General features: G+C 51.0%; 73 protein-coding genes and 1 tRNA gene (1 of these 74 cut by a window edge). 41 read left to right on the top strand and 33 right to left on the bottom strand.

Features of this window, described 5'->3' with window-relative positions:
* Nucleotides 1-96, bottom strand: the beginning of a protein-coding gene (locus tag VGA14_RS01620; RefSeq protein WP_331001996.1) for an aminodeoxychorismate/anthranilate synthase component II. It extends 510 nt beyond the left edge of the window; only the first 96 of its 606 coding nucleotides appear in the window; its start codon is at nucleotides 94-96; the stop codon falls past the left edge of the window.
* Between the two features lie 208 nt (nucleotides 97-304).
* Between VGA14_RS01620 and VGA14_RS01615 the strand changes: the two genes are divergently transcribed.
* Together VGA14_RS01615 and VGA14_RS01610 are read left to right on the top strand one after the other, a co-directional pair.
* Nucleotides 305-1,345: a type II glyceraldehyde-3-phosphate dehydrogenase gene (locus VGA14_RS01615; RefSeq protein WP_331001995.1), complete on the top strand. Its 1,041-nt coding sequence runs from the start codon at nucleotides 305-307 to the stop codon at nucleotides 1,343-1,345.
* A gap of 1,045 nt (nucleotides 1,346-2,390) precedes the next feature.
* Nucleotides 2,391-3,107, top strand: a complete 717-nt coding sequence (locus VGA14_RS01610; protein WP_331001994.1) for a PP2C family protein-serine/threonine phosphatase — start codon at nucleotides 2,391-2,393, stop codon at nucleotides 3,105-3,107.
* A gap of 200 nt (nucleotides 3,108-3,307) precedes the next feature.
* On the opposite strand, the gene VGA14_RS01605 is transcribed toward VGA14_RS01610, so the two are convergent.
* Both VGA14_RS01605 and VGA14_RS01600 read right to left on the bottom strand, forming a co-directional pair.
* Nucleotides 3,308-3,793 (bottom strand): hypothetical protein, encoded by a 486-nt coding sequence (locus tag VGA14_RS01605; protein ID WP_331001993.1) that lies wholly within the window; start codon nucleotides 3,791-3,793, stop codon nucleotides 3,308-3,310.
* A gap of 1 nt (nucleotide 3,794) precedes the next feature.
* Complete coding sequence (locus VGA14_RS01600) at nucleotides 3,795-4,028, bottom strand: DsbA family protein (protein ID WP_331001992.1); 234 nt, start codon at nucleotides 4,026-4,028, stop codon at nucleotides 3,795-3,797.
* Nucleotides 4,029-4,157: 129 nt separating this feature from the next.
* Between VGA14_RS01600 and VGA14_RS01595 the strand changes: the two genes are divergently transcribed.
* Nucleotides 4,158-4,295, top strand: a complete 138-nt coding sequence (locus VGA14_RS01595; protein ID WP_331001991.1) for a hypothetical protein — start codon at nucleotides 4,158-4,160, stop codon at nucleotides 4,293-4,295.
* Here VGA14_RS01595 and VGA14_RS01590 read toward each other — a convergent pair whose 3' ends face one another.
* Entirely contained in the window at nucleotides 4,296-4,850 is a 555-nt protein-coding gene (locus VGA14_RS01590) for a CBS domain-containing protein (protein WP_331001990.1), read from the bottom strand.
* Nucleotides 4,851-5,067: 217 nt separating this feature from the next.
* On the opposite strand from VGA14_RS01590, the gene VGA14_RS01585 reads away from it, so the two are divergent.
* Both VGA14_RS01585 and prf1 read left to right on the top strand, forming a co-directional pair.
* Nucleotides 5,068-5,283 (top strand): hypothetical protein, encoded by a 216-nt coding sequence (locus VGA14_RS01585; RefSeq protein ID WP_331001989.1) that lies wholly within the window; start codon nucleotides 5,068-5,070, stop codon nucleotides 5,281-5,283.
* Between the two features lie 238 nt (nucleotides 5,284-5,521).
* Nucleotides 5,522-6,799: a peptide chain release factor aRF-1 gene (gene prf1, locus VGA14_RS01580; protein WP_331001988.1), complete on the top strand. Its 1,278-nt coding sequence runs from the start codon at nucleotides 5,522-5,524 to the stop codon at nucleotides 6,797-6,799.
* On the opposite strand, the gene VGA14_RS01575 is transcribed toward prf1, so the two are convergent.
* Nucleotides 6,784-6,963: a hypothetical protein gene (locus tag VGA14_RS01575; RefSeq protein WP_331001987.1), complete on the bottom strand. Its 180-nt coding sequence runs from the start codon at nucleotides 6,961-6,963 to the stop codon at nucleotides 6,784-6,786. The two genes, prf1 and VGA14_RS01575, sit on opposite strands and share 16 nt — an antisense overlap.
* A gap of 79 nt (nucleotides 6,964-7,042) precedes the next feature.
* On the opposite strand from VGA14_RS01575, the gene VGA14_RS01570 reads away from it, so the two are divergent.
* The 3 genes from VGA14_RS01570 (at nucleotide 7,043) to VGA14_RS01560 (ending at nucleotide 10,604) form a co-directional block, all read left to right on the top strand.
* Nucleotides 7,043-8,653 carry an ATP-binding protein gene (locus VGA14_RS01570; protein WP_331001986.1) on the top strand — a complete coding sequence of 537 codons (1,611 nt, stop codon included), beginning with the start codon at nucleotides 7,043-7,045 and terminating at the stop codon, nucleotides 8,651-8,653.
* Between the two features lie 46 nt (nucleotides 8,654-8,699).
* Nucleotides 8,700-9,299 (top strand): proteasome subunit beta, encoded by a 600-nt coding sequence (locus tag VGA14_RS01565; protein WP_331001985.1) that lies wholly within the window; start codon nucleotides 8,700-8,702, stop codon nucleotides 9,297-9,299.
* Between the two features lie 201 nt (nucleotides 9,300-9,500).
* The gene (locus VGA14_RS01560) at nucleotides 9,501-10,604 is read left to right on the top strand and encodes a site-specific DNA-methyltransferase (protein WP_331001984.1); all 1,104 of its coding nucleotides are present in this window, start codon (nucleotides 9,501-9,503) and stop codon (nucleotides 10,602-10,604) included.
* On the opposite strand, the gene VGA14_RS01555 is transcribed toward VGA14_RS01560, so the two are convergent.
* On the bottom strand, nucleotides 10,596-11,279 hold the full coding sequence (locus tag VGA14_RS01555) for a hypothetical protein (protein WP_331001983.1): 684 nt from the start codon (nucleotides 11,277-11,279) through the stop codon (nucleotides 10,596-10,598). The two genes, VGA14_RS01560 and VGA14_RS01555, sit on opposite strands and share 9 nt — an antisense overlap.
* Nucleotides 11,280-11,345: 66 nt before the next feature.
* On the opposite strand from VGA14_RS01555, the gene VGA14_RS01550 reads away from it, so the two are divergent.
* Nucleotides 11,346-11,561 (top strand): hypothetical protein, encoded by a 216-nt coding sequence (locus VGA14_RS01550; protein WP_331001982.1) that lies wholly within the window; start codon nucleotides 11,346-11,348, stop codon nucleotides 11,559-11,561.
* Here the strand turns inward: VGA14_RS01550 and VGA14_RS01545 are convergent.
* Nucleotides 11,552-12,022, bottom strand: coding sequence for a PUA domain-containing protein (locus VGA14_RS01545; RefSeq protein ID WP_331001981.1), 471 nt, complete (start codon nucleotides 12,020-12,022; stop codon nucleotides 11,552-11,554). The genes VGA14_RS01550 and VGA14_RS01545 overlap by 10 nt on opposite strands.
* Nucleotides 12,023-12,132: 110 nt before the next feature.
* The gene (locus VGA14_RS01540; RefSeq protein WP_331001980.1) at nucleotides 12,133-12,318 is read right to left on the bottom strand and encodes a hypothetical protein; all 186 of its coding nucleotides are present in this window, start codon (nucleotides 12,316-12,318) and stop codon (nucleotides 12,133-12,135) included.
* Nucleotides 12,319-12,543: 225 nt separating this feature from the next.
* Between VGA14_RS01540 and VGA14_RS01535 the strand changes: the two genes are divergently transcribed.
* Nucleotides 12,544-13,260 (top strand): TIGR00266 family protein, encoded by a 717-nt coding sequence (locus VGA14_RS01535; protein WP_331001979.1) that lies wholly within the window; start codon nucleotides 12,544-12,546, stop codon nucleotides 13,258-13,260.
* Between the two features lie 315 nt (nucleotides 13,261-13,575).
* Nucleotides 13,576-14,046, top strand: a complete 471-nt coding sequence (locus VGA14_RS01530) for a universal stress protein (RefSeq protein ID WP_331001978.1) — start codon at nucleotides 13,576-13,578, stop codon at nucleotides 14,044-14,046.
* 249 nt (nucleotides 14,047-14,295) lie between these two features.
* Here VGA14_RS01530 and VGA14_RS01525 read toward each other — a convergent pair whose 3' ends face one another.
* The 7 genes from VGA14_RS01525 to VGA14_RS01495 all read right to left on the bottom strand — a co-directional run bounded on the left by VGA14_RS01525 (nucleotide 14,296) and on the right by VGA14_RS01495 (nucleotide 16,886).
* Nucleotides 14,296-14,445, bottom strand: a complete 150-nt coding sequence (locus VGA14_RS01525; protein ID WP_331001977.1) for a hypothetical protein — start codon at nucleotides 14,443-14,445, stop codon at nucleotides 14,296-14,298.
* Nucleotides 14,446-14,524: 79 nt separating this feature from the next.
* Nucleotides 14,525-15,544: a homoserine dehydrogenase gene (locus tag VGA14_RS01520; protein ID WP_349257122.1), complete on the bottom strand. Its 1,020-nt coding sequence runs from the start codon at nucleotides 15,542-15,544 to the stop codon at nucleotides 14,525-14,527.
* A gap of 309 nt (nucleotides 15,545-15,853) precedes the next feature.
* Nucleotides 15,854-16,069 (bottom strand): hypothetical protein, encoded by a 216-nt coding sequence (locus VGA14_RS01515; protein ID WP_331001975.1) that lies wholly within the window; start codon nucleotides 16,067-16,069, stop codon nucleotides 15,854-15,856.
* Between the two features lie 79 nt (nucleotides 16,070-16,148).
* Entirely contained in the window at nucleotides 16,149-16,328 is a 180-nt protein-coding gene (locus VGA14_RS01510) for a hypothetical protein (protein WP_331001974.1), read from the bottom strand.
* Complete coding sequence (locus tag VGA14_RS01505; RefSeq protein ID WP_331001973.1) at nucleotides 16,325-16,540, bottom strand: hypothetical protein; 216 nt, start codon at nucleotides 16,538-16,540, stop codon at nucleotides 16,325-16,327. The genes VGA14_RS01510 and VGA14_RS01505 overlap by 4 nt, the downstream gene beginning before the upstream one ends.
* Before the next feature lie 20 nt (nucleotides 16,541-16,560).
* Entirely contained in the window at nucleotides 16,561-16,710 is a 150-nt protein-coding gene (locus VGA14_RS01500; protein WP_331001972.1) for a hypothetical protein, read from the bottom strand.
* Nucleotides 16,707-16,886 carry a hypothetical protein gene (locus VGA14_RS01495; protein WP_331001971.1) on the bottom strand — a complete coding sequence of 60 codons (180 nt, stop codon included), beginning with the start codon at nucleotides 16,884-16,886 and terminating at the stop codon, nucleotides 16,707-16,709. Before VGA14_RS01495 ends, VGA14_RS01500 begins: the two co-directional genes overlap by 4 nt.
* 99 nt (nucleotides 16,887-16,985) lie before the next feature.
* Here VGA14_RS01495 and VGA14_RS01490 point away from each other — a divergent pair, with 99 nt between their 5' ends.
* The gene (locus tag VGA14_RS01490) at nucleotides 16,986-17,174 is read left to right on the top strand and encodes a hypothetical protein (RefSeq protein ID WP_331001970.1); all 189 of its coding nucleotides are present in this window, start codon (nucleotides 16,986-16,988) and stop codon (nucleotides 17,172-17,174) included.
* 224 nt (nucleotides 17,175-17,398) lie between these two features.
* Here VGA14_RS01490 and VGA14_RS01485 read toward each other — a convergent pair whose 3' ends face one another.
* From VGA14_RS01485 to VGA14_RS01445, 9 genes are all read right to left on the bottom strand, one after another.
* A complete protein-coding gene (locus VGA14_RS01485) occupies nucleotides 17,399-17,734 on the bottom strand; it encodes a hypothetical protein (protein WP_331001969.1) in 336 nt (111 codons plus the stop codon).
* A gap of 308 nt (nucleotides 17,735-18,042) precedes the next feature.
* Nucleotides 18,043-18,363, bottom strand: a complete 321-nt coding sequence (locus VGA14_RS01480; RefSeq protein ID WP_331001968.1) for a hypothetical protein — start codon at nucleotides 18,361-18,363, stop codon at nucleotides 18,043-18,045.
* Between the two features lie 92 nt (nucleotides 18,364-18,455).
* A complete protein-coding gene (locus VGA14_RS01475; RefSeq protein WP_331001967.1) occupies nucleotides 18,456-20,579 on the bottom strand; it encodes a hypothetical protein in 2,124 nt (707 codons plus the stop codon).
* A 231-nt stretch (nucleotides 20,580-20,810) separates the two neighbouring features.
* Entirely contained in the window at nucleotides 20,811-21,509 is a 699-nt protein-coding gene (locus VGA14_RS01470) for a hypothetical protein (protein WP_331001966.1), read from the bottom strand.
* A gap of 199 nt (nucleotides 21,510-21,708) precedes the next feature.
* Nucleotides 21,709-22,350 (bottom strand): hypothetical protein, encoded by a 642-nt coding sequence (locus VGA14_RS01465; protein ID WP_331001965.1) that lies wholly within the window; start codon nucleotides 22,348-22,350, stop codon nucleotides 21,709-21,711.
* Nucleotides 22,347-22,817, bottom strand: a complete 471-nt coding sequence (locus VGA14_RS01460) for a helix-turn-helix domain-containing protein (protein WP_331001964.1) — start codon at nucleotides 22,815-22,817, stop codon at nucleotides 22,347-22,349. The genes VGA14_RS01465 and VGA14_RS01460 overlap by 4 nt, the downstream gene beginning before the upstream one ends.
* On the bottom strand, nucleotides 22,814-24,217 hold the full coding sequence (locus VGA14_RS01455) for a phage/plasmid primase, P4 family (RefSeq protein ID WP_331001963.1): 1,404 nt from the start codon (nucleotides 24,215-24,217) through the stop codon (nucleotides 22,814-22,816). Before VGA14_RS01455 ends, VGA14_RS01460 begins: the two co-directional genes overlap by 4 nt.
* A complete protein-coding gene (locus VGA14_RS01450; protein ID WP_331001962.1) occupies nucleotides 24,214-24,558 on the bottom strand; it encodes a hypothetical protein in 345 nt (114 codons plus the stop codon). Before VGA14_RS01450 ends, VGA14_RS01455 begins: the two co-directional genes overlap by 4 nt.
* A gap of 228 nt (nucleotides 24,559-24,786) precedes the next feature.
* Nucleotides 24,787-25,332 (bottom strand): hypothetical protein, encoded by a 546-nt coding sequence (locus VGA14_RS01445; RefSeq protein ID WP_331001961.1) that lies wholly within the window; start codon nucleotides 25,330-25,332, stop codon nucleotides 24,787-24,789.
* A 665-nt stretch (nucleotides 25,333-25,997) separates the two neighbouring features.
* On the opposite strand from VGA14_RS01445, the gene VGA14_RS01440 reads away from it, so the two are divergent.
* Nucleotides 25,998-26,456, top strand: a complete 459-nt coding sequence (locus tag VGA14_RS01440) for a hypothetical protein (protein ID WP_331001960.1) — start codon at nucleotides 25,998-26,000, stop codon at nucleotides 26,454-26,456.
* A gap of 37 nt (nucleotides 26,457-26,493) precedes the next feature.
* Here the strand turns inward: VGA14_RS01440 and VGA14_RS01435 are convergent, their stop codons facing one another.
* Nucleotides 26,494-27,771, bottom strand: coding sequence for a site-specific integrase (locus tag VGA14_RS01435; protein WP_331001959.1), 1,278 nt, complete (start codon nucleotides 27,769-27,771; stop codon nucleotides 26,494-26,496).
* A 64-nt stretch (nucleotides 27,772-27,835) separates the two neighbouring features.
* On the opposite strand from VGA14_RS01435, the gene VGA14_RS01430 reads away from it, so the two are divergent.
* Nucleotides 27,836-28,279 carry an Lrp/AsnC family transcriptional regulator gene (locus tag VGA14_RS01430; protein WP_331001958.1) on the top strand — a complete coding sequence of 148 codons (444 nt, stop codon included), beginning with the start codon at nucleotides 27,836-27,838 and terminating at the stop codon, nucleotides 28,277-28,279.
* Nucleotides 28,280-28,324: 45 nt separating this feature from the next.
* Nucleotides 28,325-29,098, top strand: a complete 774-nt coding sequence (locus VGA14_RS01425; protein ID WP_331001957.1) for a sulfite exporter TauE/SafE family protein — start codon at nucleotides 28,325-28,327, stop codon at nucleotides 29,096-29,098.
* Nucleotides 29,099-29,103: 5 nt separating this feature from the next.
* Here VGA14_RS01425 and VGA14_RS01420 read toward each other — a convergent pair whose 3' ends face one another.
* The 5 genes from VGA14_RS01420 to purK form a co-directional block, all read right to left on the bottom strand.
* On the bottom strand, nucleotides 29,104-30,897 hold the full coding sequence (locus VGA14_RS01420) for an SDR family NAD(P)-dependent oxidoreductase (protein ID WP_331001956.1): 1,794 nt from the start codon (nucleotides 30,895-30,897) through the stop codon (nucleotides 29,104-29,106).
* A 59-nt stretch (nucleotides 30,898-30,956) separates the two neighbouring features.
* Nucleotides 30,957-31,340 carry a hypothetical protein gene (locus VGA14_RS01415; RefSeq protein WP_331001955.1) on the bottom strand — a complete coding sequence of 128 codons (384 nt, stop codon included), beginning with the start codon at nucleotides 31,338-31,340 and terminating at the stop codon, nucleotides 30,957-30,959.
* Between the two features lies 1 nt (nucleotide 31,341).
* Nucleotides 31,342-31,617: a hypothetical protein gene (locus VGA14_RS01410; protein WP_331001954.1), complete on the bottom strand. Its 276-nt coding sequence runs from the start codon at nucleotides 31,615-31,617 to the stop codon at nucleotides 31,342-31,344.
* 185 nt (nucleotides 31,618-31,802) lie between these two features.
* Complete coding sequence (purE, locus tag VGA14_RS01405) at nucleotides 31,803-32,321, bottom strand: 5-(carboxyamino)imidazole ribonucleotide mutase (protein WP_331001953.1); 519 nt, start codon at nucleotides 32,319-32,321, stop codon at nucleotides 31,803-31,805.
* Nucleotides 32,318-33,502: a 5-(carboxyamino)imidazole ribonucleotide synthase gene (gene purK / locus VGA14_RS01400; protein WP_331001952.1), complete on the bottom strand. Its 1,185-nt coding sequence runs from the start codon at nucleotides 33,500-33,502 to the stop codon at nucleotides 32,318-32,320. The genes purE and purK overlap by 4 nt, the downstream gene beginning before the upstream one ends.
* 60 nt (nucleotides 33,503-33,562) lie before the next feature.
* On the opposite strand from purK, the gene VGA14_RS01395 reads away from it, so the two are divergent.
* The 3 genes from VGA14_RS01395 to VGA14_RS01385 all read left to right on the top strand — a co-directional run bounded on the left by VGA14_RS01395 (nucleotide 33,563) and on the right by VGA14_RS01385 (nucleotide 35,717).
* On the top strand, nucleotides 33,563-33,844 hold the full coding sequence (locus tag VGA14_RS01395) for a hypothetical protein (protein ID WP_331001951.1): 282 nt from the start codon (nucleotides 33,563-33,565) through the stop codon (nucleotides 33,842-33,844).
* 252 nt (nucleotides 33,845-34,096) lie between these two features.
* Entirely contained in the window at nucleotides 34,097-34,930 is an 834-nt protein-coding gene (purC, locus tag VGA14_RS01390) for a phosphoribosylaminoimidazolesuccinocarboxamide synthase (protein WP_331001950.1), read from the top strand.
* A 280-nt stretch (nucleotides 34,931-35,210) separates the two neighbouring features.
* Nucleotides 35,211-35,717 (top strand): winged helix-turn-helix domain-containing protein, encoded by a 507-nt coding sequence (locus VGA14_RS01385; RefSeq protein WP_331001949.1) that lies wholly within the window; start codon nucleotides 35,211-35,213, stop codon nucleotides 35,715-35,717.
* On the opposite strand, the gene VGA14_RS01380 is transcribed toward VGA14_RS01385, so the two are convergent.
* Nucleotides 35,704-36,120 (bottom strand): DUF371 domain-containing protein, encoded by a 417-nt coding sequence (locus VGA14_RS01380; protein WP_331001948.1) that lies wholly within the window; start codon nucleotides 36,118-36,120, stop codon nucleotides 35,704-35,706. The genes VGA14_RS01385 and VGA14_RS01380 overlap by 14 nt on opposite strands.
* A 90-nt stretch (nucleotides 36,121-36,210) precedes the next feature.
* Between VGA14_RS01380 and psmA the strand changes: the two genes are divergently transcribed.
* Genes psmA through VGA14_RS01285 form a run of 19 tightly spaced genes read left to right on the top strand, consistent with a single transcriptional unit; the run spans nucleotide 36,211 to nucleotide 46,393 of the window.
* The gene (psmA, locus tag VGA14_RS01375; protein ID WP_331001947.1) at nucleotides 36,211-36,948 is read left to right on the top strand and encodes an archaeal proteasome endopeptidase complex subunit alpha; all 738 of its coding nucleotides are present in this window, start codon (nucleotides 36,211-36,213) and stop codon (nucleotides 36,946-36,948) included.
* Nucleotides 36,949-36,995: 47 nt separating this feature from the next.
* The gene (locus VGA14_RS01370) at nucleotides 36,996-37,655 is read left to right on the top strand and encodes a peroxiredoxin family protein (RefSeq protein ID WP_331001946.1); all 660 of its coding nucleotides are present in this window, start codon (nucleotides 36,996-36,998) and stop codon (nucleotides 37,653-37,655) included.
* A gap of 2 nt (nucleotides 37,656-37,657) precedes the next feature.
* Complete coding sequence (locus VGA14_RS01365) at nucleotides 37,658-38,497, top strand: putative RNA uridine N3 methyltransferase (RefSeq protein ID WP_331001945.1); 840 nt, start codon at nucleotides 37,658-37,660, stop codon at nucleotides 38,495-38,497.
* A 52-nt stretch (nucleotides 38,498-38,549) separates the two neighbouring features.
* The gene (locus VGA14_RS01360; RefSeq protein WP_331001944.1) at nucleotides 38,550-39,542 is read left to right on the top strand and encodes a 50S ribosomal protein L3; all 993 of its coding nucleotides are present in this window, start codon (nucleotides 38,550-38,552) and stop codon (nucleotides 39,540-39,542) included.
* Nucleotides 39,539-40,342: a 50S ribosomal protein L4 gene (gene rplD / locus VGA14_RS01355; protein ID WP_331001943.1), complete on the top strand. Its 804-nt coding sequence runs from the start codon at nucleotides 39,539-39,541 to the stop codon at nucleotides 40,340-40,342. Before VGA14_RS01360 ends, rplD begins: the two co-directional genes overlap by 4 nt.
* Nucleotides 40,339-40,617 carry a 50S ribosomal protein L23 gene (locus VGA14_RS01350; protein ID WP_331001942.1) on the top strand — a complete coding sequence of 93 codons (279 nt, stop codon included), beginning with the start codon at nucleotides 40,339-40,341 and terminating at the stop codon, nucleotides 40,615-40,617. Before rplD ends, VGA14_RS01350 begins: the two co-directional genes overlap by 4 nt.
* A gap of 53 nt (nucleotides 40,618-40,670) precedes the next feature.
* On the top strand, nucleotides 40,671-41,078 hold the full coding sequence (locus tag VGA14_RS01345; protein WP_331001941.1) for a 30S ribosomal protein S19: 408 nt from the start codon (nucleotides 40,671-40,673) through the stop codon (nucleotides 41,076-41,078).
* A 5-nt stretch (nucleotides 41,079-41,083) separates the two neighbouring features.
* Nucleotides 41,084-41,557, top strand: coding sequence for a 50S ribosomal protein L22 (locus VGA14_RS01340; protein ID WP_331001940.1), 474 nt, complete (start codon nucleotides 41,084-41,086; stop codon nucleotides 41,555-41,557).
* On the top strand, nucleotides 41,554-42,258 hold the full coding sequence (locus VGA14_RS01335) for a 30S ribosomal protein S3 (protein WP_331001939.1): 705 nt from the start codon (nucleotides 41,554-41,556) through the stop codon (nucleotides 42,256-42,258). Before VGA14_RS01340 ends, VGA14_RS01335 begins: the two co-directional genes overlap by 4 nt.
* A complete protein-coding gene (gene rpmC / locus VGA14_RS01330; protein ID WP_331001938.1) occupies nucleotides 42,245-42,457 on the top strand; it encodes a 50S ribosomal protein L29 in 213 nt (70 codons plus the stop codon). The genes VGA14_RS01335 and rpmC overlap by 14 nt, the downstream gene beginning before the upstream one ends.
* Nucleotides 42,454-42,720: a ribonuclease P protein component 1 gene (locus VGA14_RS01325; RefSeq protein WP_331001937.1), complete on the top strand. Its 267-nt coding sequence runs from the start codon at nucleotides 42,454-42,456 to the stop codon at nucleotides 42,718-42,720. The genes rpmC and VGA14_RS01325 overlap by 4 nt, the downstream gene beginning before the upstream one ends.
* A gap of 8 nt (nucleotides 42,721-42,728) precedes the next feature.
* Complete coding sequence (locus VGA14_RS01320; protein WP_331001936.1) at nucleotides 42,729-43,070, top strand: 30S ribosomal protein S17; 342 nt, start codon at nucleotides 42,729-42,731, stop codon at nucleotides 43,068-43,070.
* Entirely contained in the window at nucleotides 43,054-43,494 is a 441-nt protein-coding gene (locus tag VGA14_RS01315; RefSeq protein WP_331001935.1) for a 50S ribosomal protein L14, read from the top strand. The genes VGA14_RS01320 and VGA14_RS01315 overlap by 17 nt, the downstream gene beginning before the upstream one ends.
* Nucleotides 43,494-44,033 (top strand): 50S ribosomal protein L24, encoded by a 540-nt coding sequence (gene rplX, locus VGA14_RS01310; protein ID WP_331001934.1) that lies wholly within the window; start codon nucleotides 43,494-43,496, stop codon nucleotides 44,031-44,033. The genes VGA14_RS01315 and rplX overlap by 1 nt, the downstream gene beginning before the upstream one ends.
* Nucleotides 44,033-44,746, top strand: coding sequence for a 30S ribosomal protein S4e (locus tag VGA14_RS01305; protein WP_331001933.1), 714 nt, complete (start codon nucleotides 44,033-44,035; stop codon nucleotides 44,744-44,746). Before rplX ends, VGA14_RS01305 begins: the two co-directional genes overlap by 1 nt.
* Nucleotides 44,747-44,749: 3 nt before the next feature.
* Nucleotides 44,750-45,274: a 50S ribosomal protein L5 gene (locus VGA14_RS01300; RefSeq protein ID WP_331001932.1), complete on the top strand. Its 525-nt coding sequence runs from the start codon at nucleotides 44,750-44,752 to the stop codon at nucleotides 45,272-45,274.
* Entirely contained in the window at nucleotides 45,274-45,453 is a 180-nt protein-coding gene (locus VGA14_RS01295; protein ID WP_331001931.1) for a 30S ribosomal protein S14, read from the top strand. Before VGA14_RS01300 ends, VGA14_RS01295 begins: the two co-directional genes overlap by 1 nt.
* Before the next feature lie 9 nt (nucleotides 45,454-45,462).
* Nucleotides 45,463-45,855 (top strand): 30S ribosomal protein S8, encoded by a 393-nt coding sequence (locus VGA14_RS01290; RefSeq protein WP_331001930.1) that lies wholly within the window; start codon nucleotides 45,463-45,465, stop codon nucleotides 45,853-45,855.
* Nucleotides 45,839-46,393, top strand: coding sequence for a 50S ribosomal protein L6 (locus VGA14_RS01285; RefSeq protein WP_331001929.1), 555 nt, complete (start codon nucleotides 45,839-45,841; stop codon nucleotides 46,391-46,393). Before VGA14_RS01290 ends, VGA14_RS01285 begins: the two co-directional genes overlap by 17 nt.
* 338 nt (nucleotides 46,394-46,731) lie before the next feature.
* Here VGA14_RS01285 and VGA14_RS01280 read toward each other — a convergent pair whose 3' ends face one another.
* Nucleotides 46,732-48,051, bottom strand: a complete 1,320-nt coding sequence (locus VGA14_RS01280) for a CHRD domain-containing protein (protein WP_331001928.1) — start codon at nucleotides 48,049-48,051, stop codon at nucleotides 46,732-46,734.
* Nucleotides 48,052-48,351: 300 nt separating this feature from the next.
* On the opposite strand from VGA14_RS01280, the gene VGA14_RS01275 reads away from it, so the two are divergent.
* Together VGA14_RS01275 and VGA14_RS01270 are read left to right on the top strand one after the other, a co-directional pair.
* Nucleotides 48,352-48,461: transfer RNA gene (locus tag VGA14_RS01275), tRNA-Asn, on the top strand.
* Between the two features lie 76 nt (nucleotides 48,462-48,537).
* Complete coding sequence (locus VGA14_RS01270) at nucleotides 48,538-49,851, top strand: hypothetical protein (RefSeq protein WP_331001927.1); 1,314 nt, start codon at nucleotides 48,538-48,540, stop codon at nucleotides 49,849-49,851.
* On the opposite strand, the gene VGA14_RS01265 is transcribed toward VGA14_RS01270, so the two are convergent.
* Nucleotides 49,848-50,648: a hypothetical protein gene (locus VGA14_RS01265; RefSeq protein WP_331001926.1), complete on the bottom strand. Its 801-nt coding sequence runs from the start codon at nucleotides 50,646-50,648 to the stop codon at nucleotides 49,848-49,850. The two genes, VGA14_RS01270 and VGA14_RS01265, sit on opposite strands and share 4 nt — an antisense overlap.
* A gap of 491 nt (nucleotides 50,649-51,139) precedes the next feature.
* Between VGA14_RS01265 and VGA14_RS01260 the strand changes: the two genes are divergently transcribed.
* Both VGA14_RS01260 and VGA14_RS01255 read left to right on the top strand, forming a co-directional pair.
* Entirely contained in the window at nucleotides 51,140-51,316 is a 177-nt protein-coding gene (locus tag VGA14_RS01260) for a hypothetical protein (RefSeq protein WP_331001925.1), read from the top strand.
* A complete protein-coding gene (locus tag VGA14_RS01255) occupies nucleotides 51,313-52,713 on the top strand; it encodes a phage/plasmid primase, P4 family (protein WP_331001924.1) in 1,401 nt (466 codons plus the stop codon). The genes VGA14_RS01260 and VGA14_RS01255 overlap by 4 nt, the downstream gene beginning before the upstream one ends.
* Nucleotides 52,714-52,813: the final 100 nt, after the last annotated feature.

The raw sequence follows: 52,813 nt of genomic DNA, 5'->3' as shown, positions 1-52,813 counted from the left end.
TACCGGCTCGATGTCCATCTCGCCCAATAGCTGGGCTATGTTGTATACAAATGAGTCATAGTTGTCGATCACGAGGATCTTTTTCTTTTTCGCCAAAACCCTTACCTTCGGTGGAGAGTCAGCTACGTGCCGGCTGTTGCCAAAAGCGACCGCCTCTTTGCATGTCCCCAAAATCAAAAGCGCGTTGTTTGTATTTAAAGCTAGTGCGCTCTGACGATCTGCACAATTCCTCTGGTTCCGGATTTACGAAGATATATAACACATGGGCTATGATGTCTGCTCGACCTCAAAGGAGCTATTGGCTTTGGTCCGGGTTTTCATAAATGGCTACGGGAGCATAGGCCGGCGCCTTGCGTCAGCGCTGTCCGTCGACAAGGAGATTCAGTTCGTAGGAGTTGCAAAATACACTGCAGACGAGAAGGTAAAGGAGGCGCTGGAGAACAGGTACGGCGTCTACGTACCTGAAGACATGCTTGCCGCGTTCAAGCAGAAGGGATACGACATCATGGGCACGGTCAGAGACGCCGTGAAGGCGTGTGACCTGGTGGTGGACGCCGCCAAAGAAGGCGGGGGCTTTGTAAATAAGAAGGCGCTCTACGAGCCCATGAACAAGCCTGCCATATTTCAGGGCGGAGAGGACAGGCGCGGCGAGCGGGCGGTGGCAGACATGATACACAACTCGCGCGTCAATTATTCAAAGGCGGCAGGCAGGACCTACGTGATACAGGGCAGCTGCAACGTTTCGGGCATGGGCAGGATAATGCAGCCGCTCATTGAAAAGTTTGGACACAGGATAAAGCGTTACGACGTATCGCTCATTCGCAGGTGGGCGGACCTAGAGGACACAAAACCGGTCAAGGATTCCATCGAGTGGGACCCGCACCCGCACCACCAAGACGATGTTAAGGACTTTATCCCTGACGCCAACCTGTATGTGGACGCGTTCAAGGTGCCTTCTCGGATGATGCACCTGCACCACATGACGGTACGCTTTGACATAGCGCCGACAAAAGATGAGATAATGGAGTGCTACAGGAAGGAGTTTGGCGTCGCCATTTTGAATTCTGCAAAGGGCACGGGCGACGTGCGCAAGAAGGCCATCGAGCTTGGGTTTGCGCATGGCGACACCAACATGGTGCACGTGCATGAAGATATTTTGCGCGTGCAGGACGACATTGTGAAACTGGGCTACTCTGACGACCAGACTGGGATGGTTATACCTGAAAACCACCTACTCATACAGTCGATGGTCTTCAAGAGACCAAGGGACGAGGCGCTGCGGAGGACCGATAGCCTCTTCCAGATGAGCAAAAAGCGCAAGATCCTGGAAGAAGAGTTCAAATGAGCATAAACTTACTGGAAATGGGGCCAGCGGAATTTGAAACGGGATTTCATCCCGCATAATCAGTACTATTGCTAAATGATCCACATATGCCTAGCATGATATGTGAATATGTTAGTCATATGTCCGCGGCCGAATGAGGAAAAAAGAAAAAGAATAGACATTTTCATGACTTTGGATAACTCCTCCAAGTCTTCTCGAAGCCAGGTGAACCGCTAAGGTCTCCACGGAAGAATCTCCTCATTTTGACTACTAGGATTAACAGGACCGCCATGGCTACGATGATACAACCGAAGCCGATATACTTGGTATATGGAACGAAAAAGAAGACGTCCAGCATGATGTTTATGACCATACCTACGGTGAAGATTGTCATTACGACGAATAATTTCCAGATGGTTGTGAGTATCAAGCGTGAGGCATAGGTAAAGATTAACGGGAAGTATGTCAAGATTACACCATATTTTTAGCTAATAAGGAACCGGAGCGCGATTCTAGGGGTTACGTATGGAACATTTTTCAGCTACCCTGGCAGTAGTCCAAGTTGACATGCTACAAAATCACTACTTTTGCTAAACGGTTCTTGCAGGTCTAGCATAATAAGCGAGTATGTTAACCAATCCCTTCGGTAATCCAAATATCTTAAGTAAATGGTCCTTCTAGATTTCCCTCATTGGAAGTTGTGGAATATCCCACTTGCGCTGTATGCGGAGGGCGCCTCGATATCCCTGTACGCATACCTGACGCAGCGGGAATACGCATTCTGAGCGATGAACCTGATGAAAAGCTCCGCGTTTATTATTCGATCGACGTATGGCTATGCACAAAATGTGGTAATCTTGAGCCCCAAGTCGAGTTCACCCGGCCGTGGTCAGTAACATAATAGCTAATTATGTTATCCCTAGGAGCCATTATCGCTGTCTGGGTGGCGAGAATTGCCTTGAAGCAGCAACGCTTAAGAAATTACTGGCCAAGTAAGTTGATTATCCGCCCACGAATTTCCTCTGCAACGCATAAGGGTCCAAGACCATCTCAAGAGGATAGAATAGTGATAAGGCGCGTTGACGCGACTAATCTTTCCGGAATCTTGCTGGCGGTAGCTGATGGCCATGGGGGAGACGAAACTTCCTCCTACGTCGCACAGCAGCTATCAGACGGCCTTTTCGACAGGATGGTGGCGGATAATAATAATTTGAATGATGCATTAAAGACGGCATTTCAATATCTGAACGATTCAACTCTTGAGTTAAGCAAAAAGACTTTCGCTCATTACGAAAGTGGAACGACTCTTTCTGTTGTGTATATTCCTGATGGCCAGGACAAATTGCATATTGGAATAATAGGCGATTCTCCGGTAATAGTTGCTAGGAAGGATGGTAAATTCCATATATCCCCAGAACATAATGCCAGGTCCAACGAAGAGGAAAGAAAGGCCGCCGAGCAGAGAGGCGGATTGTTCTCAGACGGTTACTTGTATAGTCCATCTACAAGAATGGGGCTTCAGATGACAAGGGATATTGGTTGCCACGCTATGGGAGATGTTTTGCAAAGGTATCCGGACATCTATGATTTTGCAATCCATGATGGAGATGTACTAATTGTGGCGTCAGACGGTTTGTTAGACCCGGCTCACAGTAGTACCGACGAGGACCTAAGGAGGCTGACTAAGCTTGTCTTGGAAGGTGCCGAGGCTCAAGAACTTGTTGACGATGCTCTTCGAAGACAAACAGGAGACAACGTAAGTGCCGTGGTATACAGACATTAGATGTAGTCAGGTTCTCGCATAATCACTGCTTTTGCTGAACAAGCAGACCTTGGATTACTGAAGTGAAGAGTTCAAGTAAACGCAGGCCCTGCCCTGCATGTACGCAGACCTTGGCAGTGATAGGACCCGCTTGACTGACTGGTAGTTATGAGAACGTGGACGCGGAGTATTACCACGGCGTGTACAATGTCGTGCAGTTTTCATTCTAGTTTTAGGGTGCAGGCTTGATTGAGCCTCTTGTTAACAGAATAGTAAGCCCATGCAAGAAGCGCGATGCCCACCAGCCTGAGCGGGATCTGGTACTGCGCGAAGATGCTTGTTGCCGCGGCACCGGCAACACCGAAAGTTGTGACAAGAAAGAAACTTGCCGACGTGCACCCGGCGCATGCGCTCGAGACTACGCTCAGCGTGGATCCTGAAAATAGCGACGCGCCCAGTTTTACTTTTGAATTCTTGAATACATAGACGTTCATGCTGATTACGACGCCAAGGGTGATTGAGGTGATGATTGAAAGAGCAAAGCCCAATGCGGCATCGCCGGGTATGTAGAACGCAAGCACCGGCGAAAAGAACAGCAGCTGGTCAAGCACGTTGAAAAGCGTCCAGAATCCTGCAGCGATGGCGGTAGCAAGGGCGACGTACGCCCTGTTTGCAAAAACCATCTTGAACGGTATCATGCTCGCCATTTTACGCCAGCTTTTTATTTATCACGCTCTTGAACGAGGTGTAGGGCTGCGCCCCAACTACCGCTTCGATGTCAGAGCCGACGCTTCTCATGATTATAAACGGCGGGGTCCCCAGGAACCCTAACGAGAGCGCAAGGTCAAGGTCTGCCTGAACGTACTGCTCGTACTTCTTGCTGTCGAGGCAGGCATTGAACTGTTCCCTAGCAAGGCCGACTTGTGACTCAAAGTCTTTCATGTTGTCTACGCCACCCAATCCTTTCATTCTGGGGGCCAAAACCGCTTAAAACCCTTCTGCGCAACGGATAGAGAACCCTTGAACTCCGTCAGAATGATTCAAATACTGCAAAAGGCAATTCAGCCATGTTTGAGCTCCAAACTGCAGTCACGCAAAGAGTGTGCCCTATGCGGCACGACCCTCCCTGTAGGGGCCGAGGTGAGCCTGTGCGGCGAGTGCATAAAGATCGCAGATTGCGCCTGCGGGCTAGAAAAACTGCACGACTAGCTACTCTACCATTTTCAGCGTGTCCGTTATAGTCACTATTCCTATGACGTTTGCCTTCTCGCTTACCAGTATGCACCTTGTAAACCGTACGAGTGGCACGAGGGCCTTTGCCGGCGTGGAAACATCGACTTGAGGCGGGGGCGACTCCATCACCTGCGCCACCCTAACGTCCTTCAGCTCACCCTCGGCCTTTTCCATCATTATCTTGGCAACGCCGTCCTCGGTGAGTATGCCGACGACCTTCGACGCGTCAAACACGGGTATCTGGCTGATGTAATTCTTGCGCATCAGCTCTATCGCCTTGAACAGCCGCTCGTCTTTTTGCACGTATATCAGGTGGCGGCTGCAGATGTCGCCGGCCTTCATCGACGTCCTGCCTTCCAGCGACCCGAGCACTTCAAAGATCCTGCGCGCCGTATCGTAGCTGGGCTTGCACCTGCCCGACTCTATCTGGTTTATCATCGACGTGCTCACGCCAGTGAGAGAGGCCAGCTTGCGCTGGGTTACGCCAAGCCTTACACGGGCCTGCTTGATGTACTCGAGTCGTGGCAGCAAGCATGTTCCATTTGCATCCAGAAGTTAAATAGGCTTGCGAAAGAAGGGCGGTATAACCACAAGTAGGCGTCCTGGCCCTTTACCGGCGGAGGGGGAACTTTTACCTCGACCTGGAGACCAAGGGGTTCGATCCTGCCAATGACAAGATAATCACCATACAGTTCAGGGAGATAGACAGAGAAACCGCTGCCAAGAAGGGGAATCAGACGAAAAAGATGTGCTTCTGAAATTCCTGGCCGAGTCAAAAATCACCGAACCTTACCCGTTCACGTTCGTGCCGGTAGGGTACAACCTTAGGTTCGAACACAAGTTCCTGCTTGACCGCTGCAGGACAAACGGCCTCCCGAACATAGACGTACTCGACAAGCCTTTCATCGACCTGCGGCCATTTGACGTGGTGATGAACGGCGGCGAATTAAGGTTCAGGTCTTGACAGTATAACTGGCAAGGCGCACGACGGCAGCGTCGTTCCGACCCGGTATGCCAAGAAAAAATACGCAGAAAATAGAGAATTACGTAATGATAGAGGCTGACGAGTGTGTAAGGGTCTGCTCGTGGCTTTACAGGGAGGTCCCAGGGATGGTTGCCCGGTTCAAGTCGGAAAACAACTTCCGCTAGGGCCCGAATCGCGTAGTTTTATATTATCTGCTTGCGGCGTTTTGTAGGTACTCATGGGCGGCGGAAACGACGACGGCAGCAAGTGGGACTCGGTAAAGCGCTACAAGCTTACCAAGATGATAAACGAGCTGTCCAACATATCGGGCCACGGAACCGAGCTTGTGACGGTATACGTACCGCCAAGGAGGCCGATATTTGACGTGATAGGCCAGCTACGCAACGAGGCAGGCACCGCTTCGAACATCAAGTCTGACCTGACGAGGACCCACGTGCAGGATGCCCTGAGTAGAACAATGGAGCACCTGAAACTTTTCAAAGAAACGCCGGACAACGGCCTTGTAATATTCTGCGGCGCAATCCCAAACGACAAGGGCATAGGCAAGGAAAAGATAGAGCTGTTTTCGGTCACACCCCCGAAGCCTGTCCAAATAAGCCTGTACAGGTGCGACGACCATTTCTGGACAGACCACCTGAAGGACATGCTAAAGGATGATAAAGTGATAGGCATTCTTGCCATCGATACGACTGAGGCCGGCCTGGGCATATTGACAGGCGACAGGTGGGAGACAATAGACACCCTAACATCAGGAGTCTCGGGCAAGCATCGGCAGGGTGGCCAGTCCGCGCGTCGTTTTGAGCGCCTCCGGGAGAACGAGCTGAACGAGTTTTATCACAGGGTGGCACACCACGCCAAGGCCGTTTTCATAGACCAGTACACCGTTAAGGGATTGATCGTCGGCGGCCCCGGTCCCACCAAGGAAAATTTCTTGAAAGAAGAATACCTCGACTACCGGCTGCAGAACAACATCCTGGTCACGCTTGACACCTCTTACTCTGGCGACGAGGGTGTACGCGAGATAATCGACAAGGCGCAAAAGGAGGGCATCCTGGCGGAGTTCCGCGTCATGGAAGAAAAGCAGCTAGTGAAAAAGTTCATGAGCGAGGTGCATTCAGGAAGGAACCTTGGCATCTATGGCATATTTGACGTGATAAAAATGATGAAAGGCGGCATCGCCGATCTGGTGCTTGTCGCAAGCGACATCTCGCACGTCAAGCTGGATTTTACGTGCAAGTCCTGCGGCAATGTCCAGGAAAAAATAGTTGATAGATCGGCGCTCGTGGAGACAAAGCAGGATGTCACGTCAAAGCCCTGTCCCAAGTGCAAAGCCACTGACTTTGAGGTTGCTGAAAAGGACATTGTCGACTATATGCAGGAACTCGCCACCATGACAGGCACGCGCCTTGAAATAGTCTCGGCGCAGATGGAAGAAGGCGCGCAGCTTGTCTCGCTTGGCAGGGTGGGCGCGATACTACGCTACAAGCCTTCTTGAGGCTCGCAGGAGCAGCCGGCAATTTCCTTAGAGCAACCGGTGCACACGGTAACGGTGTTGCAGCCAAGGAGCGAGCAGGCCTCAAACGACTTGGTGTCCTTGCCGCAACTACACTTCATGGCAGTTTCTTGGCAGCCATCAGATTTCTGGCTTGCGGCTACCACCGGCATCTCACTGACAAATTGGTCAAAAAATTCTTGACAAGTAATAAATAAAGGCAGGCAGATACACCTCAACAAGAAAATGGCCACTCAGCTTAAGGTTCACCCATCGTTTTTCAAGGAATTCGCAACAAAGACATGGGTCTCTCCCACGGAAATAGTCAAGGAGCTTGTGGAAAACGCCTTTGACGAGGACGCCACGAAGGTCCTAGTAACGGTTCTAAAGGGCGGCTCGGTTGCCATAGAGGACGACGCGGGCATGGACCAGAAAAGCGTTGAGAAGTTTCTGCTTTTAGGCTCGCCTCACAAGAAGGTCGAGTCCATTTCGCCAAAGCTAAAGAGGATAAGGACTGGAAGGTACGGGACCGGCAGGCTATCGTTCCTCACCTCGTTTGAAAGCATGAAGATAAAGACAAAACATGGAAACTTTCACAAGGAGTTCATGATCGACGGCGTTGCGCTTGACAGGCTGTTCACCGGCAACGCCGCGCTTGGCGAATTAAAGGCCCCGGCACTCAAGCGCGATGGCACCGAGCTTGTGATGTCCGGCTCCAAGGCAGAGGCCGACATGTTCAGGCTGCTCAAAGAAATCCGCAAACTTGCCATTTTGAGGCAGCCGGTGTTTGAAGTATTCATCAAGACTGCGGACCGCTTCAAGGAATGGGACCTGTCTGGCTCGCAGAAAATAACCGCTCCGGACATACAGGGCCACAAGATACCTGTCAGCCTAGAAGGCGGCAAGATAACGGGGGAAATCACGATAGCAAGAAGGCCGCTTTCCGACGAGGAGCGCGGGATAGCCGTCATGGTGGGAAACCACATCGTGACGCGCAGCAACTTTGGCTTTGACACGAAACTGGCCCGGGTGACCGGATACGTCCGGTGCGACGCGCTCACCTCCAGGTTTGCCGACAAGTCCGCGCTCATCGAGAACGAAGAGTACGTCAAGTTCAACCAGGCCATGAAGACGTTTGTCATCGATACGGTCATTCCGGGCCTCTCGGAATACGAGGATGTCCTCATCACGAGGGAAGAGTCCAAGATTTACCGCGAGATAGACAAGGTGCTCGGACAGGCAATGATAGACACTCTCGAGGCGCAGGAGGAAGTACAGGGCTACGAGATGGTTGACGTAAAGGAAGTCGTCAGAACCACCGGCAAGGAAGAAAGGGGAACAAAGTCAAGTGCACAGGTGCAGGAATACGAGGAAGTAAAACCGCTTGGGCCTGGAAGCGGCGGCATGTCAAAGCCAGGACTTGCGCGCCACGAGCCCCAGTCGTATAGGTCTGTCGCTGTTGAGGAGGCGACTGCAGTTGACGGCGAGATAGTAAACGTGGTTGATGAAAAGCAGGCCGACGGCACGGTCATCAGGACAAAGAAAGTGAGGAGGCCGATATTAAAAAAGACGTTTGCGCTCAGGAGAGTTGGCTTCAAGGTCATCCCGTACGAGGATGAGTCCGACTCGCGTTACAGCTTTACCAACGAGAGCGTCGTGTTTGTCAACAAGGCGAACTCGACTTACAAGGCAGAGTCCGCAAGAGGCGATGAGTTCCTCCTCAGGCACATCATAAACATGGTCGCAGAGTCGATAGCAAGCGCCAAGCACCCCGAGGGCAAGGATGCGCTGGAGCTCCAGAACCGCCTTGTGTCTGAGGCCATCAGGATACACGACTACTCCGTGATGAAGCGCTGATAGAAACGACTAAATCTAACTGTGGACGCGAGATACAGCGGTAGATATGGCGTTTGAATTCATGCCGGGCGCAACCGTCGTCGGCATCTCGTACGACAACGGCGTAGTTCTGGCGGCCGAAAAGAGGGTGTCTTTTGGCCATTTTGTCGTCAACAAGAACATCAAAAAGACTTTTGCAGTGACATCGCAGGTGGGTGCTGCGTGCGCGGGCATGGTGGCAGACATGCAGGTGCTCGTAAGGCAGGTCGAGGCGCTTGCCAAGATCCGCAAGCTTGAGACAAGGCGGGAGGTCGCGCCAAACTCCGTCGCAAAACTAATGTCGGTAATAATGTTCGAGCGCCGATACTTCCCGCTCTTGACTCAGGTAATCGTAGGCGGCATAAACGACAAGCCCGAGATATACACGCTTGACCCGCTGGGGTCGGTGCTGCCGGACGAGTATGCGGCAGTAGGCACGGGCGCAGAGTTGGCCCTCGGCATCATTGACGCCGAGTACAAGGCAGGCATGACTGAGGCAAAGGCAAAAGAGCTTGCCGTGAGGGCGATAAAGTCTGCCATACAGCGCGACTCGGCGTCAGGCGACGGCATCGATGTGCTTTTCGTGACAAGGGGCGGCACGCGCGAAGAATCGATAAAGCTGAACTAGATTTCCTTGTTGAATGGCATTAAGGAGATGCAAATAGCTGGCCTGACAGTCAGTTTTTAGGATTGAATAAATAATGAGATTGTTAAGACGTTATTCGATGGCGACGATCAGTTATCGAACGGCTAGCTTACTTTTTAAAGCAGCTAAAGAAGTATATTACATAATTTGCAGGTGGCTCTGGTCATTGGCGGGTGGTAAAGCTTGTCAATTGTAATCAAAAAGGCCAACGGCATCGAACATTTGTCCTTCTCATACTACGATTCCCATAGACAGAAGAAGGTCGATACCGATTGCGGTCCAAAGGTAGATTCAGAATCGCTAGAGAAGGCAATAGAGCTAAAGCGTGAATACGTGCAGAAAAACTTTGATCGCTCTGCTTGGGAACACAGGGAATGGGAAAAAGAGCTAAAACAACTAACGATGCAGGTTCATGCGGATGACACACTAGCAGCTCTGGGTATTTTACGCAATGCTACTATTTACGAACCTAAAATATCCTTCAAGAGTAGTGAAACAATGACTGAGGTGGATGAGAACTCAGTCCAATTGGTTGTAACTTCTCCACCCTATAATGTGGGAAAAGAATATGTCGCGTATGACGATGCGAAAAGCCTGCATGAATACTTGGACTTCCTAGACAATGTTTGGATGCAATGCAAACGGGTCCTCTGCAAAGGGGGAAGGATTGCGATCAATGTGGCCGATACATGGCGGCAGCCATACGTGCCATTGCATAGCCACATAACTGAAAGGATGCTAGCACTTGGATTCAAAATGCGAGGGATCATTTACTGGAATAAGGGTGTAAGCGTTGGAATTTCAACGGCCTGGGGCTCTTGGAAATCACCTTCCAACCCAACAATTCGAGATGTGGGCGAATACATTCTAATTTTCTCAAAAGATAGCTTCAAGCTGGAATCGCCAAATAAAACGGTAACAATGACATCAAAGGAATTTACCGAATACACCAAATCAGTCTGGACATTCCCCGCAACGAACGGTGCTAAGGATGGTCACCCAGCACCCTTTCCAGAGGAACTGCCAAAAAGGCTTATCAAGTTCTATACTTATTTGGGCGACACAGTACTCGATCCGTTTTTGGGCTCAGGAACAACTTGCAAAGTTGCAAAGGCATGGGGAAGGAAATCAATTGGTTACGAAATCGATAGAAGCTATAAGCGAGAAATCGAAAAGAAGATTGCCAGGACTTCCGAGCTTGCAATTCCAATAGAAACCTTCATGACCTACGAAAAAGTTGCTAGCATAGAAACCGCATTTTCTCAGCTACCACAGGCTTCAAAGTGACTTTATTTCGTCAACAAACTTAGTCATGTCTCGCTCTTTTGTAACGTTGTAGATGGCCGTTATCTTCTCATCGTGATGTTCACGGAGATGGCGGGGAATGGCGTTTGTGAGGATATAGAAGTAACCGTTTGGAAAATGCTTGCGCCACTTACTTGCATTTTCAAAGGCTTTCTTTTCCGTATCGCTTCTTTCCATGCCTATTCTGTCAATTTTGGATTTAGTACCGTCAGGATTCATGACGTACCTCGGTCCGCCTTTAGTCTCTATCACTACATTATTTTTCACGAGTAAATCGTATAATCTACTTTGCCTTCCAGACATTCTTAGCATGATTCGGAATTTTGTAACAAGTAGATAGTGGCAGGCATGTTCGAATGTGTTGCCAACGTAGCTTGATCTAGCCTGAAAAGTTCCGACTTCATAGGTATGATTTCCACATTCTTTACACTTTGCCGGTTTATCACCCCAGCCGTAGTTTGAATCGATAGCCAAGTTATTCGGGCCAGCACCAAGACACTTGAGGCATATCCAAACTTTTGCTAGGGGTACGATTCTACCAATATCTTTGAAACAACCATCAAAATAACGTTGTAACGAATCGTCTGATAGCCCCTTTGCACCGATAAACCGCTTGAAGTTCTCTTTTACGAAGCTCTCATATTGTATGGGTATCAACGACTGGCTATCAGCTAGCAATTGCCAAAGGTTCTTAAGGTTTTCTGCAATTATCGAAGTTGCCTAATGACTGAGATGATGGCGGAAGAATTGCAGTGTATGGCCGAGCTTAACAAGAAACTATCTGAAGCTGGTTTAAAGTCTAAACTATCGTATCTATACGTAAGCGGTATAAGAGAAGGAATAGTAACTGAATGGGGATTTGAGGAAGAAATAATAGAAGCAGCAGCTGCAAATATTCTGGTCTCAGAGCAGGTTAGGAAATTTGGGTATCATGAATGACCTATTTCCTTGTGCGCTTCCCATATTTTGTCGCTGATATAATGTAAATTGTCAACGACATAGCCCTTGGCCATAGCCTTTGCCGATTCGCTGTCTTCAAGCGCCATCCCCACAGCAAGCATCTTGCCGTGCGACTGGTCCTTGACGACTACTATGTCGCCCTTCTTGAACTGCCCGAATTCGACGATGCCCGGCCTGAGCACCTTGGCCCCGTTGCACACAAATTTTACTGCGCCCATGTCGACCGTGACTGTGGGAAAGTGTGCAAGCGACTCCGGCCTGCCTAGGAACGGGACTATCTCATCCTTGACCTGCACGGCAGTAAACTCATCTGAAATAAGGATCTTTTTGTCCGCGTCTACCTCATAGACCCTGAACGTCTTGACCTTGGGAACTGTGCCTGCCGGCCACTTTGCCGCCATCCTGTCAACTATGTCTGAAGTCTCGCTTTTTGAAATCACTGATACTTTCAGGATTTATCACGGACGCTACGTATGCGTTCGTTATTATTGTTTACATCCTGTCATTCGTATGCCGACGAATGGCCCTGCATGCTGTGCCTGATGGTTATTTAGGGCTTGAACCGGGCCCTGCGTCTCTTGGAGTCGTCCCTAGGCCTAAAGTCTCGTTCTGTGCCGCCATTTTTCTGGGCATAAGGCGTCTCTTTCTCTTCTGATTGTTCGTTCAGATTCAGACTTTTATCTACTAATGTGTAGTCCGTCGCTTTCTCTTCCTTTACGATTCCGATCTCTCCCATTTTGCCATTTTTCCTTTTGACCGTATTCGCAAGGCGAACGCAGAGAATACACAATCGATTTCAGGAATTGAAACTGACCGGAGCAGATGCTACGTTCGCCAAAATACAACTAGTATAGTTAGGTAGTGTACGCGAAAGTAGCCACTAAGCAAGTTAAGTTGCACCGCACAATCAAAGTTTTTTCATCCCAGACAACTTTATACGTTCAGCCGGCCCTTGGGGTTTATGCACTACAGGATAGTCAAGGAGCCTATGGCGCTCCTAGAAGTCGAGATGTCTGCAGGCGAGAAGATAACTGCCGAGTCGGGGGCTATGGTGTACATGAAAGGCGACATTGAAATAAAGACTAGGACGCGCGAAGGGGGCTTTCTCAAGAAATTAAAAGTGACTGCGCTTGGTGGCGAGTCGTTCTTTATCAACGACTTTATGGCCCGTGGCGACTGCTCGGTCGGTCTAACCGGCCCACCCATAGGCGATATAGTACGCCTTGACGTAAAGCCCGGGGCAGGCTTTATCGTCCAGTCGGGCTCGTACGTGGCGTCTTCTTTGGGCGTCATGCTTGACACCCAGTGGCAGGGCTTTACAAAAGGGCTTTTTGGCTCCGAGTTTTTCATGCTAAAGGTGACCGGCCAGGGCGAGCTTTTTGCCAACGCGTACGGCGGCATAATGCAGAGTGACCTAGCAGTAGGCGAAAAGATGACTGTCGACAACTACCACCTAGTCGCGCTCGGTGAAAGCGTCAGGTACAACGTGACAAAGGTGGGCGGGATGAAAACGACCATACTGGGCGGCGAGGGGCTTGCGACAGAGTGCACCGGCCCTGGCCCTGTCTACTTCCAGACAAAGAACCTGCGCGAGTTGATAGACATCCTTGGGATAAACCAGCGCGCCGAAACAACATCAAACAGCGGCGTGTCGTTTGGAGGGTTCAGGATAGGCTAGGCGTTGGTCATCGATAGGACTAGGGGTCTATGCTTTCGTTCATCTATTTCGATTGGGACCCTACCACGACATCGATGCCCACAAGACTAACATAATTAGCCATTGTGGTATTCAGCGACAAGCAAGTCATTCTTATTCTCTGCCATCAACCGACCGGTTCATAGACGAGGAAAAATACAACCCCCTCTATTGAGCACGGATTCGAGCCGCTTTCACGTTATGTCGTAGGTCATGATAAAGTACGTCAGAATATTCTCGTAAGTGCTGAAATTGGGACGACTGATGTTTATTTATTTGAACCTAGGTGAATAGGTGATGTACGCGCAAATCCTAGTCCCATTTGACGTTTCTATGCACGCAGAAAAAGCCCTTGCACATGCAGCGGATCTGGCACGAGTGCATAACAGTCGCATTATTTTACTGCACGTAATCCAGGAAATACCCATGTTTCCACTCATCGGCCATACATCAACGTCTCCCGAAACTGGATTGCCTCAACCATTCACCGAACACGTAAGGATGGTCTATGAGGAATCACAAAAATACGTGACGCAGATGTTGAAACTAAAAGCTATGCCCTATAAGCAGGCAGGGGTTAACATCGAAACAGTCGTACTAATTGGTAACCCTGTTAAGAAGGTTCTCGAACATGCGGAAAAGAATAATGTTGACTTGATTGTTGTCGGAAGTGTTGGTCTGAGCGGTTTTGCTAAACTTCAGGCGCTGGGCAGCGTTTCAAGAGGGATCGCAGAACGCGCTACATGCCCAGTTCTGGTAATTCACTAGGGAACGAATCCACTGGCAGCTTATTTTTTCAATAGTCTGCATTAGGCTGGGCGGGGTATTTGGAGACGAAACCCGGTTGCTGGCGTGCAGAGGATATGAGGGATTTAGCAGAGTTCCTTCAGCACCTTTTGGTGTACTTGTCCACGCCGACTAATGTCTCAAGGAGTTTTGGCGGTGAAATTTCGCGGTTATCGACGATTTAAATAGCCCCCTTTACTAAGATCGCGGGAAGCACAAAAGCCTATTTAATCACGCATTAGTGTGCGTCAGCGTCTGCCAGCACTCTATACAATAATCGCCCGTGACCTGGAATATCTCGGCGGGACTCTCCTCACACTGGTTGCAGAGTATGTCTGCAATTTCCTCAGATTTTGGCTCCTTTGATTCCGATATTTGCATAGTGGATTATAGGAATTCTAATGCAAGTCCGATATTTATATGTAATTTGTTGCACTTGCTTTACAGGATAGTGCTCCCGTCAACAAAGATAGCGCTCAAAGACAGTGTCGCGAATCTCAATGAGGTCGCGCAATACCGCGCTTGCAGTCTCCATGCCCCCTGCGCCTCGCCCTATAATGGTCTGCTGGCCCGAGTGCTCCGACGAGAATGTCACGGCGTTAAGCGTGCCGTTCACGCATATCGGGTCCTTCTTCGAGACTTCAGTGGGCTTTACTTCAAGGCGCCTGCTGTCGCACGCTGCTATCAGTTTTATGGCGTTGCCACGCGACTGCGCATTCTTGACATCTGATACCTTGACGCCGGAGATCCCGGTCCTTGCCACATCTTTCATCGTGACTTTCATGCCCATTATCCAGTTGGCCATGATGACGAGTTTCGCAGCCGCGTCGTAGCCGTCGATGTCAAGCGACGGCACAGCCTCGGCGTAGCCCTTTTCCTTGGCGTCAGCAAGTGCGCTTTCGTACGTTAACCCTTCCTCCATCTTACTGAGGATATAGTTTGTCGTGCCGTTCAGAATGCCCTGGAAGGACACTATCCTGTCACCCTTTAGGCAGCGCTTGGCAAATTCTAGTATCGGCGTCCCTCCTCCGACGGTTCCGGAGAACCTGAACATGACGCCGTTGTAGTTTGCCAGCTCTATCAATGACGGAAACGCAAGCGCAAGCGGCCCCTTGTTAACGCTTATGACGTGCTTGCCCGTCCTCATGGCAGATATGATGTGCGACGTGCCCGGCTCGCCCGTGGAAAGGTCGGTGGGCGTCGCCTCGATTACGACTTCGGTGTCGACGTTCTCTATGACGTGCAGCGCGTCGAACTTGCTTGCGCTTTTATCGTACGCGCCAACTGTACCCTTCTTTTTTGCAAAGAGTAGGCGCTCAAGGTCTAGGCCTGCCGGGGATATGGCAGAACCGCGATTATCGACGCAGGCCACGATCCTTGGTTTGATGCCGTGCTGGCTATACAGGTCTGCCGAGCGCGAGAGCAGCAGCTTGGCAAAACTCTGTCCCACCACGCCAAAGCCTACTAGCACTATGCGCAATTTCTACCCAATTGCTTAAAGGTGTCAGGTTAATATGTGCTAGGGATTAGTTAGTAAGTCTGTAATCAGACTGAAATTTAGAATCCGGAGAACGTCTGAAACTAAGAGTACGACAGAAATTTAAAGATGTTGCTTTTTACAGGAGCGTTGATAATCCTTATGGACACGAATCGCCTAACGAATACTGGCATAAACTTCACATGAAGACTAGACACGGAGAGAACGGGCATGGACTCTAGCCTCATACTTCAGTTTTTAGGACTGACCTACCCCTGTCGTTGAATGACTATTGACATTAGTTGCAGGTGGCTAATGTGGCACTACCTTATTGCACATGACCTGAGCTTGGGCTGTGGTATTGCCTAGGACTGTCTTCATGAAGTTTACACACTCCTTTTTGGTCGCAAACAAGGAGTGCCACGCATCTGCAGATTGAGCTGCGGAGATAGCTATAACTCCTAACAGGGCGACTGCTGCCGCAATAGCAATAATTGCCAGTTTAGTAGTTGGTTCTTGTAGCTTCATAGCAAATACCTAGCACACTAGACTTTCTTAAAAAGACTGGCGGATATTAGCTATGGAAAAAAGTTCTATTCTGTCTTGGTTAGTATTTGGGACCGTTCGCTCTCTCCAAGACAGCCCTAGACTGGACAAACTCCCTTATTTCCTTATACGCGTCTTCGGGGGTCTTGCTCGCAGTGTCGAATTGTATCGAGTAATCAATCCGGGTGCTTTCGTAGTTCCCCCGGTTGACAGTGACGCCGTAAGAAAGGGAGCTTTTCATGGCTCCTTTCTCCACGCCTTGGGATTGTAGACACAACTCTCACAAATTTCCTTGCCTGCTTTCTTAGGTAGGTCGTTTTCGCCATCAAGGTCGGATTCCAGCATCGCGTAGATCATATCCAAGGCGTATTCCTGGCGGCTCTGACCCAATACTCTCGCTACGTCGTCCAAGGTCAGGAAAGCGTTGTCTGGAAGATCAATGGTTAGTTTCATTGGTAGTCCATCCTCCTAGGCTAGCCGTCCACCGCGAACATCTTCATTATCAGCCGGCCGTTGACCAAGTGATCCTCGTATTGCAGGTACCCATCGCTTTCCATGGCCTTGAGTAAGTTTAGCGCCTCCTGCCCTCTTAGAGTCGCGATGTGGGATTTCTTGGCTTTCATTTTCCTTCCCTCCACACCCCCTCCAGCTTTGACAGATGCTCTTCCCCCTGTTCCGTTAAGGAATAGACCCATTCGCCCGCTTCATTCGTGGTCCTTACGATTAATCCCTCTTGCTCCAAGAAATCAAGGAAGGATTTCGCCATTGGTTTCGTAACGCTTTCTGATGTTGCCATCATGTTTCTATATTCCGCAACGCATTGTATTAAATGTTGCGGAAAACCGCAATGCTTTAATACGGATGTTTCGGATAATAGAAATGTATTAGTATGCAGGAATTGGAACGCAAGGTGGTGCTGAGCAAGGCAGAGCTCAAGTTTATTCAGGATCTTAAGAACGGTAATGTCGATAAATACGAGCCGACCTATAGACGGACCCTGAAGCATCGCATACTCAAGAAGCACAAACAACTTACAGTCGAAGCCCTCCTGATCAATGAAGTTTTAGACGAGCTGCAGGCGCTATGACTCGTCGCTGTATCTCGTGTGAATCTCCCATAGACTCCAACAGCTTGAGCATGGAGCAGAGAATCACTGATGATCAGTCGTTTTGTAGGACTTGCTTCGATGAAATTATGAAAAACGATGATATACCATATCTAGATCATCCGAAATTCCTAGCTCTAGCCTGACTTGCATTCTATCAATTTGCCGCTTTCCTTACTTCTGATGCTCATGTTGGGAGTTTGACGTTAGAATCTATGAACCTGGATGTAATACATCATTATTTCTTCTTGCATGAACCGGGCTTCTAGGTTTTTCTTTAATTTCTTGAAAAACTGGATGTTAGTCTTTGTTTTCTTACAGATAACCCAGTAAGTCTTGCTTATGTCTTTGACTGGTTTCTTAGTCTTTGGGTCGAGCCATCCACCCACAAGTGGGGAATTGTCCATAGTACATCCCCCGAATTTGTTAGAAATATCATCATAGGTTTTGGAATACTTACTTCCCTCTATCTTTATCCTCTTTCTTTTGCTATCGGGATTGTAATATAGTGGGAGTAAGACTTCTACTTTGAGATCAGGCACCAAGTTTAGGCGACTTTCTTGTATCTTATATTTTTGTTGGAAAGTCGTTTGCAGTCTTTCTCAGAAATAACGAATGTGTACTTCCCTATACCACTAAATTGCGCCTTAGAGTGTACAAGTTCATAGAATGCCTTAGCTTTCTCATTTTCGTCATTGAATTTAATCGTACACATTGAACTGTCAGACTGCATATCTATCGCCTACTTATAGGATAGAAGGCTTCGAATATAAATATATGGACTAAGAAACCTGCCACACAACCCACTCGTTACCTCTTGTTAACGAATTGCACGCCATTTCGGTAAGTCTCAAGTCCCGAACCCCGCACCTCGAAGCTCTCGCATGAGCATGTCTTTTGAGATCTGCACGACCTCCCTTTCTGCTACCAAGCCACCGCTTACCTGATTGATGATTGTAATGTTGATGATTTTCCCTCCCCCACCGCGACTGCCACCCCCACCCATGTTGATTGGTATGATTTCTGCTTGTGATGACATGCTTGGTATATCTGAACCAGTGTTGGTGAGTGTAGGCATTCTACTCCATGGGAATCCTTTTGCTGCTGGTATTACCCCACCTGCTGCCTCTATCTTTGAGCCTCCCTTTGACATGGGGACTACAGATACCATCTCTGGCTGACCACCCTCGGCAACCAAGAAGGAAAGAGGGTGGGGAGGGTGGAGGTTGGGACCTTCTATTCCCAACTTATCTTGCTACTGCCTTACTTCAGTCTTGGAGGGTTGATCTTCCATGTGAATTTTGCAGGCGTTGGGTCCTCATTTCCTGAAGTGTCAATTGCCTTGACTTCGAATGTGTGTTCTATTGCCTTCTGAAGGTCAGTGTATGACACTCCGCTTGTACAGTCTGTGAACTGTGCTCCATCTAGGCTACACTGGTACTTTTGCACTCCAATGTTGTCAGAGCCGTTGAAGAAGAATTTCGCACTTGTCGAGGTAGTCGTAGCTATTTTCTTTGGAGTGGTTTTGAGCTGAACGCCCTTGCCATCAAACGCACCTGTGATTTTGGTGTCGGGTGCAATGGTGTCACAGACCTCTTCCGCAATAGCCTTGCCAGTTGGAAGAGTGCCGTTGTAGGTGCCTCCACATTTCTTGATAATTGATCCGAATTCGTTGTCTATGGTGCCGGCATTATCCATCTCGCCACCTGAAAAGATGATAATGTGACCGTCGTTTACTATATCACTACCAGCGATGTTGTTGAAAAAGCCGTGAACGTTGATAACACCCGCGTCTTCATTGAGTAAGTCCTCATAGTTGCTGACGATGCCGCCGGAGTTAATATCAAGGATATTGGAATTGCGGAGTGATTGGAAATTGACGATGCCGTTGCCCGCGGTATTGGCGACGGAAATGCTACCTGCATTGATGAGGCTGGCGCCGCCGTTGATGTCGATTCCCTCGCTAAAGGCGCCGCTATTGCTTATCGTAATACTGCCAGTGCTCTCGTTGGTGAAGAAACCGCCGATGTTGAATATACCAAAGCTGGGCCCGCTGTTACCTATCGAAATGTCTCCAGAGTTGGTGATGATATCTTGACTATGGATGCCGCTTCCTCCGTCGCTATTACTCACAACGATACTCCCAGTGCTCTCGTTGGTGAACGTACCCTCCAGGTTTTCGATGCCTGCGCTAGTTGTGCCAGTACTGCTTATTGCAATACTGCCAGAGTTGGTAAATGTTCCCGGAAGGCCAAATGTGCCGTTCTGAATACCTCTAGTATCTTCTCCGCTATTGCTTATTGTGATAGTTCCAGAGCTGGTGAGTGTCCCTTCTTTGTTAAAGATTCCTGTGTTATCGCTGCCGCTATTAGTCACCGTCAACGGACCGAAATTCTCTATGTTCCCGGAGTTGAGGATGCCGGTGCTACTAAAAAGGGTATTACTGACATTCAAACTTCCGGAGTCTGTATTGGTGAGGGTGCCGAGATTGTTGAAAATGCCTAAGCTGTCGCCGCTATTGCTTATTGTCATAGTTCCAGAGTTGGTGATGATGTCGGAGTTGTAGATGCCCGTCCCACCGCTATTGCTAATGTTCACTATCCCGGAGTTTGTGTTATCAAACGTGCCTTCGCTCTGGAAGCCATCACCCGCGCTATTTTCCACATTCACCTCTCCATAGTTTGTAATGGTGTTGCTGCTACCCTCCATAAAGATGCCAGTCAGGCCGGTATTAATCACGTTCACCGTCCCGGAGTTTGTGTTTTCGAAGGTAGTACCGCCGGTGCCGAGGATGCCCCTCGCTCCGCTATTAGCAACAGTAAGCGTGCCAGAGTTGGTGAAGGAGGAGCCGAGGCCGTTGTGGATGCCAACCTGGCCGGTATTAATCACGTTCACTTCTTCATAGTTTGTAAAGGTGCCGTCGTTGCGGATGCCGGTGCTGATGATGCCGCTATTAGCCACAGTCAAAGTGCCAGAGTTGGTGAGGGTGCCGGAGTTGTCGATGCCGGTGCTGAAGTCGCCGCTATTAGTCACGTTCACGGTGCCGGAGGCTTCGATCGCGATGGTCCCCTCATTAGTGATTCCGACTTCCTGACCGGCAGTACCGTCATTGTTAACAACAAGGATGACACCGGACGGAACAGTCAGGGTCTCCCCTGATCCAATTGTAATTCCTGTGGTAATAGTACAGGTATTGCCGCCAGTCCAAACTCCGGGGCCCGGGAATGACTCGCAAAGTAACTGATCAAGCGCACCTCCAACTGCATATGCCTTTTGATTAAACGAACCTCCTATCAAGAACACTATGGCAAAAAGCGCACCGGTAATTGCGAGTAGGCCTGAGACCCCGCAGATAGTAGAACTTAGATCCTTCATTCCCCTCTTCATGTCATCTGCAGATAAACAAAGGGTACTATAAAACCCTAGTAGGAATATAGTACCGGAACTTGATTATCCTAGTAAAGGGATATGGTACTGCGAATTACTTCGTCTCTTATGGGATTGTTGCAAGTACTATGCAGTTAATCTAACCTGTTGGCATCAGAATCATCAATGGTGATCTAGAGAAGTTTGGCCCGCCATGCTGCTCCCTGTAGTGAAATCTGATAAATTATTGACTTAGCCAATTATTCCCATCTCCTGGGGGGCGCGTTCTGGCCTACCACAAATTAGACAGAATTCCTCTTTATCAGCAGGGTTGTGATCCTTGGCGTAATGATTCTGTAAAGACGTTGGATCTTCGAACAGTTTTCCACAATCCTTGCATCGTAACTGGATGTTGGGTACGTCATCTTGAACGACTGCCCTGCTTTCGCGCAAGATTCTGGATTTTTTATCAGCTGGTCGGAGGCTGTTTGTGAGTAAGCTCAATCCTGTGAATGCGCCAAACGGGAGCATTTCCACCGAGACGGCGTTTAGAATCCCGGCCCGAATAAGAACGTCAGTCCGTGTGTCGGCTAATTCGATTACTGTGATAACTGCGTCTTCAGCATCATCGTAATACGAACTAACGACTCGGTTATCAGGATATTGTAATTGTACTGCAAAAGCGCTATCGTCTTCATTATGATCAATTTTGATTCGGCTGTTATTCAGGGTTGGTGTCCATTTTTTCAGGATTTCCCTGCTTACGTCGGTGTTGCCGGCATGATATATCCCTGGATGGATGGCCACAACTTTGTACCTCACGCGCTCTGACCCCTCCCTAACGTATAGACCGGCCAGCTTGTCGAGAGCCTTCAGGAATTTGTACTGTCGTTCTGATGGAAGGTTGCGCGTGTACTGTAGGAGTTGAGTTTTGACTTGCGTTGGGGTCATTCAGACCCCTCCTTCACCCGTTTTACTTCCGGGGCCAGAAGTTGTTGTGATTGGATATCGTTTGTCACTGAAAATGCCGGCGCCGGTTCCCGTTGCTGCCAGGCGTAAAAAAAGGTACGAGAATTACGGCGCGGCGAGTGTGAAATTAATCCCCTCTTTGGTCTTGATATTGGAGGAATTGGGTGTGGATATCGAGCTTTCATTGCCGTTGCCATTCCCCTGTTGCCAAGTTCAATACCTCCACCCTCTTTGAAGCGCGGGGTTTCTCATCCAGTACAGCGAATGTAGCTGGTGGGGTTGGTGTTAGTTGTTTATCACCCAATGGGCTTGGCTTTTGTGGCTTTTCCAACTCCGGGATTGGCCGATCTGGTGGCTCTGCCAAACGTGCTGCCAGATAGGCATGATGATTTACCCCTCCGTTTATTCTCACAGCGAACGCGTCAAGCCGTTTTTGGTATTCTTCAGGCGTCTCAACCTGAGTTGCTTCTGTTATCGTTATTCCCCGCTCCTTACACCAAAAAACCTGAAATTCCTCCGGCGGGTCAGGGATTGTTATTGTGGGTCTCTGGACTCCCCCCCTATACTCGTTATCCGGCCCCCATTCGCACTCCCAATACCTACCTGAATATTCTGCATACCCTCTCACACGATGCAGCTCCTGCCAGTACTTAGACTCTGATTCTGTTTGCAGTGGGGATTCGTAATTCCTGGTATTTTTCCATCCTAAGGCTATCAGGTACTCTCGACACATAAGCTGGTAAGTCTCTGACAGCCAATCGAAGGGCTCCATCTTACACTCTTCCTCTTCTGGTATTGCATCATCAAGCTCCCCGAACGTCATTTGGCAAGCTCCTTCTTGGCCCACTCGATCCATCGCAGCGTTTTGTTAAGGACGTTGGAATCTGAGAGAAAGTCTCGCTGAGTAATGTAGGCATCCTTGACCAGTTGTAAGGCAGCTATATGCGTTCGCTCGTCTCGTGTAGAGTCTGCAAGCTCCCAAGCTGACTTTATGATGCTGCCGATCCCAGATAGCGCCTTCTCCACCTCGAAAGGTAGAGTTTCCTCGACGTATGTTTTGATGCGTGACCTTGCACCCTCTCGCAGGGCTGAAACGTCACGCGATATGGTGGCCTTGTCGACACCTAAAATCTTGGCACACTCTGACTGATTATGGCCCTTGCTCAACAGTTCAATGACTTTACCTCGACGGAGTTCAACCAAGTCGTATTTATCCGCAGATTGCAATTCTGTCTGTAATTCTTGCATACCCCCGTTCTCACTTGTCAGGGTGGTTGCATTCTCTGTCAAGATGGAACCTCCAGATTGCTTGATTGCTTAGGTGAACTGCCCACTATCTCTCCTACTATATCATTTTCTGTACCAAGGGTGTTGGTGGTTTTACCTAAGTAATCGTGCAGTCGCTTATCCTTCTGTTCGGCTTTCAGTCTTAGCCCTATATCGTGGTAGGGTCTACCTTTACCCCTTACCGTCTTTTGGCGATGAATGACACCCAACGCCTTCAGTTCTTCCCCTAACTTACGTTCATCAAAGTACCGGGTTCCGTGTGTTACGCAGTATTTTCGGTACGCCTCCCGGAGTACTGACGACTCGATGGCGTACTCTTCATTTCCTATTTCAACTTCGCATTCTTCTTTAATGAATCCCTTAATCCTACTGGTGTTTTCGACGTATTTCCGGCGCAATTCTTCCATGTCTGTCTCATGAAATCCGCCCTCTACCTTCAGGCATCTAACACCAACCAAGGCCAGATTCAAAACACCGCTCATTTCTTGGGAGGTGGTCAACTTGTCAATCAGGTGGACATCGTTATCCTCACCTTCAAACACACGCCTAAACTCCACGACAAGCCACCGGCGGAGCCACGCATAGGACTTGTCCCTCGTGTCCGGTATGCGGTTTGCAAACATGACAAAGACCGCATTGTTCGCAAATTCAAACGGCTGCCCATATTTCTTCTGCGCCTTCAGAGTCTTGCCGCTGATCAGAGTCTTGATATACGATGTGTTCTTGATGATCGAATCGACATCGACATCATCAACCAAATTTAACCACTTGCCGAAAAGGTCAGCCTTTGCGAACTTGTCGTCACTGAGATCCTGGGGTGGGGTATGCGTGACCAGTTCATCACCCACGAATCTCTCAATAACCATCCCTAAGGTGCTCTTACCGTTGCGACCTTCTCCGACGCCTATCATCCCCGTCTCGTATGTTGCCTTTCGTAGAATGATAGTCCCGAGTAGCTTTATGACCTGCTTAACGTCACCTTGCATCAAGACATCCCTCAGGAACCTTATGTTTGCCGTGGGCCATGCTTTCGGGTCATAGGCATGGGGCATCTTGGATAGGCTCAACTTGCTTGGTGAATGGTCAACAAACTCCCGGGTGTTGATGTTTAACCATCCATTATTCACGTGCAACCAATCGGGGTCATTGTCAAACTCTGAACGGTCGGTGTAAGTACATGTTTGAATGTAGTAAATGATTTCCGACATTTCGTGTTTTGAAATGTTTCGATTAATCTGCTCCCGTACAGTCTGCTCGATAACGCGCTCTGCGCCCGCTTCATGGTAGCCGTTCTTACTGTAAAACCGCATTTCCCCCGTGTCCTGAATGGTCCTGATGTGATAAGTTGCAATGAGAGAGTCCCCTACTGCTGACAGGGTACGCTCTAATTGTGGCTCCATCATGCGACAGCCACCAACTCTATCGGCTGATTCTTTGCTTCAGCCTGCGCCCTGAGTTGAGCTTTCATGTCACGCACGACTTGCTCGAAATCAGATTCCCAGAAATCTACATCAAATTTGAATAGCGCCCGCCGTAGGTCTTGCCAGTTATTACCCCGCGTTTTGAATCGAAGCGCCATTTCGCCGTTGATATAAAACCAGGGCCCCTCGAGACTAACATAGATTAAGTGGGTTTCCCTGGCCTCTGCAAGTGATTTCGTCGATGTCGGAATCTCCATTGGCGTGGGTTTGTACTCCCACACCGCTTTTCTGAATTGGTCCGGCGTGGTTGCATCGGTGATCATTGTCGCGGCCCCTCCTCCCTCACGATTCGTAGCTGGCAGGTCTGAAGCCGGCGATTAGCCGCAGCAACTTGCTCAATGCATCTGCTGATTATGAATTCCTCATTCGGCTCGCACGTGTGCCTACGCCCATCTTTCTCGATTGGAATTTTCATCCCTGTCGATGTGACAACTTCGCTGGAGAAGAGGACCAATGCGCCACAGTCACGGCAATTTTTTGTGTAATCGATGTTAGGAAGGCTGTGCACTCTTTCCTCCTCCCAATGAAATTCCCAGCTCTGCCTCTAACGCTTCGCGCCGTCGACGTTTTTCATCTTCAATCTTGGCTTGCCTGTCTATTTTTTGCTGCTTATTACGTTCGTGTTCACGCTGCGCCTGTTCCAGCTTCTTTCTTCTATTTTCCTCCGCCAGGAAACCCGAAATCATTGCCAACGCTTCTGGTAAAACCTGTCTGCCAGTTTCCAGGATGCTCCGAATATCGCGCCCGAAGGGTACAATCTTGTTGCTTCGGGAAAGCCACTCAACATTTTTCCTTTGGTGCTCCGTAGGTTCTTTTTCGAGCTGTTCGATAATTGATTTCAACATTTCTATTTGACTCTGGCAACGCTTGTGTGGGGAAAACGCGTAATAGCCCGCTACTGCCCAAAGTTCTAAGATTGGTTTTATAGCCTCGAGCTGGCTGATTCGCGTCTTGCAGTACTGTACGATTTCTTTTTCGTGGTCGATTTTCGATTGCTGTACGACAGACTGGATTTTTTGACTTAGTTGTTGAAACATTCCCTAGTTCCTCTTGGTCGGTGGTCGTCTGACAGCGGCTCCGATGTCGGTCGTCGGGATAGCGCCGCCTGTGCCGGCATAACCCTTATTCGAATAGCTTCGCGTGTCGTCGGATGGCGTCGAGACAGCTATGTGCGATCTCGCAATTGCGTTTTCGATGGGTCGTCCATTACCGCGCTCTGGGGCCGGTCCAGTACTTTTGTCGATTACGTTCGCGTGCATCTGAATTGCCTGGTCGATATTCTTGGGCTGTTCGGTTTTCCTGCGCTGCCTTGTGCCGGCTGAAGTTCCGGCATCTGAAATGATTATGGCCATTTAGGCTCTGCCTCTGTCATTCTGTGGTCCCTGCGTGAGAGAGTGCTGGACAAGTCGAAGCATAAAACGACTTCTCGATACGTCGCCGCGCTCCCTATCTATCTTTTCTACGAGCTCCCGAGGGAAGCTCAGATTGACGTTTGTCACGTTTGACATATTAATTATAGGTAAAAACATAAATATAACCAAGATGCATCATATTAGTGACTTTGGTCATAAAAAGAAGTAAACGGGTTGGGCTGTTGACGGAGAGCGAAAGGAGCTACTTGCGGCTACGGGATACGCCAGAAGTGGGTAAACGACTTCGGTGGAATTTTCTAAACTCTCTGACCACGCGGCTGGGGGCGTGTGTGGAGGATGTAGAAGCGCTAAAGAATAGTAGAAACCAGTTTATCAGAGGTTGGGTATCTTCACATCTGGGAGAGCTACATCAAATTACAAGTGCGGTAAATGCATTATCAGAACTCGAGTTCGGCCCTATCTACTTGGGGAAAGTTCAATGGAAATCATTAGATGACAAACATAAACGGGTTTACTGGTACGATGCTAACGACCATTCGAAACCACACTATGAGCACATTTCTGATCCGGACCACCGGCTGCGCGGAATAAAACCCAGGAACATACGTAATACACTACGGCAGGGTTTCGAGATTGACCAGAAGTATTTTTCCACATTGAGAAGTCCTGCCAAGCCTAAACTCTTTGCGATTCCCCGAAGTGAAGACAAAGCAGCAACTATAGAACAGATTAAAGATAACATCGTGGAAATAAGAGAGATTGTCCGGGGCCACGCTCATCATGGCTAGTCCGCGAATTCGCGTTTTACTGCCAAAAACTGGAAGATTAGCCCTCTAGTGCTTCAGTGATTTTTTTAGCCTCTTCAATCTCTGCAGACGTGCTGGGGCGTGCTACCGCGCCAAGTGCTTTGGCTATCACCTGCACTATTTCATTCTGGCTGTATCCCTTTTTTTCGAGCTCAGTAGCTAATGCTGAAAGCAAGTCTTTGCTTCCCTTACGATAACCCTCAAAACCTTTCTCTGCCTTTTCGAGCCTGATTTTTACGTCCAAGTATTGCTTTTTGACAAAATCCAAGTCAGACGCCTGGGTTTTCAGGGTGTCCACTTGCTGCCTTAGCTGTTTTTCTTCTGATATGGTCAGCAAATCAACGGCTTTCAGGTACTCGGCTAATAACTCGTCCTCACCCGGCCTCAAATACGATTTGTCAAGTCCTACATCATGGCCCATGAGCACCTCTTTGATCAGTGGCTTGACCCCTGCCTTTTGGAGCATGGTGTTAAACATCTTGCGAAAAGCGTGGAAACGCATCACGTCATGGCGCAGGTTAGAATTCGCCAGCTTGGTCCTTACGCCACTGTCCAGGAGGGCGCGGTTGAGCGTGGCCTCAATGCTGTATAGTGACATGGCTTTGGGCTTTGCCGCGTCTTCCGGTGCGAATTGTTCTCTCAGGAGGGGAGCATCTGGAGTTATCTCTTCCCCCTTCCGGCGTCGGTAATCCAGGTATTCATCAATGACCCCTGCCCCCTCCGGAGTGGCGAAAGACGTGTATTCCTCTTTCTCCCCGGCGTAGACCGTGAGCTGATAGAGCCCTTCATTTTCGCGCTTCTTGAGATCCCTGATTTTCAGGTGGGGTAGTGCGCCTATCCTGAGGCCGGCAAGCAAAAGGAATATCATAACGCGCTTGCGCTCGTCACACTTGTCCAAAATTCTCTGAATCTCCTCTTTTGTGTACAGCCTGTCCTTCTGAGGTTCTTTCTTGCCTGAGTTTTTCTTTATCATAGTCCAGTTTAGGACGCGGTCGTTTGCGTTATAGAAGTGCTGTACGCCTGCCAGTTTTGTCCTGATAGAGCTTGATGATATCCCGCCGGCTTTCATGTGGGCTATCCAGTCGATTATCTTCCCCTTGACCTCGACCGGGTCCTTTTCCGTTAGCAAGTCGGCATACATTTCCGCTTTGCAGAAATATTTGTACTGTGTGAGGGATAGGTCGTAACTGCGCTTGGTATCGTCCGTCTCTAGTGTATTCATGAAATTTGAATAGCATTTTTCCTTACTTCTCTCGTGTATGTTTCTCTTCCAGGTCTCTTCCTGCGCCACTTGCACGTCTCTATATAAAGCGGAGAGCTATAAAAGACTTATTACCACCCATCTAGTATGTGTAAACGAGATGAAAGCCGACCTCGACGCGCTCGACTTGCGGCTTATTGAGACATTGCAAAAAGACGGCTCGCTTCCGTTTGTGGAGGCTGCTGAAAAACTGGGCGTGACCGAGGGCACGGTCCGGAATAGGGTGCGCAGGCTTCGCCGGCTGGGCGTCATACGCAAGTTCACCATTTCTGTCGACCCGCTCGCGCTCGGGCAGTCAGTAGTGGCTTTCGTGCTACTCAACGCTGCACAGGGCAGGCTCAACGACGTCGCGAAAAAGCTCTCGTTGCTTGACGCGGTCTCCGAGGTGCACGAGACCCACACGTACGGCGACCTTTTCCTCAAGGTCAGGGCCAAGAGCGCAAGCGACCTTGCCGGCATAGTCTCAAACAACATCAAGGCGGTGCCTGGAGTGGCCGGCACGCAGGTGCTCTCCGTCCTCAACGTCTGGAAGGACTCGCCATAGCAAACGATTTATCACCTGCAAGGTTACTGACAGAGTCTAGCTGTATTGCTTGACATTATAACGACAGTGATAATACTGGTTGCCGTGGGGCTTGGCGCTGGCACTCTGGGCTCGATGATAGGCGTTGGAGGTGGCATCATAATGGTGCCGGCGCTTGCGTTCCTTGGGCTCCCGCCGACCCAGATAGCGAGCACCAGCCTGTTTGCAGTCGCGTCGACGAGCGTTTCTTCAACGATGGCGTATTCGCGACAGAAAAGAATAGACTACAAGCTGGGCGCAGAGATGGCCACGTTTGCCATACCCGGCGCAGTCATCGGCGCGCTATTGTCCGGCCAATTTACGGCACAGGACTTTCGCCTGTACTTTGGCATATTGCTCTCATTGGTGGGACTGTACGTTGCGTTCCGGAGCTCCATCCTGAAGGAAAAAGGCGAGAAAAGGAGGTCGCCGGGCAGGCGCGCTGCCATGTATGCGATAACGTTTGGCGCAGGTATAATATCGAGCCTGTTTGGCGTTGGCGGCGGCATGATATTCGTGCCGACGATGCTGCTCGTGCTCGGTATGGCCGTGCAAAAGGTAGCTCCAACGTCGCAGCTGACGCTCATGATGACTGCAATCGTCGGCGTCTTCACCCACTCTGCGCTCGGGCATCCTGACTACCTTTACGCAATAGCGCTCTCTGCAGGCGCGTTTGTCGGCGCACAACTGGGTGCAAGGTGGTCCAAGAAGGCAAAGGAAGTTTTGGTCCAGCGGATGCTCGGCATCGTGCTCATGGGTGTTGCGGCTAAGTTCATTTTCGACTGGCTGTCAGCAAGGTAAAGGGGCTAGGCCCGCGCCTCGTCAACGTAGAATATGGCCTCGTTTCGCTTCAGTGCTGCGCCGGCGGCCAAACTCAGTATCGAGGCGTGTAGGCGGTCCGCATTTGGCTCGGTACCCTCGCTGTTGCCGGCGAGCACCAGGTGCAGCTTTATCGCAGAGCCAAGCACGTCGCCAAGCTCTTGGTTCACAGTTGCGGTGTAGGGCCTTAGCGCGCCCCTGAACACGTCTGCCCTAGAACGCAAGAGCCCGGAGATCCTTTTTCCAACCGGGGCGTCAGGACCGACCACTATTACCGTGCCTTTCGTCCCCTTGAACATTGAGGGCTGGTCGAGCGCGCTTTGCGGCGCCATCGCAATCACCGCCTCTTTCACGACTAGTCCCGGGATGTACAGGTAGTTGTCGACAAGCGCGTCCCACTGCTTCCTTGACATGGCGCTGAATGCCGCGTTGTAGTCATAGTCGCCGGTGAAGTGTATTACAGAGTCGATAGAGCCAAAGCGCGTTCTGGCGGTGTTGAATATGCGCCGGACCACAGCCTCGTCGAGAAAGTCTATGGCATGGCTGTGAAATTCCTTGAAGTGAGCCTCGTCGGCAGGGTTCCTATACAGCACAATTACCTGCTTGACGCCGGACACCTGCGCGATCTCTGATATTTGTTTGACGCGCCCGACATCTTTTGCAGCCGACGATGTCGTGGTGAGCACAATGACTTTGTCTTTCAGTTCTGATCCCGGGAGTATGTCGACGCCAGTGCCGACTATTGGCTTGACAGGATAAAAGACGCGGTCGTTGGGTATCACCCTACCGTTTATCAGCTTGCTTATCCTCTCGTCTGACAGGTTCAGGACCATCTCGGCCACCTCGTCCTGCGCGAGGAACTCGCCGTCTACTATCATCTTGCTCGTGTTTCCCTGGATCTTTTCGGCGATTTCCTGCATCTTGTCAAGGGCTCCCTTGACAGTTCCGGCAAGTATTGCCACGGTCGCGTCGTCGCTCTGGCCCCGCTTAGTTGCTATTTCTGTCGCGGCGTCCTTACACGCCTTTGCGACGACACCGTCAGGGTCGCCCAGAAAGGGCAGCGCCTTTGCGGTGACAACCTCTATTTCTGTTGAAGAAAGTTCAGGGTAACCCCCGACGCGCAGAAATTCTGCCGCGGCCTTGGGATACACGGTCTTGTATATTCTGTCAGAGTGGACGGGGCCGGGGTTTGTCGCAATCGAGCGAATACCCCGCTCGGCAAGCTCCCAGGCAAGGCATTCTGCCAGCCTGTTCTTGGCGCCCTGGGAGGCGGTGTAGGGCGTCCTGAAGCGGTACGGCCTCTGCTCGTAGCGGTTTTCCTCCGAAAAGAACGTGGATATCGTTATCACCTTGCCCCCCTTTTCCATCGCCTTGAGCCCTGCGGCAGAAGTCCAGAACGTGCCCGTAAGGTGTATCGCGATGCACTCGCGGAAGTCCATGACACTTGCGTTTGTGAAAGTCTTGACAGGGCCGGATACCCCCGCGTTGTTGACTATGATGTCGACCCTACCAAATTCCTTCTTGATGCCTGCAAACATGGAATTGATGCCTTCTTCGTCTGACACATCTACTCCGGGGAATATCGCGACTTTGCCATTTGAGCCGACCTTCTTGATAATGTCGTCCAGAGTCGCAGCGGTCTGGTCGAGCGGCTCCTTGCGCCTGCCCATTATGGCAATGTTGGCGCCATTTTCTGCAAACCTCTTTGCAATGGCCTGGCCAATGCCGGTACCACTCCCGGTAACAACAACAGTCTTGCCCTCAAATTTCAAGCCGCTCATGCTTCAGGGTGAAAAGGCGCCGCCTACGATTATTAAAGCTAACGAGAGGTGGAGATTACTTACTTCACTAGCGCCTTTATGTGGCCCGCGATGACGTCCGCGACCTCTGCCATCGCAGGGTTTGCCTGCAAGTTTTCCTCGTGGTTCCACTTGCCGTAGATCCTGACATGGCCATCGAGCGGGTCCAGCCTTATCTCGCCTTCGTGCAGGAGCACTTCCTTTAGCAATTCTGTGAGGCGCGAGTCATTCTGGAGCCTTTCAGCAACGGCCTCGCAGCCCGTCCACCTCACCGCGACCACGCGCTTTTCGGAGAAGTGGCCCTTTGTTATGGGCTCGCACTTTGCCAGCAACTGCTCGGTGTCAGCCTCTCCCGTCTCGACGATGTAGTGTATCTGGTAATAGCCAAGCGTTCCATATGGTAGCGGTAGTGCGTCCTGCCTCATCTCAGTTCCTCTCCAGCACCTGCACGAGATCAAAGTTCCTGCCCCTGACCCGGATTACGCCCTTATTTGTCACGAACTTGGAGCTGAGGCCGAACTTGTGGCTGTAGTACTCTTGCTTTTCAACCGGATGCGTCCCCTGTGCGACCGCGTCCGCGTCGATGCCGTGGTCGTTCAGGTCTGCTGCCAGCATCTCGTTTGGCGCCATCTTTTTGACTATCACAGGCTCTTCGCCGTGCCCGTGCTCATCGTAGGAATGATCGGAATGTGAGTGCTCCACGACTACAGTAACAAAATCGCTGCCAAATAAATTCTACTGCTGCAATCGACGATGCGGAAGCCGTATCCTACAGAAAGGATCAATGATAGCAACAAAATGCCACATAACGCAGCATCTGATGACATCCGGGGATGACCGTCAGGCATCTTTCGACGCCATTCACTACGTGCGACAAAAAGCAATGATCACTTGCTTCTTCGCAGGTAGCGTTTGACGCCCATGCCTTCAAGCGACCTGGCCTTGTCTATGACTGTTTTTTCCATGCCTTTCTTGAAGCGCTCAACTTCTTTTGCAACTTTGCCGTCGGAAAGGGCAAGGATCTGCGAAGCGAGTATGCCCGCGTTCCTTGCGCCGTTTATCGCGACCGTCGCCACTGGCACGCCGGGCGGCATTTGCGCTATTGAGAGGAGCGAGTCCATGCCGTCGAGGCTCTTTGTCTTTATCGGAACGCCTATTACCGGAAGAGGCGTCAGCGACGCGACCATGCCGGGCAGGTGCGCTGCTCCGCCGGCGCCCGCGATGATGACCTTGATGCCCCTTTTCTTGGCGCCCTGCGCGTAGTGAAACATGCGTCTCGCTGTCCTGTGTGCCGACACGACTGTCACTTCGCATGGTATCCCGAAAGATTCCAGAAACTCGGCCGCCTCTTTCATTACAGGCAGGTCCGAGTCGCTTCCCATGATTACGCCGACTACTGGCTTCATGCGCTCCCACCTATGTTGGAAGGGACCAGCTTTATTGCCTTTCTTGCCTTCTTGGCCCGCAATGTCGCTTCAGAAGCGGTCCTGCCGGTGGCTGTGATGTGGCCCAGCTTGCGCCGGGGCTTGGACAACTGCTTGCCGTATATGTAAAACGTGGCGCCGGGCACATTCATGGCGCTCTTGATCCCTTCAACGGCGTAAGGACCCTCAAAGCCCTCGGGTCCCAAGATGTTTATCATGCAGGCAGGCGACAGGAGCTCTGGCTTTGCAAGGGGCAGGTCTAGAACCGCACGGAGGTGCTGCTCAAACTGCGAGACCGAGCACGCCTCATTTGTGTAATGCCCAGAGTTGTGCACGCGGGGCGCGACCTCGTTTACGAGCACGTCCCCCTTTTTCGTTACGAACATCTCTATCCCAAATATCCCCGCACCATGCAAAACTTTCATGGCCTTTTCTGCCAGTTTTCTTGCCCGGGCCTCTGCCTTGCGGCTTATGCGCGCCGGCGTTACAGTCATGTCCAGTATGCCGTCGTCGTGCACGTTTTCTGCAACTGGAAACGACTCTATCTGACCCGACGGGTTGCGCGCCACCATTATCGAGAGCTCGTGTACGAACGGTACGAACTTTTCAAGCATCATCTCTCGCCCGGCAAAATAACGGTATGCTTTTTCAACGTCGTTTTTTGACTTTATCGTGTAATTCCCGCGCCCATCATACGAGTCCTCCGTAGCCTTCAGGATTGCAGGGTATCCAAACTTTTTACAGAGTTTGCGCAGCTGCTCCTCTGATTCAACAAGCTCAAACTCGGGCACCGCCACGCCGTGCTTTTTCAGAAACGACTTTTGCCTGTACTTGTTCTGGATCGTGCGCAGGGTCTCGGGTGCCGGCCTGACAGGGTAGTTTCGCTCCTCAAGCTGCTTGAGTGCAGTCGAGTTTGCAAGCTCTATTTCGTACGTCAACACGTCGCACTTTTCAGCCAGCCTCATTATTGCCTGCTCGTCCTTGAAATCCGCGACTATCTGCTCGTCGGCTATTTTGGAAGCTGGGCAGCCTTCAGTGGGGTCAAGCACTATTACCTTGAATGACATGCGACATGCCTCGTGAGCCAGCATCTTGCCAAGCTGCCCGCCGCCGATTATCCCTACGCAAACAGGCTGGTCAAGGGCTAGCGAAAAGTCTGCCATCGAACAGGTGGAATCAAAGTCGCGCCGTTAAAAAGTCTTTTTGAGATCGCCCGTCTATTCTTGCCGATTTCTCAAATAGAATATTCTTCCATGCATCTTCTCATAGAGGGAGGCTCTAGTGATATTGACATGATAGGGTCAAAAATGATTCTCGCAATCGCGACTTTGGCTATCGTAGCCTTGGCCGTTGGGGCGATCATCTCCCCAGCATCTCTGGCGTACGCAGACAACAACAACTCCAACAAGAGTAATAATCCGCCGACGACAACCACTGGCGGTAATAACAACAACAATAACAACAACAATAACAACAACAACCCTCCAACGACAGCAAAGAACTAGATCGAGCTAGTCCAATCAACTAGCTCGCCCGCTTTTTAATTCATCGAACGATTGAAATCTTGCAAGCTCTTCCGGCTGATAGGTAGGAAAAATGTAGGCATTCAGCCATCACATTTCATTCCTTTTTTCCTCGGCCGTCTGTAAAGCTGAGATTTAATCATCTCCCGCATGGTTTTTTCAGTCTGCGGTAAATATCTTAAACAAGTCTTTCAACAGATAAGCAGATATGCTCTGGGCACAGTCTCAAGGCCGTTGAGGCTGGTACGCAAGGGCAAGGTCAAGGACATCTACGAGCTTGACGACGGCAACATCCTGTTCCACTTTTCCGACCGCGTCTCGGCCTTCGACGTCAAAATGGCGACGCCAATACCGAGAAAGGGTGAGGTGCTCTGCAGGTTCAGCGAGTTCTGGTTCAACGCGCTTGGCACCCCTCACCACATGTTGAGGATAGAAGACAAGGACAAGATGGTAGTCAAGAAACTGCAGATGATCCCACTTGAGTGCGTGGTCAGGGGCTACTTTTACGGTTCTTTCCAGGAGAGATTCAAGGACCACGTCGGCAAGAGCCTCCCTGCATATTACAAACCTGTTCTCGCCGGTAAGCTGCCCGCGCCGATATTTGATCCCACGACAAAGTCAGAGGAGCATGACGTTCCAATAGACAAGAAGCAGGCAATAGAGAGGGGACTTGTCTCTGAGCAGGACTATGACTACCTTGAAAAAACATCGGTATGGCTCTATGAAAAGATGAGCGAGATTGCAGGCAGAGGAGGCTTCATCATAGCAGACGTCAAATTCGAGTTTGGGCGCGACGCAGACGGCAAGATACTTCTAGGCGATTCCCTGGGCCCCGACGAATATCGCCTCTGGCTAAAGCAAGACTACCAGCCAGGCAAGGTCCAGGAAGCCTATGACAAGCAGCACCTGCGGGATTGGTTGATAAAGACAGGGTTCAAGGCAGAAATCGACAGGCTTGCAAAGGAGGGTAGAAAGCCCGGCCCGCCGGAGGTGGCGCCGGAAATAGTCAGCGAGCTTGCGCGTCGCTACATTTTCGCATACGAAAGGATAGCCGACCGGAAACTATAATCTGCTCAATCCGGCCACCAATGTCTGGGCCTTTTTGCATCGCTGCCGTGCATGTGCGGGCTCGCAGGGGACCAAATGCTGTCCACATCCGCCTGTTTCCAAGTAACATAGAATTGTTACCATTTCTGTCATAGTTGTGCTATAGACATGGGTACGATTTCACCAAGCCTGTTTAATACCCTATGCACCATATCGCAACTACAACTATTATTGCAATTGACAAGCATGACAAAATTAGTTGATACAGGCTTTTTCATGCTTTTACAGAATTGAATTGGAGATGTCAGAGACACTGTTCCAAAAGGAAGTGAAAGTAAGAAGGATAACGACTTTGAGCTCCCAAGCGGCCCGGGGCCTGGGAGACCCGGCAAGGCTCAGGATTCTGGAGGTTCTTGCCCACAAGCCCATGACGGCAGAAGAGATTGCAAAGGCGCTCGCAGGTTCGGGCCTTAAGAAGGCCACGACGACAGTCCGCCACCACCTTGACAGGCTAAAGCGGGCAGGGTTGATAGAAACCGCAAGAATGGTCGAAGTCAGAGGTGCAGTCATGAAGTATTACTCTGCCACTATGAAGGCGTACGGCTGCAACGCTCCGGCAGACCTTGACACAAAGGCCGCCAGAACGATAAGCGACACAAGCGTTAAGATGGCAAAGGTTCTGAATGGCATCTATGGAGACAAAAGGTTCGCGGCGATTGCGGAAAAAGAGGGCAAATGCAAAGAATTCCTCGCCGCCGAAATAATGAACGCGGCACTTGCAAGAGCGATTGAAGTTACTCGACCGTGATGCGGAACAGTCCCTTTGTCACGGGGTTTCTCAGCTCCTCGACCATTTTTCTAGGTATGTCAGAAGAGGCCCTGTCGCACCTTACCGAAAGCGTGCGTGGACAAACGAAGTTCGTCTTGCGTATCACGATGTCATGTGTGTTTTTAAGCGTCAGCCGCTCGTCACCGTTCCCTGTTATCGGGTAAACGTCATTTCCGACGATGATTTCTATCTTGACGCGCGAGTCGTTTTTCATCAGCCTACTCCGAACAGCAGGGTCAAGGTCTGCGCACGCCTTTGTCGCCCTGACTCCAATTATGCAGTCGCCCTCGAGCGTGAGGTGCTCCTCCTTTGTTATCTCGACCGTCCTTGCGTGGAACGACTGGACATTTGGGTGACCGAAGAACGTTATTTCGTCCTGCACGGCAAGTCTGATTGCACAACGCTATTAAAATCAAGCGTGTGGAAAAGCGAGGTAAACTTAAATTAAACGGTGGGGGCAAAGTAGCTCGAATTGTTACCCGCAGCAGCAGGATATGACCGAGCGATTACTGTATTTTCGCCCGACGGCAGGCTTTACCAGGTAGAATACGCTATTGAAACCGTAAGGCGCGGAACCCTTGCAATCGGCGTCAGGTCAAAGGATGGCGTCGTACTTGCGGTAGAAGAAAAAGCAAGAAAGCTCCAGATTTCAAACGTAACCCAGAAGATATTCCAGGTCGACGACCACATCGGCGTCGCTGCGGCAGGCTACATCCCTGACGCAAGGACGCAGGTGGACCATGCCAGGTTCTTTGCGCAAAGCAACAGACTCATCTACGACGAGCCGGTCGACGTCGAGGGTGTTGCCAAGAACATAGCAGACATGGCCCAGCAGTTCACGCAGTACGCGGGCGTGAGGCCGTTTGGCGTTGCTCTCATACTAGCAGGCGTTGACAAGAACGGCTCAAACCTGTATTTGACCGACCCGTCCGGGACGTACATCGGTTACGACGCGGTCGCAATCGGCGCAGGCAGCGATCAGGTAACCGACTTTCTCGAAAAGTCGTTCAAGTCCGAGGTCTCCCTTGACGAAGCCGCAGCCCTTGCAGTCGAAGGCATTTTCATCGTGAGCGAGGACAAGTCTGGCACCAAGAGCCTGAAGATGGCGATAATCGACACCAAGACTCGCGCGATGCGCAAGGTCGAGGACGAAGAGCTCGAAAAATACGCGGCGATGGCCAAGGAACGCTCTAGCAAGAGACAGGCCTGAGTATCAAGGCAAGGTTAATTTAACGACAGCGATTTCTCAGGTACGTTATGGCCAAGATTGGAGCAAAGGCCCCGAACCTCCAGGTTTCGACTTGGGTCCAGGGCAGACCCACCAATATAGACAAGGAGAAGGGCAACGTCGTTGTCGTTGAAGTTTTCCAGGTAAACTGTCCCGGCTGCTTTATGCACGGCGTACCGGAAGCCATTGAAGTATACAACAAGTATCGCGACAAAGGCGTGACGATACTTGGCATGGCGACTGCCTTTGAAGACTATGACAAGAACACGGTCGAGAACCTGCAAAAGCTCCTGACAACGGGAGAGGTCATCGGCGAGACGCACAGGGCGCTCTCACAGTACGGCCAGCTAAAGAACGGCGGCCAGCTGCCGTATAAGATACCATTCCCTGTTGCGATGGATATGCTCAAGAAGGAGACAGGGGAAAAGACTGAAAGTGAGATGAAGGACTTTATCGAGGCAAACGTGCCTGACTTTAAGACCTACAGCGAAAAAGATCGCCAAGTGCTCATTGGAAGGGTCAAGGAATACCTGAAGCATAAAGAGTACTCTGCAAAGACTTTTGAAGAGTATGCTATGCGCGGGACTCCTACATCGCTTGTGATCGACAAGAAGGGCAACCTGCGCCATAACCTCTTTGGCGCAACAGGCTACCTTGAAACCCTCGTGCAAGAGCTCCTCAACGAGTAGGCATGCCACACCTCTGGGTTGCAATACCCGACTCCTCACTTTCAGACGAACAGACCAAGAGAGACAAGAGCATAAAAATTGCGCAGTTTGCCCGGGCCTGCTCCATTTTCAGGGTAAAGCGTATTTACATCTACCACGATCCACTATCACAGTTTGAAAAAGACGACCCAGTACTTCTGCGCACTGTTCTGCGATACCTTGACACGCCGCAGTACCTGCGCAAGGCATTGTATCCAAGGATGGCCCACCTTGAATTTGCAGGGATTCTGCACCCGATAAAGGCGCCTCACCATAAGCCTGCGCAGGACATCAAGACCGTCAAAGCCGGAGATGTGCGCACCGGCGTCATCGCAAAGGTAAAGGGCCAGCTGTTTGTCGAGGCCGGCCTCGGATCGCTCATTCCCTTTGACGGAGAGGGGTTTGACGGCAAGAAAGTGAACGTCAAGTTCACGTCGCCTCACCCCAACCTGCGGGCGATGGAGGCAACAGACTTGGACATATTCGAGTACTGGGGCTACGAGGTCAAGGAAGTGCCGTCGGTAGTAAAACTGGTGAGCAGCGTTGACAACACTACCGTGATTGTCGCCTCGCGCAAAGGGACCTATTACAAGAACACCGAGGCCAAGCTTGCCGAACGCATAAAGGGCTCAGAAAACGTGCTCGTGGTTTTCGGCGCGCCCAGGCACGGCGTGCACGAGATACTCGCAAAGGAGAAAAGTAGCACAAGGCTGGAATTCATGATAAACATGTTTCCGAACCAAGCCACCGAGACGGTGCGGCTAGAAGAGGCGGTGCTTGGTACCCTAGCGATACTTAACAGCTCTCTTTTGTCAAAAAACTAGCTTTTGACACTGCATAATTTATAAAAGGACTGGGCGGACTGATGCACTATCTATGGGTCATCGCAAGTACAGCGCGCCCAGAAGGGGTAGTATCGCCTTCAGGCCAAGAGCGAGAGCCAAGAGCCTCGAAGCAAGGGTGAGGACTTGGCCGCAGATGGTAGGCGAAAAAAGCACACTTTTGGGTTTTGCTGGTTTCAAGGTTGGCAGTATACACGTACTGACGATTGACGACAGGGAAAAGACTCCAAACTTTGGCAAGCAGTTGATGAACGCTGCCACGGTCATCGCAACACCGCCGGTCAAGATAATCGGCGTCCGCGGTTATAGAAAAGACAACTACGGCCAACACGCCATTTTTGACGCCTATGCAAAAGATCTTCCAAAAGAGATGTCAAGGAAGGTCGAGATCAAGCAGGCAGAGGACGCGCTTGCCAAGGCAGGTGCAAAAGTCGGAGGGGCAAGCTCTGTCATGGCTATCGCCTCGATAACGCCGAGCGCAGTCGGCATCCCGCAGAAAAAACCCTTCGTGTTCGAGCTGGCGGTGTCTGGCAAAGACGCCAAGGCGCAGTTTGAATACGTCAAGGGCGTCCTGGGCAAGGAGATCAAGGCAAGCGACATTTTGCAGCTGGGACAGAACGTCGACGTTTTTGGTATAACGAGGGGCAAGGGAATTGAAGGACCAATCACAAGGTTTGGTGTAAAGCGCAAGCAGCACAAGTCAAGAAAGAGCGTGCGCGCGGTAGGAACACTTGGTCCAATATCACCTGCTGTGGTCATGTACACGGTTGCAAGGCAGGGCCAGCGGGGCTTCCACCAGCGCACCGAATACAACAAGCGCATACTGATAATGTCGAACGCCGAGAAGGAAGGCGCGATAAACCCCAAGGGCGGCTTCAAGCACTTTGGAATAGTCAAGGGAGACTACGTCGTTGTGAGGGGCTCGGTCCCAGGCGTTCCAAAACGTTTGGTAAAGATGCGTCACCCGATACGCAACATCCCCAAAAAGGTTGCAGAGCCCAAAGTTCTGGAGGTAATCGTCGAATGAAGGCAACAGTAAGGGGCATAGACGGCAAGGACGCTGGAAGCGTCGAACTCCCGGTCGTCTTTGATACGCCGTATAGGCCCGAGGTAATCCACAAGGTGTACGTGAACGTTGCATCGCACGGCTACCAGAGGCAGGGACGATACCCCGGCGCAGGCGAGAACGTCAGCGCCGAGTCTAGGAACACCGGTCTTGGCATCGCCAGGCTTGCAAGGGCAAGGGGCGAAGGGTTCCCGCGCGCAGGCCAGGCAGCAGGCGTGGCAGGCGTCAGGCACGGCAGGGTCGCGCATCCGCCAGAGTCGTGGAAGAAAATTTACAAGAAGATAAACCAGAAGGAAAAGCAACTCGGGCTGTGTTCCGTGATTGCGGCAACGGCAAGACGCGATCTGGTTGAGGGCCGCGGCCACAAGATCGCCAAAGACGTAAAACTGCCGATAATAGTCTCAAACGACATCGAGTCGATAGTAAAGGCAAAGGACCTGAAAAACGCCTTGGTGACGCTCGGGATTGGCGACGACCTTGCGCGTGCAAGCGTCAAGAAAGTGCGTTCCGGGACTGCGCGCAGGCGCGGAAGAACGGCCCGCACCGGCACAAGCGCTCTAATCGTAGTTGGCGACGAGGCCAAGGTGGTGGGCATCACCTCCCTGCCTGGGATTGCAATCAAGACCGCCAGGGAAATAAGCGTGCTTGACCTTGCGCCGGGCTCAAAACCCGTGAGGCTGACGATATTCTCGCAGAACGCAGTAGCGCAGTTGAAGGAAGTGAAAGCGCCGATGCACAAGATAATGGAGATAGTGAAATGAGCAACGAAATGTCTGCAGAAAAGGCCATGAAGATAATCCTTGCACCCTATGTCACTGAAAAGACATTCAACCAGATAGAGCGTGAGAACAAGCTCTCGTTCATGGTTTCCGAACATGCAAGCAAGCACGAGATCGCAGCAGCAATCCGCATACTCTACGAAATAGAGACGGCAGAGGTCAACACGGCAAGGACGATTCAGGGTAAGAAGGCGTTCGTCACCTTCAAGGCACCGGAAGGCGCGCGCGAGCTTGCGACGAAACTGGGGCTGGTATAAATGACGCTCGCTAGGTTTAAAAATGGAAAACATGTGGAGGACAGAGTGATCTAATGGTACGCGAATTCAAGTTCAAGGGTTACACGCCCGAGCAGTTACAGTCCCTGTCTATTGAAAACGTTCTTCCGCTCCTCAATGCAAGGCAGCGCAGGTCTCTGAACAAACGCGTCGGTACCTACATGAACGACGACAAGAGAAAGCTGCGCGAAAAGATAAAGCTGGCCCGCGAAGGAAAACTCAAGGGGCAGCTCCGGACGCACATACGTGACATGATTATACTTCCAGACATGATCAACCTCACGATAAACGTCCACAACGGCAAAGAGTTTACACCGGTAGCAATCAAGCCAGAAATGGTTGGCCACTACCTAGGAGAATACGCGATAACAAACAAAAGGGTACAGCACGGCGCACCCGGTGTAGGCGCGTCTAGGTCCAGCCTGTACGTCCCGCTGAAGTGATAGTTATGCCACAATACTCATATGCTTTCCAAAACTTTGACAAGGCCCGCCACGTGCGCGCATCTGTCCGCGAGAAGAGCATCTCGCACAAGCATTCGCGCGAAATCGCGCTCGCAATCTCCGGCAAGTCCATAGAGAAGGCCCGCGAATTTCTCGAAAACGTCGTGGCCAAGAAAGAGGCAGTACCGTATAGACGCTACCACAACGAAGTTGCCCACAGGAGCAACATCCGCGACGGCTTTTCTTCCGGCAGGTTCCCGCAAAAGGCGGCAAAGGAATTCCTGAAACTTCTCGACAACTTGGAATCAAACGCAGAATACAAGGGTATGGACCTCGATCGCCTTCGCATTGTCAGCGCAGTAGTTCACAAGGGAACAAAACTAAAGAGGTTCCAGCCAAGGGCGATGGGAAGGTCAAGCCCCAAGTTTGACACCCTTGTCCACGTGGAACTGGTCGCACAGGAGGGCACAGTCAAATGAGCGCTGTCAAGAACGTGATGAAAAACAGCTACCGCAACATGGAGATAAACGAGTTTTTGAGACGCGAGTTGAAGGACGCAGGTTTTGGTGGCGTAGAGATCCAAAAGACGCCGGTCGGCGCAAGGATAACCGTGTACGTGACTAGACCCGGCCTGGTCATAGGCCGCAAGGGGACCGGCATTAAGGACCTAATGGCCAAGCTCGAGCAAAAGTTCGGCCTGCAGAACCCACAGATTTCCGTACTTGAAGTCACGACACCGGAACTAAACCCGGACATCATGTGCAACAGGATTGCGCAGCTCATCGAGCGCGGAACAGCATTCAGGCGCGCCTCGATGTGGACGCTCAACACCATAATGAGCGCGGGCGCACTTGGCGTCGAAGTAGTGATTTCAGGCAAGCTCCGCACAGAGCGCGCACACTTTGAAAAGCACACCGTTGGGGTCGTCCCAAAGAGCGGCGACGTGGCAGGCCACGTAGTCAAGACAGGCATCACGCACGTGCTTACGAAAATGGGCCTGATGGGCATACAGCTGCGCATAGCCACAAAGGCAGAACTCCCGCAGGAGTTCCAGTTTGTGGACGGTACGGCGTCGGCTCCAGCCCCAGATCAGACAGCCGAGGCGCCTGTCGCAGAAGCAACAGCGGCAAAAGAAGTGCCGGCGGGGCCGAAGGAGGAGACAGTCAATGGCACGAATTAAGCTCAAGACATTTCGTGAAATGAACGATACCGACCTTGGCGACAAGCTGTCTGAGATGAAGGCAGACCTTGCAAAGATGAGGTCCGAGCAGTCCAAGGGCACGTTGAAAAAGCACTCTGGCGATCTAAGGTATGTAAGGCGCGACATTGCGCGCGTCATGACTATTCTGAACGAAAGGAAGGCCAAGGCGTCAACATGATGACTGCAGGAAATATTCTGGCGCACGAGCTAATTGGCCTTGGCACAATGGTCGTCGAGTCAACTGATCCTACGCTTGCAGGCATCAGGGGCACAATAGTGTTTGAAACGAAAAACACGATAACTATCAGAACCGGTGGCAAGACAAAGCAGATCGCAAAGGCAGCGGCGAAAAAGATCGAGATTGCAATTCCGACCGGCGCTTGCTTTATAAGTGGTTCGTCTTTGATAGCAAGACCTGAGGACCGCGTGTCGCGATTATAGGTGATAGTATGGTAAGAAATATCGGCGTTTCAGTTGTTGCTCCCCGCAAAGAATGCGCAGACGACCTCTGCCCGTTTCACGGCACTCTCTCTGTAAGGGGCAAGTTGCTACGAGGCACGGTCACCAGCGCCAAGGCCAAGAAGATGGTCGTCGTGTTGAGGGAATACCCGAGGCCCGTTGTGAAATACAAGAGGTACGTCAGGTCCAGGTCAAAGGTCCACGCGTATCTACCAGAATGCGTCGAAACAAAAGAAGGTGACGAGGTAATGATAGCAGAATGCAGACCACTTTCAAAGACAATATCTTTCGTGGTTATAGAGGTGAACACAAAGGATGTCAGCAGGAACTAAGTCCAGGGCAGTTTCGGCCAAGGGCGTAGAGGAATTCCGCCCCTACATCACAAGGGCGTTGCCAGTAACTGCAGAGCTTGTATGCGCTGACAACACGGGCGCAAAGGTGCTGCGCATCGCGCAGGTCACCAGGTACAAGGGCAGGCACTCTCGCCAGCCGGCGGCAGCTGTCGGCGATTTTGTCACGGTGACAGTCAAGAAGGGCCCGGCTGAGCTGCGCAAACAGGTGTTCGGCGCAGTAATCGTCAGGCAGAAATACCCCATCAGGCGCCCGAACGGCACGCGCGTCTCTTTTGAGGATAATGCAGCTGTTCTGGTAACGCCGGAAGGCGAGATAAAGGGCACGGACATCAAGGGCCCTGTCGCAAGCGAGGCGGCAGAAAAGTGGCCAAGGATTGCAAACCTTGCGGGGATGATAGTCTAATGACACAGATTAATCCAAAACTGTTGCACGTTCAAAAGCACCGGCTCGACAAGATGGTGGGCGCGACGCTGTCAGACAGCCTCCGCCAGCAGTACGGCCGCAGGAGCGCCCGCGTCATAAAAGGCGACTCTGTGCGCGTCATGCGCGGCGAATACAAGGGCGTCGAGGGCAAGGTCGACCGCGTCAACGTCAAGTTCGGCACGCTCATCATAGAGGGCATACAGCACGAGAAGGTGAAGGGTGGCCAAGTCAAGGTCCCAATCCACGCTTCAAACGTGATGATAACCAGCGCAAAAACAGACGACAAGCTAAGGTTCGCAGGTAGCGTCCAGAAGGAGCAGCCGGCTGCCGAGCCGCAGGTAGAACCCGCTGCAAAGCCGGAGGAGACCAAAGCCAAAGCCAAAGCCAAGCCGGAGGAGACCAAAGCCAAAGCCAAAGCAAAGCCGGAGGAGACCAAAGCCAAAGCCAAAGCAAAGCCCAAGAAGGCTGCCAAAAAGAAAGTAAAGAAAGCGGCAAAGAAGAAGGGGGCGTCCAAGTAATGGGCAAGAAAGGCGGCGACACACGGGTAAAGAGGCAGATGGCACCGACGTTCTGGGACATCAGGAGGAAGGAGAGCCAGTTCGTCATGCGGGTCAAGCCGGGCCCACACCCAAAGAACAAGTCGTATCCGCTGGGCATGGTGCTGCGCGACGCCATCAAGGTAACAAAGACCGCACGCGAGTCGCAAGTCGTGCTCAACGAGGGCAAGATTAAAGTCGACGGCGTGGTCAGGCGCGACCCCAATCTTGCAGTTGGCCTCATGGACGTGGTCGAGCTTGCAACGGGCCAGGCCTACAGGATGGTTCCAAAGGACTCGGAAGTGTTGGCACCGGTTGCAGTCGAGGACGCTGAAAAGAACGTGAAACTGGCCAAGGTGACAAGCAAGGTCATGACAAAGGGCAAGAAGATCCAGTACGGCTTCCACGACGGCAGGACGCTGATAAGTGACGCAAAACTAAAGGTGGGCGACACGTGCTTAATGCAGCTGCCAGAGTCAAAGATAAAGGATCACATCAAGTTTGAAAAGGGCGCGATCGCGCTCATCATAACCGGCGACAATGCCGGCCGGGTCGGCAAGATAGAGGACATCCGCGACGGAGTGTTCTCACTTCCCAAGAGGGCGCTTGTGACCTTTGAGGACAAGGTGGTCGAGCTGCCAGTCGAGATGGTCATGGTGGTCGGCTCTGACAAGCCAGTGATAAAGGTGAACTAGAAAATGAGCGAGCAAGCCATGGAAAAAAGCATGAAAAGGATTGCAGTGGACAAGGTAGTGATAAACATCGGAGTCGGCAAGTCCGGCGAGCCAATGGAAAAGGCCAAGAAAGCACTGACAGAACTTACAGGCCATCAGCCCACGGAAAGGGGCGCGAAAAAAACAGTGCGCGACTTTGGCATCCACAAGGGAGAGCCGATAGGCGCGATGGTGACGCTGAGGCACGAAGAGGCCATCGAATTCCTGAAGAGGGCCGTCGCAGCCAAGAGGAACGTGCTCAAAGAGTCCTCGTTTGACGACTTTGGCAACTTTTCCCTTGGTGTGCACGAGCACATCGACATCCCCGGCACGAAATACAACCCGGAGATAGGCATTTTCGGTATGGACATAAACGTCGTCCTAGTTAGGCCTGGCTACAGGATAGCGAGGAGGAGCCGCAAGCGCGCCAAGATAGGCAAGAGCCACCGGATAAATAAGCAGGAAGCGATCGAATTTTTCAAGCGGCAGTTCGGAGTGGGGGTAGCGTGATGCCAAAGCCAAGAGATTACGAAACAACAGGAAGAAAGAAACTAGCGCATGGCAGGGGAGTCCGCTGGTGTAAAAGGTGCGGTTCATATAACGGTCTCATCAGAAGTTACAACCTGATGCTTTGTAGGCAGTGCTTCAGGGAAGTGGCAAGCAGCCTAGGGTTCGTAAAGTACGAATAGGTGGATGGTATGCCGGCCCTAAACGTGCTTTCAAACATGTTCACGACGATATACAACAACGAGACTAGGAGAAAGAGGGAGTGCATAATCCTGCCCGCGTCCAAGTTCTCAAGCGAGGTGCTGCGCGTGATGCAAAAGCACCGATACATTGGCGAATTTGAACAGATCGACGACGGAAGGGCGGGCAAATTCCACGTCCAGCTTTTGGCGAAGATAAACAAGTGCGGCATAATCACGCCCCGCTTCTCGGTAAAAAAGGACGCGTACTTTGACTGGGAGCGACAGTTCCTGCCCGCATACAACATGGGCATACTGCTCGTGTCCACCAGCAAGGGCATACTGTCTCACCACGAGGCGCAGTCGCAGGGTCTGGGAGGAGTTCTAGTTGGCTACGTCTACTGAGCAAGAAATAATGGCAGAGGTAAAGATCCCGTCAGGCGTCAAGCTTACAAAGGAAGGGTCGTCCATAGTCGCCAAAGGCAAGCTCGGGACGGTTAAGAAAGACTTTCTCAGGATCCCGGTGACAATCACCATCGAAGGCGACAAGGCCACGATAAAGCCGTACGGCAAGAGAAAGCGAGACCTTGCAGTGACCAACACGGTGCGGAGCGTCATTCAGAGCATGGTAAAAGGCGTCGAGAAAGGTTTCACTTACAAAGTCAAGATAATCTTTGCCCACTTTCCGATATCTGTCAAGGTAAAGGGCAAAGAAATCCACGTGGAGAACTTTTTCGGCGAGAGGTCTGCCCGCGTGGCCCGGATACAGGGCGACGCCACCAAGGTCGAAGTCCAGGGCGAAGACGTTCTGATAAAGGGCCCGAGTCTGGACGACGTCTCGCAGACTGCTGCCAATATTGAGCAGTCCACCCGAATAAAGGACAAGGACCAGCGCGTCTTCTTGGACGGGCTGTACATCTACACACGCGAAGAGGGCATGTAAGGCCCACCTCAATTTTCTCGATTATTTGAGTCCAAAGTCGCATGACGCCTGTTCCAAACATTTATTCTGTCTAAACTGCTTGGCAGAACGCTCAGCCATAGCTAGTTTAAGAAAAAATCACGAGGGGGCCGTTTAGCCGCCCCGATGGCTTCTGCCGTTTGTGATGCTCGCTTCCACTGTGGCTTTGAGAACTTCCGGGCCCGTAGATTTTTGTTGAATAATGTGCATGAATAATGTTTATGCTATTTGTAGAGTAACAAATCATCTTTAATGGAACCTAATGGTCGTTACCAGTCTCCTTAACTATAAAAGAAAAAAGAGGATCGTTTAGCCTTCTTTTACGTCTTTGGCAGGAAGCTGAATTTGCTGTATACTCCTGTGGCTACGATGATCCCGACGATTGCAGCTGCAAGTACGACCGCCGTGAGTGCGCCGAACTCTGGTACCACGAATGTACCGATTAAGTTAATCTGCCTTGCATCCTCACTAAAGTTGATTGAAAGGGTTCTCGCCGTGGCACCATTGTCGTCCGTTACGTCTGAGTCTTCGCCGTCAACCGTGACTATGAAGGGCGAGTCGTTTTGGCCGTCCTTTGAATCTGCAACATCTCTAGGGAGCCGAATTGTCAGCTTGCCATCTGATTCTGCAGTGATCATTGCAGTTATTGTGGAATTTTCTTGGTCAACGGTCAGCTCGTCCAAAGTGCCGCCACTAATTGTGTACTGGATGTCATGCTCCTCATCGCCAATTGTCAGCGTCGCAGTCTGCCATTCTTCACCTGCAACTGGAATTATTGAAGCGCTGACGATGTCAATCAGTTTGCTTTCCGCAAGGAATGGGATAGTCAGCGTTCGCACGTCTTCTCCAAAGTTGTCGTCCGCGACCTCTGAAATCTCGTCAACAAAGACAATATAGTCCAGATCTTGGCCATTTGCTACGGAATCCATAATTTCTCGGGGAAGCTGGATTGTCAGCTCGCCATCCTGTTCAGCGGTGATGGCTGCAGTGATCATTTGAGTTTCCACGTCGCCGGTCAGTTCATCCAGAGTGCCGCCAGTGATCATGTACTGGATTTCATGCTCGTCGTCACCGAATGCCAACATTGCAGTCTGCCATTCTCCATCGGTAGAAGGTGGCAATTCGGATTCGCATGATACCTGTCCTCGAATCTCGCCATTGGGGTTCGCCTCCGTGTGGATGTTGATGTACATTTCTTCGCCAAGAAGGAAAGATTCCTGCTCGAGAGTCAATACCGCTGACCCAGCCATTGGCGAAGACAGGCCAGAGGCGTCGCCAATATTCACCTGCACTCCAGCATTAGCTCCTAAAGCTGCAGGCCCATGGAAATGCGCTGCAGTCGCAGGCCCCGAAAGTCCGGAAAATTCTATTTCCCAGGACAGCTCGTTAGTTTCTGAATCAAACGACAAAGATGCCGATCCTATACCCCCAGTGTCAACAGTAGGCACTTCTCGAGAGCCATCCAGGGTTGTCATGCATGTGAAAGTCTCTGCGTATGCAGGTCTTGCACTGCTTGAAACGACTCCAGCCAGGAAGACCAGCCCTAACACTATTGCCAGCAGCCTAACTTGCATATTCAATAGCTCTTTTGTTTGGATTAAATAGTTATCAGCTATCCTTCTATAAGAAGATTCTATCATTTAATTTCAATATGACCCGGCCGTATCATAACATTCAATTGAAAGTCAGTGCTCCACAGTCAAGAAGCAGTAGCCGGCTAAGAGTAGGTCGCACCCCATATTTCTAACGATGTAGTCCCTCTGGGCCCGGTTTTCATTCACATCAAAAAAAAGCGGGTAGGGTCCACACCCTGCGTAAGTTTGAGCTCCTTTGGGCCCGGTCACGCTCTCACCACCTGTAATCCGAAAAGCTGACGTTGTTTTGTCAATTCTATTTTAGCCAATACATTTATTTTGTGCTTGAAAATTGCGTATCATTGCGCCGCTGTAGCTCAGCATGGTAGAGCAAATTCAAAGCGCAATATTGTGCTTCGGAGCTTAACTGGCTGTTAACCAGTGGGTCACCAGTTCGAGTCTGGTCAGCGGCGCCATGTATTTTCCATACGATAGCGTATGGCTAAATATCAATACTATACGCTTTAATACGACCTTTCCCTTAAGGCAGGCATGGTTGGCGACAAGACCATCATGGACTTTTGCGATAACCTCGCAGTCCAGAATGAAGGAACCGCCAAGACGGTAAAGTATTTCCTGCAGGACCTGGAGGGCTTTTCGACTTCAGAGCTGCAACTGACGCCTACCGAGCTCATCAAGCGAATTAAGGAAGGAACCGCAACTGACGACCCCAAAGAGGAGCAAGTCTATAGGGTCCTGCAAAAGTACGCTGCCTGGCTGAAAATTGAGAGATACGACACGGAGCAGAACAACGCCCGCAACCTGAGCAAAAAACTGTCCTGGGCGCGCACGCTTTTTGAAAGCAAATTCATCCCGATATCCCGCACGCTCTACAAGCAGCTTGTCAAGTTCCCAAAGCCTGAAGAACCCTACCTGACGCCTGTCGACAAGAAAATAGTGCGCGACGTCATTATAGGGCTTGACGATCCAAGGCTGCAGTCTCTCGGTATGTGGTGCGCGTCTATGGGCTGGCGCGCTACCGAATCGCTGTCTGTTCGTAACCTGAACCTGGAGGGGCTTAACCTGCATACCCTACGGTTTGACAGCCTGCCGGCTTTTGTCAACATGAGCGGCAAGACCGCCAAGACAAAGAAAGGGAAGCGCCGCCAGCTCACGACGGAGATGACCCGGCAGATAGAGCGGCTTTTGGCATGGAAATATCGCGAGCGCACGATATCTCGCAAAGAGAACGGCAAGTGGATTCATGTCAAAGTCAAGCCCGAACCCAAGCCCGACGACCGAGTTTTTACGCCACTTCTAGCTGACGGAAATTCGGCCCTTATCAAAGGCAAAGAGACAAAGTTAAGAAATGCCTACCGAAACACCGCCGTAACGTTTGCAAACGCAATAGACCGGCTAGGTATCGGCTATGAGGAAAACGGCAAGAGGCGCAAGGTCACGCTCCACACGCTTCGCAGATTTTGCTTTACGACCTGCACGCGCATAAGCGGCGAGTCCTATGCCAAGTACCATATAGGCCGGCGCATCCACGAGTACGACAAGCGCACACCGGAGCAGATTGCAGAGGACTTTGCAACGGTCGAGCCTTTTCTGACCATACTCGACAGCTCGGCGCTCGAAGTATCGACAAAGAACTTGGAGGTCAGGCTAAAGGAGTCTCAGGAGGCCCAGAGCAAGAACCAAACTACGATAGAGGAAATGATAGCCAAGCAGGCCGCAGAACACAAGAAGGAAATGGACGCCCTGAGAGCACAGATGCTAGCCTACGCCAGGGGCGAGATAGAAATGGTCCAAGAAGAACCGAAGCCGCTTGTCAAGGCGGGAAAGAAGAAAAGGAAAGACTAACGTTTCTTCCCCTTACCCCTTTCTCCCTTTTTGGAAGAACGCGAGCTTAAGATGATAGGATATTTCAGGCCGCGGCCGGCTGGTATGCCAAGCTCCAACAAATTAACCCTCATGAGCGAGAGGGCAATGTGATCTTTTGAGACCGTTCGCTTTACAAGGAACTCTAGAAAATCGGTTTCAAGCTGCACATATCTCTGATGTAATTTCATAAGTTGAGCCGCTGCCCCCGAGTCCGACGGACAGTGTGACCACCAAAGAGCGACGCTCCAGCGAGCCGGGAGAAGTACCTGCAAAATTGCAGAAAGGAAAGACAGCCGGTTACCGCGTGGAATGTCATCATAGGATTTCTTTACGTATTCCATGTTCCTTTCCAAGATATAACAGATTTCAGCAAAAGGTTTGATGGCTCCCATTTCGAATTCCTCGAGAGGCCTGAGCATGTACCTCACCTCTGGGAATGTACCTCCGCGCGGAATTTCCTCTCGCGAGATTTCACCTTCTTTGACCATGTCCCTAAGTATACGGGTAATTCTTGGCTTTCCAATTTTGAGATTCTTGGTTCCTTCGTAAATTCCCGTAAAGTTGATGCCGTCGGGTTCGTTAGTCAGCATGGACAAGATTGTTTTTCTGACATCAATTTCTGATGTTTTCAATCCAGTTTCAAAACGAAACCGCTTCATAAATACTGTTAGGACTATAACATACATTGTCGTGTCGAAGCCGCTAGTAACAATCTCGCTTTCAGCCGAGGTTTTGCGGGCTATAGATGATGCAAGGGGCCTTGCGAAGAGGTCCACCTACATCGAAGCGGCGTTGCGAAAGTCACTGAAGGTTAAAGAGGTAGCGGCGTAGTGTCGTCGCTTTCGCTCGATTACGTTATAAAATGCTTGACGACTTGCGACGAATGCACCGGCATGTATGTTGAACGGTCGTCTGGCAAGCGCCTGCCATGTCGATGCGCCTGCCATGATGACGAAAAAAGCCACGAGGGGGCCGCGCCCGCCAAAGCTAGGCCCAGTCGAGGCAGAACGGAGGTAAAAGAGCTACGGCCCGGCTAGATTTAAGCATTAATTTTAGGCCGGTATGCCTATACTGCGAAACGCCGGTCAAGCTGTGGCCCTTTTCGCCGTTCGCACCGTGTCCAAAATGCAAACAATGGCGACAAGTCGTCTTTATCGAGACTGAAAAGGAAACGGCGACCATTGGCGAGTATATCATAAACTACTTCATCGACTTGCAAAAAAAGGAATGTGTCGTTCAGGGTAGCGGCGGAGATTACAGATTCCCGTTGCCAAAGCGCAAAGACGGGTACGCGCTTGAGCAGATGCTTTACGCGGCTACTCTGGAGTACAACTTGGATTATGTCAGCGAAGAACACGTTAAATTGCTCGTGGAAAATGCCGTCGATTCATACTGGTACGCCATGAGAGACAGACGGAGTAAGGCGGAGGCGGCGCAAGCATGACGGGCGACGTTCTAGACGCTATGGCCAACAAGTTAAACGCGGAGGCAGACGCCGCAAAGCGCCAGGCCAGGGCCCGCAAGAATCAGATGATTCTCGATACTGCGACGGCCATAATGGAAAAGCACACGCTTGCGACCATGAGAGACACAAACGAGATATACGTCAAACGAGGTGGCAAGTTTTGGCCGGCGCTCTCACTGGTACGAGAGGAAACGGAATCAATGCTAGGCAAGAACGCAAGCCCTAGCGTTAAGGCGGCCGTCACGTCGCACGTGCAGGACTTGACCCGCGTCGACCGTGAGGCGTTCGATGCAGACTTGGACGTGATAAATTTCCCTAACGGGATATACCGCATGAGCTCGATGCAGTTTGAACCTCACCCGGCCGATTTTCTCTCACTGAAGCAGCACCCGTTTGACTATGACGCAGACGCCCAAGCTGCGCGGTTTGACCAATTCCTGGATGAAGTCCTTTACCCCGAGGAAAAGGAGCCTATGTTAGACGCGCTAGCCTATACCTTCTACCGTGAGCACGTCGCAGACGTGATTAACCTGCTGGTAGGTTTGGGAGCGAACGGCAAAACGGTAATCCTGACAGTGGCCGAGGCGCTGCATGGCCCCGACCTGACAAGCCACGAATCCCTAAAGAGTATCATGGATAGCCGCTTTGCAAAAGCCAACCTGGAGGGGAAAAATATCAACGTCGCAACCGAAACTGCAAAGATAACATACTCTGACACGGCCACGCTTAAGGAAATCACCGCAAACACCGAGCAGAAGGTAGAGCGCAAGGGCATACAGGGTTACAACGCTCGCTTGTGGGCGAAGATATGGAGCGCGACTAATGTATTCCCTGACTTTGACGACGACAGTGACGGCATGACCAGGCGCTTGAACATCTTTGATTTTCCTAACCGATTCGAGGGCGAAGCGGAAGATCCAGACTTGGCGGCAAAGCTGACGACGCCGGAAAGCCTAGCAGGTATATTCAACATGCTGGCCCCCCGCATTGCGAGGATTGCAGAGACAAAGCGCCTTATCATGGCGCAAAAGTCGATAGAGGAGCGGCGCCGCGCCGCCAAGCTGGCAAAGAATCCAGTGGATGCTTTTGATGGCGACTGCTTGCGAGAGCCTACAAGCGAGGAACGGACTGCAGGTACTGACCACGAACTGAAAGACACCGTGTTTAAGGTGTTTGAATTTTGGTGCACAGCAAACAAGGTTATCAAGAAATCGCCGGACGCGTTCGGGCGGGCCATGAAGAACGAACTAGGCAAGCGTGACGCTCGAAAGGTGCTTAATCCTGGCGAAAAACCGCGCTGGATATGGCAAGGCGTGAAATTAACGGACTTTGCCAGGCTCTATCTAGGCCAGACGACCATAACCGAGCAGGGCTAGCCACCCTCACCCCTTCTTATGCAGGCTTTGCACCCTTTTTTGATTTTTCACATTAGGATTAAGAATGTATTACGTTCAAAAAAGCGATTTCTGGCGGCAA

Source organism: Nitrososphaera sp. (assembly GCF_036397675.1).
Classification (GTDB): Archaea; Thermoproteota; Nitrososphaeria; order Nitrososphaerales; family Nitrososphaeraceae; genus Nitrososphaera.
The sequence above is the reverse complement of the archived record's forward strand: the minus strand, read 5'-3'. Positions and strand labels throughout refer to the sequence as shown.

What these genes read in the sequence shown, in the direction of transcription:
- VGA14_RS01605 (WP_331001993.1), bottom strand. Translation starts at nt 3,793, where the DNA reads ATGGCGAGCATGATACCGTTCAAGATGGTTTTTGCAAACAGGGCGTAC.
- VGA14_RS01600 (WP_331001992.1), bottom strand. Translation starts at nt 4,028, where the DNA reads ATGAAAGACTTTGAGTCACAAGTCGGCCTTGCTAGGGAACAGTTCAAT.
- prf1 (WP_331001988.1), top strand. Translation starts at nt 5,522, where the DNA reads ATGGGCGGCGGAAACGACGACGGCAGCAAGTGGGACTCGGTAAAGCGC.
- VGA14_RS01570 (WP_331001986.1), top strand. Translation starts at nt 7,043, where the DNA reads ATGGCCACTCAGCTTAAGGTTCACCCATCGTTTTTCAAGGAATTCGCA.
- VGA14_RS01565 (WP_331001985.1), top strand. Translation starts at nt 8,700, where the DNA reads ATGGCGTTTGAATTCATGCCGGGCGCAACCGTCGTCGGCATCTCGTAC.
- VGA14_RS01550 (WP_331001982.1), top strand. Translation starts at nt 11,346, where the DNA reads ATGACTGAGATGATGGCGGAAGAATTGCAGTGTATGGCCGAGCTTAAC.
- VGA14_RS01540 (WP_331001980.1), bottom strand. Translation starts at nt 12,318, where the DNA reads ATGGGAGAGATCGGAATCGTAAAGGAAGAGAAAGCGACGGACTACACA.
- VGA14_RS01535 (WP_331001979.1), top strand. Translation starts at nt 12,544, where the DNA reads ATGCACTACAGGATAGTCAAGGAGCCTATGGCGCTCCTAGAAGTCGAG.
- VGA14_RS01530 (WP_331001978.1), top strand. Translation starts at nt 13,576, where the DNA reads ATGTACGCGCAAATCCTAGTCCCATTTGACGTTTCTATGCACGCAGAA.
- VGA14_RS01525 (WP_331001977.1), bottom strand. Translation starts at nt 14,445, where the DNA reads ATGCAAATATCGGAATCAAAGGAGCCAAAATCTGAGGAAATTGCAGAC.
- VGA14_RS01515 (WP_331001975.1), bottom strand. Translation starts at nt 16,069, where the DNA reads ATGAAGCTACAAGAACCAACTACTAAACTGGCAATTATTGCTATTGCG.
- VGA14_RS01510 (WP_331001974.1), bottom strand. Translation starts at nt 16,328, where the DNA reads ATGAAAAGCTCCCTTTCTTACGGCGTCACTGTCAACCGGGGGAACTAC.
- VGA14_RS01505 (WP_331001973.1), bottom strand. Translation starts at nt 16,540, where the DNA reads ATGAAACTAACCATTGATCTTCCAGACAACGCTTTCCTGACCTTGGAC.
- VGA14_RS01500 (WP_331001972.1), bottom strand. Translation starts at nt 16,710, where the DNA reads ATGAAAGCCAAGAAATCCCACATCGCGACTCTAAGAGGGCAGGAGGCG.
- VGA14_RS01495 (WP_331001971.1), bottom strand. Translation starts at nt 16,886, where the DNA reads ATGATGGCAACATCAGAAAGCGTTACGAAACCAATGGCGAAATCCTTC.
- VGA14_RS01480 (WP_331001968.1), bottom strand. Translation starts at nt 18,363, where the DNA reads ATGGTATCTGTAGTCCCCATGTCAAAGGGAGGCTCAAAGATAGAGGCA.
- VGA14_RS01475 (WP_331001967.1), bottom strand. Translation starts at nt 20,579, where the DNA reads ATGAAGAGGGGAATGAAGGATCTAAGTTCTACTATCTGCGGGGTCTCA.
- VGA14_RS01470 (WP_331001966.1), bottom strand. Translation starts at nt 21,509, where the DNA reads ATGACCCCAACGCAAGTCAAAACTCAACTCCTACAGTACACGCGCAAC.
- VGA14_RS01465 (WP_331001965.1), bottom strand. Translation starts at nt 22,350, where the DNA reads ATGACGTTCGGGGAGCTTGATGATGCAATACCAGAAGAGGAAGAGTGT.
- VGA14_RS01455 (WP_331001963.1), bottom strand. Translation starts at nt 24,217, where the DNA reads ATGATGGAGCCACAATTAGAGCGTACCCTGTCAGCAGTAGGGGACTCT.
- VGA14_RS01450 (WP_331001962.1), bottom strand. Translation starts at nt 24,558, where the DNA reads ATGATCACCGATGCAACCACGCCGGACCAATTCAGAAAAGCGGTGTGG.
- VGA14_RS01445 (WP_331001961.1), bottom strand. Translation starts at nt 25,332, where the DNA reads ATGTTTCAACAACTAAGTCAAAAAATCCAGTCTGTCGTACAGCAATCG.
- VGA14_RS01430 (WP_331001958.1), top strand. Translation starts at nt 27,836, where the DNA reads ATGAAAGCCGACCTCGACGCGCTCGACTTGCGGCTTATTGAGACATTG.
- VGA14_RS01420 (WP_331001956.1), bottom strand. Translation starts at nt 30,897, where the DNA reads ATGAGCGGCTTGAAATTTGAGGGCAAGACTGTTGTTGTTACCGGGAGT.
- VGA14_RS01415 (WP_331001955.1), bottom strand. Translation starts at nt 31,340, where the DNA reads ATGAGGCAGGACGCACTACCGCTACCATATGGAACGCTTGGCTATTAC.
- purE (WP_331001953.1), bottom strand. Translation starts at nt 32,321, where the DNA reads ATGAAGCCAGTAGTCGGCGTAATCATGGGAAGCGACTCGGACCTGCCT.
- purK (WP_331001952.1), bottom strand. Translation starts at nt 33,502, where the DNA reads ATGGCAGACTTTTCGCTAGCCCTTGACCAGCCTGTTTGCGTAGGGATA.
- VGA14_RS01385 (WP_331001949.1), top strand. Translation starts at nt 35,211, where the DNA reads ATGTCAGAGACACTGTTCCAAAAGGAAGTGAAAGTAAGAAGGATAACG.
- VGA14_RS01370 (WP_331001946.1), top strand. Translation starts at nt 36,996, where the DNA reads ATGGCCAAGATTGGAGCAAAGGCCCCGAACCTCCAGGTTTCGACTTGG.
- VGA14_RS01365 (WP_331001945.1), top strand. Translation starts at nt 37,658, where the DNA reads ATGCCACACCTCTGGGTTGCAATACCCGACTCCTCACTTTCAGACGAA.
- VGA14_RS01360 (WP_331001944.1), top strand. Translation starts at nt 38,550, where the DNA reads ATGGGTCATCGCAAGTACAGCGCGCCCAGAAGGGGTAGTATCGCCTTC.
- rplD (WP_331001943.1), top strand. Translation starts at nt 39,539, where the DNA reads ATGAAGGCAACAGTAAGGGGCATAGACGGCAAGGACGCTGGAAGCGTC.
- VGA14_RS01350 (WP_331001942.1), top strand. Translation starts at nt 40,339, where the DNA reads ATGAGCAACGAAATGTCTGCAGAAAAGGCCATGAAGATAATCCTTGCA.
- VGA14_RS01345 (WP_331001941.1), top strand. Translation starts at nt 40,671, where the DNA reads ATGGTACGCGAATTCAAGTTCAAGGGTTACACGCCCGAGCAGTTACAG.
- VGA14_RS01340 (WP_331001940.1), top strand. Translation starts at nt 41,084, where the DNA reads ATGCCACAATACTCATATGCTTTCCAAAACTTTGACAAGGCCCGCCAC.
- VGA14_RS01335 (WP_331001939.1), top strand. Translation starts at nt 41,554, where the DNA reads ATGAGCGCTGTCAAGAACGTGATGAAAAACAGCTACCGCAACATGGAG.
- rpmC (WP_331001938.1), top strand. Translation starts at nt 42,245, where the DNA reads ATGGCACGAATTAAGCTCAAGACATTTCGTGAAATGAACGATACCGAC.
- VGA14_RS01325 (WP_331001937.1), top strand. Translation starts at nt 42,454, where the DNA reads ATGATGACTGCAGGAAATATTCTGGCGCACGAGCTAATTGGCCTTGGC.
- VGA14_RS01320 (WP_331001936.1), top strand. Translation starts at nt 42,729, where the DNA reads ATGGTAAGAAATATCGGCGTTTCAGTTGTTGCTCCCCGCAAAGAATGC.
- VGA14_RS01315 (WP_331001935.1), top strand. Translation starts at nt 43,054, where the DNA reads ATGTCAGCAGGAACTAAGTCCAGGGCAGTTTCGGCCAAGGGCGTAGAG.
- rplX (WP_331001934.1), top strand. Translation starts at nt 43,494, where the DNA reads ATGACACAGATTAATCCAAAACTGTTGCACGTTCAAAAGCACCGGCTC.
- VGA14_RS01305 (WP_331001933.1), top strand. Translation starts at nt 44,033, where the DNA reads ATGGGCAAGAAAGGCGGCGACACACGGGTAAAGAGGCAGATGGCACCG.
- VGA14_RS01300 (WP_331001932.1), top strand. Translation starts at nt 44,750, where the DNA reads ATGAGCGAGCAAGCCATGGAAAAAAGCATGAAAAGGATTGCAGTGGAC.
- VGA14_RS01295 (WP_331001931.1), top strand. Translation starts at nt 45,274, where the DNA reads ATGCCAAAGCCAAGAGATTACGAAACAACAGGAAGAAAGAAACTAGCG.
- VGA14_RS01290 (WP_331001930.1), top strand. Translation starts at nt 45,463, where the DNA reads ATGCCGGCCCTAAACGTGCTTTCAAACATGTTCACGACGATATACAAC.
- VGA14_RS01280 (WP_331001928.1), bottom strand. Translation starts at nt 48,051, where the DNA reads ATGATAGAATCTTCTTATAGAAGGATAGCTGATAACTATTTAATCCAA.
- VGA14_RS01270 (WP_331001927.1), top strand. Translation starts at nt 48,538, where the DNA reads ATGGTTGGCGACAAGACCATCATGGACTTTTGCGATAACCTCGCAGTC.
- VGA14_RS01255 (WP_331001924.1), top strand. Translation starts at nt 51,313, where the DNA reads ATGACGGGCGACGTTCTAGACGCTATGGCCAACAAGTTAAACGCGGAG.